Annotated in this window: 53 protein-coding genes (2 of these 53 running past the window's edge); 24 read left to right on the forward strand and 29 right to left on the reverse strand. The window is 61.0% G+C overall.

Annotated elements, in window-relative coordinates; translation table 11 throughout:
- Window positions 1-191: the 3' end of an antiviral reverse transcriptase Drt3b gene (gene drt3b / locus IEV38_RS03235; protein ID WP_308633524.1), read on the forward strand. It extends 1,882 nt beyond the left edge of the window; 191 of the gene's 2,073 nt are visible here — the last part of the coding sequence; the start codon falls outside the window, past its left edge; its stop codon occupies window positions 189-191.
- A gap of 239 nt (window positions 192-430) precedes the next feature.
- On the opposite strand, the gene gyrB is transcribed toward drt3b, so the two are convergent.
- Window positions 431-2,923: a DNA topoisomerase (ATP-hydrolyzing) subunit B gene (gyrB, locus tag IEV38_RS03240; RefSeq protein WP_188394705.1), complete on the reverse strand. Its 2,493-nt coding sequence runs from the start codon at window positions 2,921-2,923 to the stop codon at window positions 431-433.
- A gap of 393 nt (window positions 2,924-3,316) precedes the next feature.
- On the reverse strand, window positions 3,317-4,423 hold the full coding sequence (gene dnaN / locus IEV38_RS03245; RefSeq protein ID WP_188394706.1) for a DNA polymerase III subunit beta: 1,107 nt from the start codon (window positions 4,421-4,423) through the stop codon (window positions 3,317-3,319).
- 23 nt (window positions 4,424-4,446) lie between these two features.
- Between dnaN and IEV38_RS03250 the strand changes: the two genes are divergently transcribed.
- Window positions 4,447-4,686 carry a hypothetical protein gene (locus tag IEV38_RS03250; RefSeq protein WP_188394707.1) on the forward strand — a complete coding sequence of 80 codons (240 nt, stop codon included), beginning with the start codon at window positions 4,447-4,449 and terminating at the stop codon, window positions 4,684-4,686.
- A gap of 94 nt (window positions 4,687-4,780) precedes the next feature.
- Here the strand turns inward: IEV38_RS03250 and dnaA are convergent, their stop codons facing one another.
- Entirely contained in the window at window positions 4,781-6,163 is a 1,383-nt protein-coding gene (gene dnaA, locus IEV38_RS03255; RefSeq protein ID WP_188394708.1) for a chromosomal replication initiator protein DnaA, read from the reverse strand.
- Between the two features lie 362 nt (window positions 6,164-6,525).
- On the opposite strand from dnaA, the gene rpmH reads away from it, so the two are divergent.
- The 10 genes from rpmH to IEV38_RS03305 all read left to right on the forward strand — a co-directional run bounded on the left by rpmH (window position 6,526) and on the right by IEV38_RS03305 (window position 19,096).
- Window positions 6,526-6,660 carry a 50S ribosomal protein L34 gene (gene rpmH, locus IEV38_RS03260; protein WP_040041456.1) on the forward strand — a complete coding sequence of 45 codons (135 nt, stop codon included), beginning with the start codon at window positions 6,526-6,528 and terminating at the stop codon, window positions 6,658-6,660.
- Between the two features lie 9 nt (window positions 6,661-6,669).
- The gene (gene rnpA / locus IEV38_RS03265; RefSeq protein ID WP_188394709.1) at window positions 6,670-7,065 is read left to right on the forward strand and encodes a ribonuclease P protein component; all 396 of its coding nucleotides are present in this window, start codon (window positions 6,670-6,672) and stop codon (window positions 7,063-7,065) included.
- The gene (gene yidD, locus IEV38_RS03270; RefSeq protein WP_188394710.1) at window positions 7,062-7,322 is read left to right on the forward strand and encodes a membrane protein insertion efficiency factor YidD; all 261 of its coding nucleotides are present in this window, start codon (window positions 7,062-7,064) and stop codon (window positions 7,320-7,322) included. The genes rnpA and yidD overlap by 4 nt, the downstream gene beginning before the upstream one ends.
- An 18-nt stretch (window positions 7,323-7,340) precedes the next feature.
- A complete protein-coding gene (gene yidC / locus IEV38_RS03275) occupies window positions 7,341-9,032 on the forward strand; it encodes a membrane protein insertase YidC (protein WP_188394711.1) in 1,692 nt (563 codons plus the stop codon).
- Window positions 9,033-9,158: 126 nt separating this feature from the next.
- Complete coding sequence (gene mnmE / locus IEV38_RS03280; protein WP_188394712.1) at window positions 9,159-10,556, forward strand: tRNA uridine-5-carboxymethylaminomethyl(34) synthesis GTPase MnmE; 1,398 nt, start codon at window positions 9,159-9,161, stop codon at window positions 10,554-10,556.
- A 46-nt stretch (window positions 10,557-10,602) separates the two neighbouring features.
- Window positions 10,603-11,592, forward strand: coding sequence for a restriction endonuclease (locus IEV38_RS03285; protein WP_188394713.1), 990 nt, complete (start codon window positions 10,603-10,605; stop codon window positions 11,590-11,592).
- Between the two features lie 62 nt (window positions 11,593-11,654).
- Window positions 11,655-13,370 carry a class I SAM-dependent DNA methyltransferase gene (locus tag IEV38_RS03290; protein ID WP_188394714.1) on the forward strand — a complete coding sequence of 572 codons (1,716 nt, stop codon included), beginning with the start codon at window positions 11,655-11,657 and terminating at the stop codon, window positions 13,368-13,370.
- Window positions 13,360-14,763, forward strand: a complete 1,404-nt coding sequence (locus IEV38_RS03295) for a restriction endonuclease subunit S (protein ID WP_188394715.1) — start codon at window positions 13,360-13,362, stop codon at window positions 14,761-14,763. The genes IEV38_RS03290 and IEV38_RS03295 overlap by 11 nt, the downstream gene beginning before the upstream one ends.
- Entirely contained in the window at window positions 14,763-15,923 is a 1,161-nt protein-coding gene (locus IEV38_RS03300) for an SIR2 family protein (protein ID WP_188394716.1), read from the forward strand. The genes IEV38_RS03295 and IEV38_RS03300 overlap by 1 nt, the downstream gene beginning before the upstream one ends.
- A 23-nt stretch (window positions 15,924-15,946) precedes the next feature.
- Complete coding sequence (locus IEV38_RS03305; protein WP_188394717.1) at window positions 15,947-19,096, forward strand: type I restriction endonuclease subunit R; 3,150 nt, start codon at window positions 15,947-15,949, stop codon at window positions 19,094-19,096.
- 86 nt (window positions 19,097-19,182) lie between these two features.
- Here the strand turns inward: IEV38_RS03305 and cfa are convergent, their stop codons facing one another.
- Together cfa and IEV38_RS03315 are read right to left on the reverse strand one after the other, a co-directional pair.
- Entirely contained in the window at window positions 19,183-20,346 is a 1,164-nt protein-coding gene (gene cfa / locus IEV38_RS03310) for a cyclopropane fatty acyl phospholipid synthase (protein WP_188394718.1), read from the reverse strand.
- An 86-nt stretch (window positions 20,347-20,432) separates the two neighbouring features.
- Window positions 20,433-20,654 (reverse strand): hypothetical protein, encoded by a 222-nt coding sequence (locus tag IEV38_RS03315; protein ID WP_188394719.1) that lies wholly within the window; start codon window positions 20,652-20,654, stop codon window positions 20,433-20,435.
- 76 nt (window positions 20,655-20,730) lie between these two features.
- Here IEV38_RS03315 and IEV38_RS03320 point away from each other — a divergent pair, with 76 nt between their 5' ends.
- Entirely contained in the window at window positions 20,731-22,959 is a 2,229-nt protein-coding gene (locus IEV38_RS03320; protein ID WP_188394720.1) for an NADP-dependent isocitrate dehydrogenase, read from the forward strand.
- Between the two features lie 76 nt (window positions 22,960-23,035).
- On the opposite strand, the gene IEV38_RS03325 is transcribed toward IEV38_RS03320, so the two are convergent.
- Window positions 23,036-23,437 carry a YidB family protein gene (locus IEV38_RS03325; protein WP_188394721.1) on the reverse strand — a complete coding sequence of 134 codons (402 nt, stop codon included), beginning with the start codon at window positions 23,435-23,437 and terminating at the stop codon, window positions 23,036-23,038.
- Between the two features lie 88 nt (window positions 23,438-23,525).
- Complete coding sequence (locus IEV38_RS03330; RefSeq protein WP_229728523.1) at window positions 23,526-24,497, reverse strand: dioxygenase family protein; 972 nt, start codon at window positions 24,495-24,497, stop codon at window positions 23,526-23,528.
- A gap of 217 nt (window positions 24,498-24,714) precedes the next feature.
- On the opposite strand from IEV38_RS03330, the gene lpxO reads away from it, so the two are divergent.
- Together lpxO and IEV38_RS15360 are read left to right on the forward strand one after the other, a co-directional pair.
- Complete coding sequence (lpxO, locus tag IEV38_RS03335) at window positions 24,715-25,617, forward strand: lipid A hydroxylase LpxO (RefSeq protein ID WP_188394722.1); 903 nt, start codon at window positions 24,715-24,717, stop codon at window positions 25,615-25,617.
- 191 nt (window positions 25,618-25,808) lie between these two features.
- On the forward strand, window positions 25,809-25,934 hold the full coding sequence (locus tag IEV38_RS15360; protein WP_268234699.1) for a hypothetical protein: 126 nt from the start codon (window positions 25,809-25,811) through the stop codon (window positions 25,932-25,934).
- 106 nt (window positions 25,935-26,040) lie between these two features.
- On the opposite strand, the gene IEV38_RS03340 is transcribed toward IEV38_RS15360, so the two are convergent.
- From IEV38_RS03340 to IEV38_RS03355, 4 genes are all read right to left on the reverse strand, one after another.
- Window positions 26,041-26,265: a Lar family restriction alleviation protein gene (locus IEV38_RS03340; RefSeq protein WP_188394723.1), complete on the reverse strand. Its 225-nt coding sequence runs from the start codon at window positions 26,263-26,265 to the stop codon at window positions 26,041-26,043.
- A 183-nt stretch (window positions 26,266-26,448) separates the two neighbouring features.
- Complete coding sequence (locus IEV38_RS03345; protein ID WP_188394724.1) at window positions 26,449-28,281, reverse strand: DUF4153 domain-containing protein; 1,833 nt, start codon at window positions 28,279-28,281, stop codon at window positions 26,449-26,451.
- Window positions 28,282-28,451: 170 nt separating this feature from the next.
- Window positions 28,452-28,937, reverse strand: a complete 486-nt coding sequence (locus IEV38_RS03350) for an asparaginase domain-containing protein (protein ID WP_188394725.1) — start codon at window positions 28,935-28,937, stop codon at window positions 28,452-28,454.
- A 133-nt stretch (window positions 28,938-29,070) separates the two neighbouring features.
- A complete protein-coding gene (locus IEV38_RS03355) occupies window positions 29,071-31,641 on the reverse strand; it encodes a chemotaxis protein CheW (RefSeq protein ID WP_188394726.1) in 2,571 nt (856 codons plus the stop codon).
- A gap of 278 nt (window positions 31,642-31,919) precedes the next feature.
- Between IEV38_RS03355 and IEV38_RS03360 the strand changes: the two genes are divergently transcribed.
- On the forward strand, window positions 31,920-32,705 hold the full coding sequence (locus tag IEV38_RS03360) for an L-asparaginase (RefSeq protein ID WP_188394727.1): 786 nt from the start codon (window positions 31,920-31,922) through the stop codon (window positions 32,703-32,705).
- Here IEV38_RS03360 and IEV38_RS03365 read toward each other — a convergent pair.
- From IEV38_RS03365 to IEV38_RS03400, 8 genes are all read right to left on the reverse strand, one after another.
- Entirely contained in the window at window positions 32,662-33,258 is a 597-nt protein-coding gene (locus IEV38_RS03365) for an MOSC domain-containing protein (protein WP_229728524.1), read from the reverse strand. The genes IEV38_RS03360 and IEV38_RS03365 overlap by 44 nt on opposite strands.
- Window positions 33,255-34,238, reverse strand: coding sequence for a D-2-hydroxyacid dehydrogenase family protein (locus IEV38_RS03370; protein WP_188394728.1), 984 nt, complete (start codon window positions 34,236-34,238; stop codon window positions 33,255-33,257). The genes IEV38_RS03365 and IEV38_RS03370 overlap by 4 nt, the downstream gene beginning before the upstream one ends.
- Before the next feature lie 117 nt (window positions 34,239-34,355).
- Window positions 34,356-36,131 carry a bifunctional protein-serine/threonine kinase/phosphatase gene (locus IEV38_RS03375; protein ID WP_188394729.1) on the reverse strand — a complete coding sequence of 592 codons (1,776 nt, stop codon included), beginning with the start codon at window positions 36,129-36,131 and terminating at the stop codon, window positions 34,356-34,358.
- Window positions 36,132-36,325: 194 nt separating this feature from the next.
- Window positions 36,326-36,559 (reverse strand): DUF2061 domain-containing protein, encoded by a 234-nt coding sequence (locus tag IEV38_RS03380; protein WP_188394730.1) that lies wholly within the window; start codon window positions 36,557-36,559, stop codon window positions 36,326-36,328.
- Between the two features lie 249 nt (window positions 36,560-36,808).
- Entirely contained in the window at window positions 36,809-37,018 is a 210-nt protein-coding gene (locus tag IEV38_RS03385; RefSeq protein WP_188394731.1) for a hypothetical protein, read from the reverse strand.
- A gap of 137 nt (window positions 37,019-37,155) precedes the next feature.
- Window positions 37,156-37,422: a hypothetical protein gene (locus tag IEV38_RS03390; protein ID WP_188394732.1), complete on the reverse strand. Its 267-nt coding sequence runs from the start codon at window positions 37,420-37,422 to the stop codon at window positions 37,156-37,158.
- A 148-nt stretch (window positions 37,423-37,570) separates the two neighbouring features.
- A complete protein-coding gene (locus tag IEV38_RS03395; RefSeq protein WP_188394733.1) occupies window positions 37,571-38,452 on the reverse strand; it encodes an acyl-CoA thioesterase in 882 nt (293 codons plus the stop codon).
- A 33-nt stretch (window positions 38,453-38,485) separates the two neighbouring features.
- On the reverse strand, window positions 38,486-39,487 hold the full coding sequence (locus IEV38_RS03400; RefSeq protein WP_188394734.1) for an LLM class flavin-dependent oxidoreductase: 1,002 nt from the start codon (window positions 39,485-39,487) through the stop codon (window positions 38,486-38,488).
- Between the two features lie 207 nt (window positions 39,488-39,694).
- Between IEV38_RS03400 and IEV38_RS03405 the strand changes: the two genes are divergently transcribed.
- From IEV38_RS03405 to IEV38_RS03420, 4 genes are all read left to right on the forward strand, one after another.
- Entirely contained in the window at window positions 39,695-39,856 is a 162-nt protein-coding gene (locus IEV38_RS03405; protein WP_188394735.1) for a hypothetical protein, read from the forward strand.
- Between the two features lie 21 nt (window positions 39,857-39,877).
- Entirely contained in the window at window positions 39,878-40,369 is a 492-nt protein-coding gene (locus IEV38_RS03410; protein ID WP_188394813.1) for an MgtC/SapB family protein, read from the forward strand.
- A 209-nt stretch (window positions 40,370-40,578) separates the two neighbouring features.
- On the forward strand, window positions 40,579-41,163 hold the full coding sequence (locus IEV38_RS03415; protein WP_188394736.1) for a tetratricopeptide repeat protein: 585 nt from the start codon (window positions 40,579-40,581) through the stop codon (window positions 41,161-41,163).
- A gap of 133 nt (window positions 41,164-41,296) precedes the next feature.
- The gene (locus tag IEV38_RS03420; protein WP_229728587.1) at window positions 41,297-42,043 is read left to right on the forward strand and encodes a penicillin-binding protein activator LpoB; all 747 of its coding nucleotides are present in this window, start codon (window positions 41,297-41,299) and stop codon (window positions 42,041-42,043) included.
- 210 nt (window positions 42,044-42,253) lie between these two features.
- Here IEV38_RS03420 and IEV38_RS03425 read toward each other — a convergent pair whose 3' ends face one another.
- From IEV38_RS03425 to IEV38_RS03445, 5 genes are all read right to left on the reverse strand, one after another.
- Entirely contained in the window at window positions 42,254-42,460 is a 207-nt protein-coding gene (locus tag IEV38_RS03425; protein WP_188394738.1) for a hypothetical protein, read from the reverse strand.
- 218 nt (window positions 42,461-42,678) lie between these two features.
- The gene (locus IEV38_RS03430; RefSeq protein ID WP_188394739.1) at window positions 42,679-44,724 is read right to left on the reverse strand and encodes a sensor histidine kinase; all 2,046 of its coding nucleotides are present in this window, start codon (window positions 44,722-44,724) and stop codon (window positions 42,679-42,681) included.
- 12 nt (window positions 44,725-44,736) lie between these two features.
- Window positions 44,737-46,119, reverse strand: coding sequence for a sigma-54-dependent transcriptional regulator (locus tag IEV38_RS03435; protein ID WP_188394740.1), 1,383 nt, complete (start codon window positions 46,117-46,119; stop codon window positions 44,737-44,739).
- Window positions 46,120-46,222: 103 nt separating this feature from the next.
- Complete coding sequence (locus tag IEV38_RS03440; protein WP_229728527.1) at window positions 46,223-46,372, reverse strand: MFS transporter small subunit; 150 nt, start codon at window positions 46,370-46,372, stop codon at window positions 46,223-46,225.
- Between the two features lie 18 nt (window positions 46,373-46,390).
- Window positions 46,391-47,803, reverse strand: a complete 1,413-nt coding sequence (locus tag IEV38_RS03445) for an L-lactate MFS transporter (RefSeq protein ID WP_188394741.1) — start codon at window positions 47,801-47,803, stop codon at window positions 46,391-46,393.
- A 400-nt stretch (window positions 47,804-48,203) separates the two neighbouring features.
- Here IEV38_RS03445 and IEV38_RS03450 point away from each other — a divergent pair, with 400 nt between their 5' ends.
- The 4 genes from IEV38_RS03450 to IEV38_RS03465 all read left to right on the forward strand — a co-directional run bounded on the left by IEV38_RS03450 (window position 48,204) and on the right by IEV38_RS03465 (window position 53,397).
- Entirely contained in the window at window positions 48,204-50,213 is a 2,010-nt protein-coding gene (locus tag IEV38_RS03450; protein ID WP_188394742.1) for a TonB-dependent receptor plug domain-containing protein, read from the forward strand.
- 133 nt (window positions 50,214-50,346) lie between these two features.
- Window positions 50,347-51,582 (forward strand): ABC transporter substrate-binding protein, encoded by a 1,236-nt coding sequence (locus IEV38_RS03455; RefSeq protein WP_229728535.1) that lies wholly within the window; start codon window positions 50,347-50,349, stop codon window positions 51,580-51,582.
- Complete coding sequence (locus IEV38_RS03460; RefSeq protein WP_229728537.1) at window positions 51,579-52,967, forward strand: di-heme oxidoreductase family protein; 1,389 nt, start codon at window positions 51,579-51,581, stop codon at window positions 52,965-52,967. Before IEV38_RS03455 ends, IEV38_RS03460 begins: the two co-directional genes overlap by 4 nt.
- Window positions 52,968-53,199: 232 nt before the next feature.
- Window positions 53,200-53,397 carry a hypothetical protein gene (locus IEV38_RS03465; protein ID WP_188394744.1) on the forward strand — a complete coding sequence of 66 codons (198 nt, stop codon included), beginning with the start codon at window positions 53,200-53,202 and terminating at the stop codon, window positions 53,395-53,397.
- A 15-nt stretch (window positions 53,398-53,412) separates the two neighbouring features.
- Here IEV38_RS03465 and IEV38_RS03470 read toward each other — a convergent pair whose 3' ends face one another.
- The 5 genes from IEV38_RS03470 to IEV38_RS03490 form a co-directional block, all read right to left on the reverse strand.
- Window positions 53,413-53,691 (reverse strand): hypothetical protein, encoded by a 279-nt coding sequence (locus tag IEV38_RS03470; protein ID WP_188394745.1) that lies wholly within the window; start codon window positions 53,689-53,691, stop codon window positions 53,413-53,415.
- A 153-nt stretch (window positions 53,692-53,844) separates the two neighbouring features.
- Complete coding sequence (locus tag IEV38_RS03475; protein ID WP_188394746.1) at window positions 53,845-54,264, reverse strand: winged helix-turn-helix domain-containing protein; 420 nt, start codon at window positions 54,262-54,264, stop codon at window positions 53,845-53,847.
- A 237-nt stretch (window positions 54,265-54,501) separates the two neighbouring features.
- Window positions 54,502-55,011 carry an HPP family protein gene (locus tag IEV38_RS03480; RefSeq protein ID WP_188394747.1) on the reverse strand — a complete coding sequence of 170 codons (510 nt, stop codon included), beginning with the start codon at window positions 55,009-55,011 and terminating at the stop codon, window positions 54,502-54,504.
- 137 nt (window positions 55,012-55,148) lie between these two features.
- Window positions 55,149-56,357: an NAD-dependent formate dehydrogenase gene (locus IEV38_RS03485; protein WP_188394748.1), complete on the reverse strand. Its 1,209-nt coding sequence runs from the start codon at window positions 56,355-56,357 to the stop codon at window positions 55,149-55,151.
- A 149-nt stretch (window positions 56,358-56,506) separates the two neighbouring features.
- On the reverse strand, window positions 56,507-57,442 hold the 3' portion of the coding sequence (locus tag IEV38_RS03490; RefSeq protein ID WP_188394749.1) for a LysR family transcriptional regulator. The gene runs 3 nt beyond the window's last position; only the last 936 of its 939 coding nucleotides appear in the window; its start codon lies off the right edge, out of view — the gene reads right to left on this strand; the stop codon is at window positions 56,507-56,509.

Consider the following 57,442-nt stretch of genomic DNA (forward strand, 5'->3'; position numbering starts at 1 on the left):
TGTTGCTCGATCTCATTGTTTGCCCTTACATCACGGCCGAAACTAAAGAAGAAATCGGAAAGATTTTTGGTCTAGATACAGTTAGCCTTGCATCTGTTCAGTCGTCTAATGATCAATGGTTTACGGCTTGGGGCGATAAATTCAACCTTGGGAAAGAGCTAGACGCGAAGCGCAGTCGCGAGGTATATTAGCCTCGGCGCTCCGCTTTACCCTTAATGGCTGTTGGCAGCCCACACACAAGCGCCCACTCTTCTCCTATATCAATTGGGGGTTGAGTAATCAGACGGTAGGAGCGGGCCGTCTTTCTTCCTGATGTGACTAGAATGTAAAAAAGCCCTGCAATGCAGGGCTTTTTTTATCACCGTCTAAGAAGTTGCTCAAATACTGAGAAAAAGTTCATGTATTTTGAGAACCTACATAGTTTCTAAATTCAGATATCAATATTCCCCGCCGCCAGCGCATTCGATTCGATGAACGCACGACGCGGTTCCACATCGTCGCCCATCAGCGTCGTGAAGATCTGGTCGGCAGCGATCGCATCCTCGATCTGCACTTTCAACAGGCGGCGCACGCTCGGGTCCATCGTGGTTTCCCACAGCTGTTCTGGATTCATCTCGCCCAGGCCCTTATAGCGCTGCTTGCCGACGTTGCGTTCGGCTTCGCTGCGCAGCCAGTTCATGGCCTGGTGGAAGTCGTTGACGGCGCTGACCTTGGCCTTGTCGCCGGCACCGCGCTGGACCATGGCACCAGGACCGATCAGGCCCTTGAAGGTGGCGGCGGCGTGGGCGAGGGCGGCGTAGTCGGGGCCGGCGACGAAGTCGGCGTCGAAACCGGTGACCTTAACGTTGCCGTGGTACATGCGCTCGATGCGCAGGGCGTATTTGTCGGCCAGTTCGTCGTGGACCACGCTGACATGCACACTGGGTTCGTTGATGCCGGCTTGCAGGCGCACGGCCGATTGTTCGGCGGCGTCCTGCGAACCGAGGTCGAGCGTGACGCCGGTCATGATGGCGGTCAGCGCCGCGCCGTCAACCACGCGCGTCAGGCGATTGATGATGGCGTTGGCGGTGTTGTACTGGCGCGCCAGTTCGGCGAGGGCATCACCGCTGATCGGTGCCGCGCCTTCGCTCGGGATCAGCACGGCGTCGTTCAGCGCGACCTGCATCATATAGACGGCTTCTTCGAGGTCGTCCTTCAGGTAGCGCTCGTCCTTGCCATGCTTGACCTTGTACAGCGGTGGTTGCGCGATATAGACGTGACCGCGCTCGACCAGCTGCGGCATCTGGCGATACAGCAGCGTCAGCAGCAGGGTGCGGATGTGGGCACCGTCAACGTCGGCATCGGTCATGATGATGATGCGGTGATAGCGCAGCTTGTCGATGTTGAATTCGTCGGCGCCGATGCTGGTACCGAGCGTGGCGATCAACGTGGTGATCTGTTCGCTGGAGAGCATCTTCTCGAAGCGTGCCTTCTCGACGTTCAGCACCTTGCCGCGCAGCGGCAGGATCGCCTGGAACTTGCGGTCGCGGCCCTGCTTGGCGGAACCGCCTGCGGAGTCACCCTCGACGATGTAGAGCTCGGACAGCGCCGGGTCTTTTTCCTGGCAATCGGCCAGCTTGGCCGACAGGCCGAGTCCGTCCATCACACCCTTGCGGCGCGTCAGTTCACGTGCCTTGCGCGCGGCTTCGCGTGCGCGTGCCGCTTCGACGATCTTGCCGCAGATGATCTTGGCGTCGTTCGGCTTTTCCTGCAGGAAGTCGGTCAGCGTCTTGGCGACGATTTCCTCGACCGGACCACGCACTTCGCTTGATACCAGCTTGTCTTTCGTCTGCGAGCTGAATTTCGGCTCAGGCACCTTGACCGACAGCACGCAGGTCAGGCCTTCGCGCATGTCGTCGCCGGCGACCTCGACCTTGGCCTTCTTCGCGAGATCATTTTCTTCGATGTACTTGTTGATGACGCGCGTCATTGCCGCACGCAGACCGGTCAGGTGGGTGCCGCCGTCGCGCTGCGGGATGTTGTTGGTGAAGCAGAGCACCTGCTCGTTGTAGGCGTCGTTCCATTGCATGGAAACATCGACCGTGATGTTGGTGCCCTGGTCGGACAGACGCTCGCCGACGGCTTGGAAGATGGTTGGATGCAAGACGCTCTTGGCCTTGTTGATGTATTCGACAAAGCCGCGCGTGCCGCCTTCGAACGCGAAGTCTTCTTCCTTGCCGGTGCGCTGGTCGGTCAGCTTGATGTGCACGCCGTTGTTGAGGAAGGACAGTTCGCGGATGCGTTTGGCGAGGATGTCGTAATGGAACTCGACGTTGGTAAAAATTTCTTCGTCGGCCCAGAAGTGCACTTCGGTGCCGCGCTTGTCGGTTTCGCCGATGACCTTGATCGGCGAGACGACCTGGCCGTCGATGGTTTCGAGTTCGCGGTTCTGCGGAATGCCGCGCGCGAATTCCATCTGATGGATCTTGCCGTCGCGGCGGATCGTCAGTTGCAGGCGCTTGGACAGGCCGTTGACGCAGGACACGCCGACGCCGTGCAGGCCGCCCGACACCTTGTAGGCGTTCTGGTCGAACTTGCCGCCGGCGTGCAGTTCGGTCATGACGATCTCGGCCGCGCTGCGCTTGGGCTCGTGCTTGTCGTCCCATTTGACGTCGGTCGGAATGCCGCGGCCGTTGTCAACGATGGAGATCGAGTTGTCGGAATGGATGGTGACGTGGATTTCGCTGCAGTGTCCGGCAAGCGCTTCGTCGATCGAGTTGTCCAGCACTTCGAACACGCAGTGGTGCAGACCGGTGCCGTCCGAGGTATCGCCGATGTACATGCCCGGTCGCTTGCGCACCGCTTCCAGGCCTTCGAGGATCTGGATGGAGGACGCGCCGTATGCTGGCTGCTGGGGAATGTTGTCGTTCGGGATCGCGGACATGGCTGCCTTTACTTTCGGTTACTGACGGTTCGCATCCGGCGGTCCGGTTCTCTCGCCTGTTGGCGGCACCAGAAAAGGAAGGGCGTCTCGAATGCCGGTGGGCGTTCGGACGCGCCATCTTCAGTGGGGAAGGAGAATAAGCTTGCTGCGCGCGTCGCGCTGGCTGGCCGGGACCTCACCTGGTTACGAAATGACTTGCGATAAAACTGGAACTGCGCCGGTACTGCGGGATGCTGCGCTTGCTGCATTGTTTCGGCCGGATTTTTTCATCCTTGCGGAAACGATGGAAACAGCATATTTCCGACCTTGTTTACATGAGGCCAAATTGCTGTTTTTAAAGGCAAATTTTACCTCATCGGGGCCGCCAAACCAAGCCCGGCGGCCCGATCCGTCTTAAATGCGCATCGGCATGACGACGTACTTGAAGTCCGGGTTGTCCGGCACGGTGATCAACGCCGAGGAGTTGGCGTCGCCAAGAGCGATATTGATGTTGTCGCCCTTGAGGTTGTTGAGCACGTCGAGCAGATAGGTGACGTTGAAGCCGATATCGACGCTGTCGCCGCCGTAGTCGATTTCGATCTCTTCCACCGCCTCTTCCTGGTCGGCATTGGTGGAACTGATCTTCATGCTGCCGGGACTCATGATGCAGCGCACGCCCTTGAACTTGTCGGACGTCATGATGGCGGCGCGTTGCAGCGAACGCAGCAACTGGTCGCGGCCGATCGTGAAGTTGTTCTTGTAGCCCTTGGGAATCACGCGCGTGTAGTCAGGGAACTTGCCCTCGACCAGCTTGGAGATCAGTTCGATGTCGCTGAAGGTCAGCTTGACCTGGTTGTTGGCGATTTCCAGATCGACGGTCTGGTCGGTTTCTTCCAGCAGGCGCTGCAGCTCGATGATGGTCTTGCGCGGGATGATGACTTCCTGGCGCGCGAATTCCTGCTCGGCCTCGACCTGGCAGAACGCCAGGCGGTGACCGTCGGTGGCGACCGCGATCACGTTCTTGCCGTCAACCACCAGCAGCAGGCCGTTCAGGTAGTAGCGGATGTCCTGCTGCGCCATCGAGAAGTGCACCATGTTGAACAGGTGCTTGAGCGTCTTTTGCGGCAGCGTGACCTTGGCGTTGTATTGCTCGGCCTGTGCCACGGTCGGGAATTCCTCGGCAGCCAGCGTCTGCAGCGCAAAACGCGACTTGCCGGACTGCACGCTCATGCGCTTGTTGGCCAGCGTCAGCGACACGTCGCCGGAATCGGGAAGCGCACGCAGGATGTCCAGCAGCTTGCGCGCAGCAACCGTGGTCGAGGCCGTGTCGTTGCCGCTGCCGACCTGTGCATGCGTGGTGATCTGCACTTCGATGTCGGTCGAAAGAAAGGAAACGCGCTCGCCATCCTTGCGAATGAGGATATTGGCCAGAATCGGCAAAGTGTGCCGACGCTCGACAATACCACTCACAATTTGCAACGGACGGAGCAGCGCGTCACGTTGGGTTTTGACCAATTGCATAGTTGGATCCTTATCGATGAGTGATGGTTAAACAGATCAAATGCGTGGATACGGTATCCGGTAAAGCCAATACTGATGCAACGCAACGACTTGCTCGCCAACCGAAGCCGGCCATGCTGCGTGCCGATCGATTTGCCGTCCTGTCAGAAAACGAGTCACGCCGGTTCGCGACGCGCTTGCTTCCTCACTATGGGCGGGACGACAACACCCTGTATTTTGACAGAAACATCCGACAAGCGACCCGATTGGACGCGATTTTCTGACCGCCGGTCGGACTGTCGCAACTTATCCACGCTCTATTCACCGCTTATCCCACGGATTTCCACAAAGTTATCCACAGGCGCGTAGGCAGCACGCTCAACCCTTCAAGGTCTGTTCCAGCACGTGCAGTTCGTGGTTGCATTCCGGACTCTTGCCGCGGTCGGCGGCGATCTTGCGGACCGCGTGCAGCACGGTCGTATGATCACGGCCACCGAACAGTTCGCCAATTTCCGGCAGGCTCTTTTGCGTTAGTTCCTTGGCAAGATACATCGCGATCTGGCGCGGCCGAGCAATGTTGGCCGGACGCTTTTTCGAGTACATATCGGCAACTTTAATGTTGAAAAAGTCGGCCACGGTCTTCTGGATGTTCTCGACCGAGATCTGGCGGTTCTGTACAGACAGCAGGTCTTTCAATGCATCCTTGACAACCTCGATCGTGATGTCCTTGCCGTGGAAACGCGAATAAGCCAGGATCTTACGCAGCGCGCCTTCGAGTTCGCGCACGTTGGAACGCAGGTGCTTGGCAACGAAAAAAGCCACGTCGTCGGAGAAGGTCACGCCTTCCTGTACCGCTTTTTTCAACAGGATCGCAACCCGCATTTCGAGCTCGGGAGGTTCAACGGCCACCGTCAGACCGGAGTCGAAACGCGAAATCAGACGATCGTCCATACCCGTGATTTCCTTGGGATAGGTGTCGCTGGTGATGATGATTTGTTTCTTTGCTGCAATCAATGCCTCGAACGCATAGAAGAATTCTTCCTGCGTGCGGCTCTTGCCGCCAAAGAACTGGATGTCGTCGATCAGCAACAGGTCGAGCGAATGGTAGTAACGCTTGAAGTCGTCGAAACCCTTGCGTTGGTAAGCAGTCACTACGTCGCGAACATATTGCTCAGCGTGGATGTAGCGAATCTTGGTATCTGGATTGTCGGCCAGCACCTGGTTGCCGATGGCGTGGATCAAGTGCGTCTTGCCGAGGCCAACACCACCATACAAGAACAGCGGATTGTAGGAACTGCCCGGGTTGTTGGCGACCTGGATTGCAGCGGCGCGTGCCAGTTGGTTGGCCTTGCCGGTGACGAAACTCTCGAAGGTCAGCGCGGTATTGATGCGACTCTGGTCGCGGCGCGGCGTGGCTTCGGCCGGGTTGGACGGGATGGGTTCCAATACATTGGAAGGTACGTCGTCGGCCTGGGCGCCGGCCGGCGCGCTGGCCGCGACCGGGCGCCGCGCGGCGGCCAGCCGCGGGTCGAGCACGAACTGGACATTGACCGGTTCTTCCCAGAATTCCGCCGCCAGGGTGGTGATGCGGCCGGCAAACTGGGTCTTGACCCAGTCGAGCTTGAAACGGTTGGGCGCGGCGATGCGCAGGGTGCCTTCTTCATAGTCGAGCGGCGTCAGCGGCTTGATCCACGCACTATATTGTTGCGGCGTCAATTCCCGTTCGAGCTGGGCGGAGCAGGTCTGCCAGAAATTTTCCATGAAGGTCTTCTACTCGGTCTTTATTATGCGAAGGGTGGATGGTCCCTTGGGTGGTCTTTGAAGCGTGAAAGGGCCGGGTCCGGCACCCTTCCGCTCGCCACGCGGAGCGCCTATTCTACCCTCGGCCCGCCAAGTTATCCACAGGCGCATGATTTATTTTGCGTGCCGCCATGCCGCGCAAACTGTGCTAAGTAATTGACAGAGAAGCGGAAAGTACTGTCTAATTCAGGGTTCACTACCCACGATGTTGGTCCGTTGTGTTGCCGCCCTCCAGGCATCAGCGCATGCGCCAGCGGCCCGAAAATTTTGGCGATGGGCGCGTGATGTTCCGATTCAATTTCTGCTGATTAGCGAGACCAAACATGAAACGTACTTACCAACCTTCCGTCGTTCGCCGCAAGCGCACCCACGGCTTCCGCGTCCGCATGGCAACCCGCGGTGGCCGCGCTGTGCTCAATGCACGCCGCGCCAAGGGCCGCAAGCGCCTCGCTGTCTAAGCGAATGGCGTGACCGGCGATCGTTCGCTCGACTTTGCACGCGATCGGCGGATCGTTAAAACGGATGAATTTTCATCCGTTTTTCGTTTGCGCCCCGCGTATCGGACCGCGCATTTCGTCCTGTACGTCCGCAACACCGATCTGCCGCACGCCCGCTTGGGCGTGGTCGCCGCCAAGCGCCTGGCACCTCGCGCCGTGACACGCAATACGATCAAGCGCGTGACACGCGAACTGTTCCGCCAGACGGCGTTGCCGTCCATCGATTGCATCGTTCGCCTGTCGCAGCCGGTCAATGCCAGAAAAGGTCCGGCCACGTCCGCCGGCCTCAAGGCATTGCTGCGTGAGGAACTGACTCGCTTGTTCGCCTCGCAGGCCGTGGCCGGCAAAGCCGGAGCCGGCCGATGAAAAAGATTCTGTTGTTGCTGGTGCGCGGCTATCAGCTTTGCATCAGCCCCTTCCTCGGACAAAACTGCCGCTTCTATCCAAGCTGCTCAAGTTACGCCGCCGAAGCGATCGAGGAACATGGCGCCCTCAAGGGCAGCCTGCTGGCGACCCGCCGCCTGTGCAAATGCCATCCGTGGCATCCGGGCGGCGTCGATCCGGTCCCCAAGAAAGCATCATCTCCATCCAAATCAACTGCTTGCGGTTGCCGCCATTCCTGATGACTGATTAAGAGACTTATGGATATCAAACGTACCGTCCTCTGGGTAATCTTCTCGTTCTCGCTGCTGATGCTGTGGGACAACTACAACCGCTATACCGGTCAGGATTCGATCTTCTTCGGCAACGCAGGCAAGAAGGAGCAGGCCGCCGCTACCGCTGCGGGCAACGATGCGCCGCCGGCTGCTGCCGCCAATACGGACGTGCCGACCGCTTCCGCACCGGCTGCCAATTCCGCCATTCCCGGCGCGCAGGCCCCGGCCAAGAGCGAGCTGGTCACGATCACCACCGATCTGATCAAGGCCGACATCGACACCGTGGGCGGCGAGATCCGCCGCCTCGAACTGCTGCAGCACAAGGAAAACGAGCACAGCGACAAGAACGTCGTGCTGTTCGACGCCACGCCGCCGCGCACCTATCTCGGCCAGACCGGCCTGACCGGCGGCGAGTATCCGAACCACCGCTCGCTGTTCAAGGTGGTGCCGGGCGCGCGCGAACTGGGCGACAAGGATCAGGTGCAACTGGTGATGGAAGCCGAGCAGCAGGGCGTCAAGCTGGTCAAGACCTATACCTTCACGCGCAACGACTACAAGATCGACATCAAGCACGACATCGTCAACAACACCAACGCGCCGATCTCGCCGTCGGTCTATCTGCAACTGGTGCGTGACGGCGGCAAGCTGGCCGAGTCGATGTTCTACAGCACCTTCACCGGTCCGGCGGTCTATACCAACGAAGAGAAATTCCAGAAGGTCACCTTCGACTCGATCGAAAAGGGCAAGGACGAGCACATCAAGAAAGCCAACGACGGCTGGATCGCGATGGTGCAGCACTACTTCGTCTCCGCGTTCGTGCCCAAGACCGACGAGCCGCGCGAGTTCTTCACGCGCAAGCTGGCCACCGATCTCTATGCAGTCGGCACCGTGATCCCGGTCGGCAGCGTGGCGCCGGGCGAGACCAAGTCGCTGGACGCGACCCTGTTTTCGGGTCCGCAGGAATCCAAGCGCCTCGACGCCGTGGCGCCGGGCTTCGACCTGGTCAAGGACTACGGCTGGCTGACCATCATCGCGCGCCCGATCTTCTGGGCCATGGAACACATCCACGCCATCCTCGGCAACTGGGGCTGGACCATCATCGTGCTGACGATCCTGATCAAGCTGATCTTCTTCCCGCTGTCGGCCGCCAGCTATCGCAGCATGGCCAAGATGAAGCTGGTCACGCCGAAGATGACCGAGATCCGCACGCGCTACAAGGATGAGCCGCAGAAGATGAACGCGGCCATGATGGAGCTCTACAAGAAAGAGAAGATCAACCCGCTCGGCGGCTGCATGCCGATCCTGATCCAGATCCCGGTCTTCATCTCGCTGTACTGGGTGCTGCTGGCCAGCGTCGAGATGCGTAACGCGCCATGGCTGTGGATCGCCGATCTGGCCGCGCCCGACACGCTGTTCGGCGCCTACAACATCTTCGGCTTCCATCTGACCATCGGTATCCTGCCGATCCTGATGGCGATCTCGATGTTCGTGCAGACGCGCCTGAATCCGACGCCACCGGACCCGGTCCAAGCCAAGATCATGCTGTGGATGCCGATCATCTTCTCGCTGATGTTCTTCTTCTTCCCGGCCGGCCTCGTGCTGTACTGGGTGGTCAACAACGTGCTGTCGATCGCGCAGCAGTGGACCATCACGCGCAAGATGGGCGTCAAGACCTGATGCCGCAGACGGGGACGCATGCCGTCCCCATGAAAAAAAGCCCGTGGGTTGCGATGGCACTCACGGGCTTTTTTACGGTCTCTTGGTTTATGCTCTCCCTATACCGATAACGATAAAATCCAATTCATGAATCTCGATTCCTCCCCCATCGCCGCCATCGCCACCGCACCGGGACGCGGCGGCATCGGCGTCGTCCGTATCTCCGGCAAGAACATTTCCTCCATCATCGATGCCGTCTGCGCCATGCACGGCAAGCCGCTGCAGGCGCGCCACGCCACGCTGGTTGACTTCGTGCGGGCCGACGGCAGCGTGATCGACCGCGGCCTGGCGATCCACTTCAAGGCGCCGCATTCCTATACTGGCGAAGACGTGCTCGAACTGCAGGGCCACGGCGGCCCGGTCGTGCTGCAGATGCTGCTACAGCGCTGCCTCGAAGCCGGCGCCGAGATCGGCCTGCGGCTTGCGGAACCTGGCGAATTCACGCGCCGCGCCTTCCTCAACGACAAGCTCGATCTCGCGCAGGCAGAAGCCGTGGCCGACCTGATCGAAGCCTCGACCGAAGCCGCCGCGCGCTCGGCCTCGCAGTCGCTGTCGGGCGCCTTCTCGAAGACCGTGCAGGAACTGGTCGATCGCATCACCAACCTGCGCATGCTGGTCGAAGCGACGCTGGATTTTCCGGAAGAGGAAATCGACTTCCTCGAGCAGTCCGACGCGCGCGGCCAACTGGCCGGTATCCGCGAAGCGCTGACCGCCGTCTTCACGCAGGCCGCGCAGGGTGCGCTGCTGCGCGAAGGACTCAACATCGTGCTGGCCGGTCAGCCCAACGTCGGCAAGTCGTCCTTGCTCAACGCACTGGCCGGCAACGACGTCGCTATCGTCACACCGATCGCCGGCACCACGCGTGACAAGGTGATCGAAACCATCCAAGTCGAAGGCATTCCGATCAATGTGATCGATACTGCCGGCATCCGCACCGTGGAAGAAGCAGTGGACGAAGTCGAGCGCATCGGCATCGAACGCACCTGGGCCGCAGTGCAGAAGGCCGACGTCATCATCCACATGCTCGACGCCGCACGCGGCCCGACGCGCGAGGACGAACAGATCTGCGCGCGCTTCCCGGAAAGCATCCCCGTCATCCGCATCTGGAACAAGATCGACCTGTCCGGCCACAATCCCTCGGTGGACCGCATGCCGGACGCCACGCACATCTATCTGTCGGCCGCCGAACTGGCCGGAATGGACCTGCTGCGCCAGGAACTGCTGCGCCTGATCGGCTGGCAGCAGACCGGCGAGTCGCTCTACCTCGCACGCGAACGCCACCTGATCGCACTCAAGTCGGCACACGACCACCTCGAACTCGCGGCCCAGCACGCCGCGCACGACAGCGAAGCGACGCATCCGGCGCTCGACCTGTTTGCAGAGGAACTGCGGCTGGCGCAGGATCGGTTGTCGAGCATCACGGGCGAGTTCACGTCGGACGATTTGCTGGGAGTGATCTTCAGCAGGTTTTGTATTGGGAAATGACGCAGTAATATTTATAAGACTAACAAACAATGAACAGGGAGTTCAGATGGCACGCATGTGGATGGTGCGGAGTGAAGGCGGCAGTCTATACGACGCCTTTCGCGAAAAGGGCGTTGCAGCGATTGGCTGGAGCAAAATCGCTGCCCACGCAAAGCCTGGTGTGAGCAGAAAGGAATTGGCGGCGTTGTATCAGGCCGCCGATCCGCAAGCGAAACAAGGTACCGTCATTTCCAGCGCGTCCCAAGTCTGGCGTTTCGTCAATGAAATCCAGAATGGCGATTGGGTTATCACCTATTCTCCTGCCAACCGTCTTTACCTGATCGGCAAAGTACTCGGGGCAAACGAATACCGTGAAGAATGGGTAGAACAGGACATGCCGTTGACGCGCAAAGTGCAGTGGCATCCGCAAGAACTGTCGCGCGACAATCTCAGCGTGAGCACCAAGAACAGTCTAGGTTCCATCTCCACGATCTTCGAAGTTCCTCCATCTGCGATGGAAGAAATTTTAGCGGCCTCAACGGGCAAACCGATGCCTGCAGATGAAGCCGCCGTAGAAGAATCTGTTGACCCTCTCGCCGATATCGAATCTCAAGCAGTGGAACGTATCAAGGACTTGGTCAACGAACTCGGTTGGGATGATATGCAACAACTCGTCGCAGGCATCCTGCGTGCGATGGGGTATAAAACCCAGGTTTCCCCGCCGGGCTCCGATCGAGGCAAAGATATCGTTGCATCTCCTGATGGCTTTGGCTTTGAGCATCCACGTATCGTGGTTGAAGTCAAACATCGCAAAGGCCAAATGGGCAGCCAGGAAATTCGTAGCTTTCTGGGTGGTCGCCATAAAGACGACCGAGGCTTGTATGTCAGCACCGGGGGATTTACGAAGGACGCGCAGTACGAAGCAGATCGAGCGTCCATCCCACTGCAAATGTGGACTTTGGATCATGTGGTTCGCGCCTTGATCGAGCATTACGATCAGACAGACGCCGAGACCAAACGCATCGTACCGCTGAAAAGATTGTATTGGCCTGCTTAACCAAGGTACTTACTTTGTCTGCTACGCCGACGGTCAACGCTTAACCGCATCAAGGTATCTAAATGAGCAACATCGAACAACAGTTCTTCAACGACCTGGAAAAGAAACTCTGGACCGCTGCCGACAAATTGCGCTCCAACCTAGACGCTGCCGTGTACAAGCACGTCGTGCTCGGGCTGATTTTCCTCAAGTACGTTTCCGATGCCTTCGAAGAACGGCAACGCGAACTGCGCGAACAGTTCACCAACCCAGACCATGACTACTACATGGACCCGACCGAATACGGCGGCGCGGGCACGCATGAATACGAAGACAACATCGCCGCCGAGCTGGAAGTTCGCGACTACTACACCGAGAAGAACGTGTTCTGGGTGCCTGTGGAAGCCCGCTGGCAAACCCTGCGCGACTGCGCGCAACTGCCGCCCAAGGCGGCGCTGCCGTGGAACAAGTCGGGCAAGGACGAGCCGGAGGAAATGCGCTCGGTCGGCTGGCTGATCGACAACGCAATGGAAGCCGTCGAGCGCGAGAACGCCCGCCTGAAGAACGTGCTCAACAAAGATTTCGCCCGCGTACAGCTCGACTCCAGCAAGCTGGCCGGGCTCATCAGCCACTTCTCGGATACCGACTTTGCTGCCCGCGAGTACAAGGGCCAGCCACTGGACCTGAAATCCAAGGATATCCTTGGCCACGTTTATGAATACTTCCTCGGCCAGTTTGCCCTGGCCGAAGGCAAGAAGGGCGGCCAGTACTACACCCCCAAGAGCATCGTCACCCTGATCGTGGAAATGCTCCAGCCGTTCAAGGGCCGCGTCTACGACCCAGCCATGGGCTCCGGCGGCTTCTTCGTGCAGAGCGAGGAGTTCATCGAACAGCACGGCGGCAAGGCAGCCAATGGCAAGAGTGGACAGATCAGCGTCTACGGGCAGGAGAGCAACCCCACCACTTGGCGGCTGGCCGCGATGAACATGGCCATTCGCGGTATCGACTTCAACTTCGGCAGCGGCCCGGCCGACACCCTGCTCAACGATCTGCACCCGGACCTGCGCGCCGATTATGTGATGGCCAACCCGCCCTTCAACATGAAGGAGTGGTGGAACGAAAAGCTCGCCAACGACCCCCGCTGGATCGCCGGTACACCGCCGCAGGGCAACGCCAACTTTGCCTGGTTGCAACACATGCTCCATCACTTGGCGCCCACCGGCAGTATGGCGCTGCTGCTGGCCAACGGCTCCATGAGTTCCAACACCAACAATGAAGGCGAAATCCGCAAGCGGCTGATCGAGGACGACTATGTGGAATGCATGGTCGCGCTGCCCGGCCAGCTGTTCACCAACACCCAGATTCCGGCCTGCATCTGGTTCCTGACCCGCGACAAGCAGAACGGCTTCGCGCTGGACAAGAGGAAGCGCGACCGGCGCGGTGAGTTCCTGTTCATCGACGCCCGCCAGATGGGCTACATGAAAGACCGCGTACTGCGCGATTTCACGGTGGAAGACATTCAGAAGATCGCCGATACCTTCCATGCTTGGCAGCAGGGCGAAGGATACGAGGACGTGCCTGGTTTCTGCTATTCCGCCAAGCTGGAAGATGTGCGTAAGCATGAGCATGTGCTCACGCCGGGGCGCTATGTGGGCGCGGCAGAACAGGAAGACGACGGCGAACCCTTTGCCGAGAAGATGCAGCGGCTGACGACGCAATTGGCGGAACAGTTTGCGGCAAGTGCGAAGCTGGAGGCGGAAATCAGGAAGAATTTGGCGGGGTTGGGTTATGCAATCTAAACCCTTCAAAGATCTGTTTGCTATTCCGCTCCGTAATGGATTGACGAAGCCCAAAGCGGTACGAGGTGCAGGAACAAAGATGGTCAATATGGGGGAGCTTTTTGCTAACCCACGGATGAAAAATGTCACAATGGACCGTGTCCCGCTAAATCAGGCCGAACGAAATTCCTCGCTTCTCAAAGCTGGCGACCTATTGTTTGCGCGACAGTCACTAGTACTTGCAGGTGCTGGAAAATGCTCGATCTTCGTTAATGACGACGAGGAGGTTTGCTTCGAGTCCCACGTGATTCGATGTCGCCTCAATCGTGATTTGGCTGACCCGGACTTCTACTTCTATTTTTTTAGTAGCTCCACTGGGCGGAAATTGATCGAATCAATCGTCGAGCAAGGTGCAGGAGCGTCTGGTATCCGAGGGTCAGACTTGGCTGAGCTTCAAGTTCCGTGGGTCGACTTGGCAATACAAATTCGAGTCGCTGCTGTACTAAGACATCTCGACGACAAAATCGATCTAAATCGCCGCATCAACCAAACCCTCGAAGCCATGGCGCAAGCCATCTTCAAATCCTGGTTTGTCGATTTCGACCCAGTCAAGGCCAAGATCGCCGCCATCGAACAAGGCCAAGACCCGCTACGCGCCGCCATGCGCGCCATCAGCGGCAAAACCGATGCAGAACTTGACCAGATGCCCCGCGAGCACCACGACCAACTCGCCGCCACCGCAGCGCTGTTTCCCGAGGCCATGGAAGAGTCGGAGTTGGTGGAGATTCCGAAGGGGTGGGCAGTGAACACACTAGGTAGCGTCACAAATTATCTGAGCAGAGGTATTTCTCCAAAGTATCTGGAGAATGGTGGCATTCTCGTTCTCAACCAAAAGTGCATTCGTGATTTCAGAGTGGATGAGTCGAAGGGTCGGCGGCATGATTCAACTCAAAGGAAAATTGATGGTCGAGCACTCGAATTGGGAGATGTGCTCATTAATTCAACCGGAGTCGGCACGTTGGGTCGAGTTGCACAAGTGCTTTGTTTAAATGAACCAACGATTGTGGACTCTCACGTTACAGTTGTTCGAGCAAGTCACGAGCTCAATGCCTCATATCTGGGCCAATACATCAATTGGAAGCAACCCAATATTGAGGCCATGGGAGAGGGTTCTACAGGTCAAACCGAACTATCAAGAGTGAAACTTGCTGAGTTGCTTGTTCTGACACCGCGTGAGAATGTATTGAAGGTGTTTGATAATCTGATTTCACCACTAAACAATGAAATTTCGGCAAATGATCGTGAATCAGTGAAGCTCGCCAAACTGCGCGATACACTCCTCCCCAAGCTCCTCTCTGGTGAGCTGTCTGTCAGTGACGTGGGTAAACTTTCTGATACCACCGGAGCTGCCTGATGGACATCAAGAAGCTCCGCGAAAACAAACTTATAGTCGATAAAGTTGAGGAAGCTTTGCAGGCGGCGTACTCATCCAACGGAGATTTCAATGCGGTGCTGGATGAAGCGGAGCCGATTGCATTCACGAGCTTGAAAGATCCCGAGCATCAATACGCCTACCCAATCAGCGAGGTGTTGTACTGGACAGATAGGGATGCCTATCTGGACGAACTTGACCAGTGGGAAGGCATTTGTCAGATCAGTCAGCATGACGCTGCAATCCGCTTCATTAAGCAGTCTGATCAAGTGGCAGTGTTCCTCGATCTGGTAGACGCCGTTCGCTTAGGGCGAATTTCTCCTTTTGTAGGAGCTGGCATCTCGAAAGCGTGTGGCTACCCAATGTGGGGCGAGGCCCTGCGCAAAATAGCGCTAAAGCTCAATGGTATTGAAGTGCAAGATATCGAGCCTTTGATGGCGAAATATGATTATCTGCAAGCTGCACAGCTGCTATACGAAGCAGCAGCAGATCAGGTGAAACACTTCATAAAAACGGAATTCCGTCAGCGGGCAGGCGCAATTGCAGGGCCAGTTCTTTTACTGCCTGATTTGGCCCAAGGTTGTATCGTCACGACCAACTTTGACTCAATGATCGAAGATCTTTTCCAACAGCGTGGCCAGGCGTTGGATGGATACATGTATGGAATGCAGCCTGGCAATGCTTTTGTTCAGCGCTTACTTCGTGGTGAGCGCTGCATCTTAAAGCTGCATGGCGATGCGCGCCAAGACAACACATATGTATTTACACAAGAGCAATACCGGATTGCCTACGGCGAGCCCCTTTCATTCCAAAATCAATTGCCACGGGCACTGCGCCAGATTTTCATCAGCCATTCCTTCTTGTTCCTAGGTTGCAGTTTGGAGCAAGACAAGACGCTTGATCTGTTCAAATCAGTCGTTGATGAGGCTGCATTCGAAATACCTGATCACTTCGCCCTACTCAATGAGCCTGCTACACCGCAAGAGCGCGCTCAAAAAGAAGCTCGATTACTACAATTGAAGATTCGGCCGATATGGTATTCAACATCTGTAGCTGATGATGGAAGCCACGATCACAGTCTGTTGGAACAAATTTTGAGACTTGCTATTGCTGTGTCGCGCCGGCAAGTAGCATTTGAATAAGTCACTCAAACATAGGTTTTCCCATGGTAAATGAACAGCAGCTCGAAGAATTATGTTTGGAGTGGTTTCAAGCAATCGGCTGGCGTTTTGAATCCGGCCTCGATCTCGCTCCAGATGGAGAGCAGCCCGCCCGCACCGATTATCGCCAAGTGGTGCTGCACGAGCGCCTGTTGCTTGCGTTGGCCCGCATCAATCCGAGCATTCCTACCGCTGCTCTGGAACAGGCTGCGCATGAACTGCTGACGGCGAGCGAACCCCTGCTGATCACCCGCAACCGTCGCGTGCATCGGATACTTCTATCCGGCATCCTGGCTGAGTTTTCCGTGGGCGACGAAAAGCGCGCTGACCAAGTCAACCTGATCGACTTCGCCAACCCACGCAACAACGACTTCCTGTTGGTCAGCCAATTCACCGTAACCGGCGCCAAACAGCCGCGCCGACCGGACTTGGTGGCCTTCGTCAACGGTCTGCCGCTGGCGGTGATCGAGTTGAAGAACCCGGCCAACGAGCAGACCGACATCTGGGATGCCTTCAATCAGATGCAAACCTACAAGGACGAAATCAGTGACCTGTTCAACACCAATGTGGCGGTGGTGGTCAGCGACGGCTTCACGGCGCGACTGGGATCGCTGACAGCCAACCAGGAACGCATGATGCCCTGGCGAGCCATCGCCAATGAGGATGATAGGCCTCTGCTGGAATTCGAGCTGGAAACGCTGGTGCGAGGTTTCTTCGAGCCAGCGCTGTTTCTCGACTACGTGCGCCACTTCGTGCTGTTCGAGCAGGATGCCGACCAGATTATCAAAAAGATTGCGGGCTACCACCAGTTCCATGCCGTGCGCGAAGCGGTGAAAGCCACGGTGATTGCCGCCAGCAGTCCGAACAAAGGCATGCTGGAAGTGCAGGAACCGCGTGCCACCTATGGTAAGGAAGTCCAACCCGGCAGCCGCAAGGCCGGTGTAGTGTGGCATACGCAAGGCTCGGGCAAGAGCATCACCATGGCCTGCTACGCGGGCAAGTTGTTGCAGCAGCCGGAGATGAAGAACCCCACGCTGGTGGTGGTGACCGATCGCAACGACCTGGACGGGCAGCTATACGGCACCTTCTGCGCCGCCGAAGACCTGCTCCGGCAGACACCAGTGCAGGCCGGTAGCCGCGAAGAACTGCGCGAAATGCTGGCCTCGCGCGAGGCGGGTGGCATCATCTTCACGACGGTGCAGAAGTTCGCCCTGCTGGACGATGAGGAGCAGCACCCGTTGCTGTCGGATCGCAGCAATATCGTGGTGATCTCCGACGAAGCGCACCGCAGCCAGTACGGCATGAAGGGGCGGTTGGACACCAAGACCGGAAAGTACGTGTTCGGCTACGCCAAGCACCTGCGCGACGCGCTGGCCAACGCCACCTTCATCGGCTTCACCGGCACGCCCATCGCCCTGGAAGACAAGGACACGCGGGCGGTGTTCGGCGACTACGTCAGCATCTACGACATCCAGGATGCGGTGGACGATGGTGCCACGGTGCCAATCTTCTATGAAAGCCGCCTGGCCAAGCTGGATGTAAACCAGGCCGAGATCGACGCACTGAACGCCCAGGTGGATGAGGTCATCGAGGACGAGGAAGACCTCACCGCCCGCGAGAAGACCAAGAGCGATTGGGCTGCGCTGACCAAGCTGGTCGGCGCGCAGCCGCGTCTGGAACAGGTGGCTGTCGACTTGGTGCAGCACTTCGAGACGCGCACGGCCACTCTGGAAGGCAAGGCGATGATCGTGTGCATGAGCCGTGACATTTGCGCCGAGCTGTACAACGCCATCGTCGCCCTGCGCCCGGACTGGCACGATGCCGCCCCGGAGAAGGGCACAATCAAGGTAGTGATGACCGGCTCGGCAGCGGACAAGCCCTTGCTGCAGCCGCACCTGTACAGCCAGCAGGTGAAGAAACGCCTGGAAAAGCGCTTCAAAGACCCGGCAGACCCGTTAAAGCTGGTGATCGTGCGCGACATGTGGCTGACGGGCTTCGACGCGCCCTGCTGCCACACCATGTATGTGGACAAGCCCATGAAAGGCCACAACCTGATGCAGGCCATCGCCCGCGTCAATCGGGTGTTCCGCAACAAGCCCGGTGGGCTGGTGGTTGACTACATCGGCATCGCCAACGAACTGAAAGCGGCGCTCAAGACCTACACCGAATCCAAGGGCAAGGGCGACCCGGCCCACAACGCGGCCGAGGCCCTGGCAGTGCTATTGGAGAAGCTGGACATCGTGCGCGGGCTGATGCACGGCTTCGATTACAGCGGGTTCGAAACCGATGCGATGAAGCTGCTGGTGCCGGTGGCCAACCATATCCTGGGGCTGAAGGACGGCAAACAGCGTTTCCTCGACGCCATGCTGGCTGTGAGCAAGGCGTTTTCCCTGTGCAGCACGCTGGACGAGGCCGCCGCCCTGCGCACGGAGATCGCCTTCTTCGCCGCCGTCAAGGCCGCCATCGTCAAGTTCACCACCGTGGATCGCAAGCGCTCCGACGCGGACAAGAACAGCGCGCTCAAGCAGATCCTGGACAACGCCATCGTGGCGGACGGGGTAGCGGACATCTTTGCCCTGGCGGGCCTGGACAAGCCCAACATCGGCCTGCTTTCAGACGAGTTCCTGGAAGACGTGCGGCAGATGAAGAGCCGCAACTTGGCGGTGGAACTGCTGGAAAAGCTGCTACGCGACGAGATCAAGGCGCGGGCGCGCAACAACGTAGTGCAGGAGAAGAAGTACGGCGACCGCCTGCTGGAAACCCTGCGCAGGTACCACAACCGGGCGGTGGAAACGGCGCAGGTCATCGAGGAACTGATCCAGATGGCCAGGGACTTCCAGGCAGCGCTGGAGCGTGAAGCGGCGCTGGGGCTGAACCCGGACGAGATCGCCTTCTACGACGCGCTGGCCAACAATGAAAGCGCCGTGCGGGAGTTGGGCGACGACACCTTGAAAAAAATCGCCGTCGAGATCACCGAGAAGCTGCGCAACAGCACCACAGTGGATTGGCAGGTACGCGAGAGTGTGCGGGCGAAGCTACGGATTTTGGTGCGGCGCACGCTGAAGAAGTGGAAGTACCCGCCGGTGGGTGAGGATGCCGCAATCGAACTTGTGCTGAAGCAGGCGGAATCACTGTCGAACGCTTGGTCGAAGTGAAGGACAGCAGTTCAGTGCACATTATGCCGATGCTCTTAGATAAAAAAGCCGGATCGATGATCCGGCTTTTTTACTGGAACAAAGGTCTAAACAACCGGGCGTCGATATCCGCCCTTGACCCCTTCGCGCGACAACACCCACTGCCACAACTGAATATCGCGCGCGCGGAACGCGCCGGCGCACGACAGCAGGTAGTACTTCCACATGCGATAGAACCGCTCGCCCAGGCGCTCGGCAAACATCGGCCAGGCACGGTCGAAGTTCTGGTACCAGGCCATCAGCGTCTTGTCGTAGTCGGCGCCGAAGTTATGCAGGTCTTCGACCACGAACAGATTGTCGGCAGCGTCGCCGATCTGGCCGACCGAGGGCAGGTCGCCGTTGGGGAAGATGTACTTGTCGATCCACGGATCGGGCGCCGAGTGGCGCGCGTTCTTGCCGATGGTGTGCAGCAGGAACAGGCCACCCGGAATGAGCGTGCGGTGCGCCACTTCCATGTAGGTACGGAAGTTCTTGCGGCCGACGTGCTCGAACATGCCGAGGCTGGCAACCGCGTCGAAGCGTTCGTCGAGCTCGCGGTAGTCCTGCAGGCGGAAGTCGATCGGCAGATGCGCATAGCGTTCCTGCGCCAGCGCGATCTGCTCCTTGGAGATGCTGACGCCCACGCCTTCCACGCCGTACTTCTCGACCGCATACGACAGCAGGCTGCCCCAGCCGCAACCGATGTCGAGCAGGCGCATGCCGGGCTTGAGCTGCAGCTTGCGGCAGACCATATCGAGCTTAGCTTCCTGCGCCTGCTCGAGGTTCTCTGCATGCTCCCAATAGCCACAGGTGTAGGTCATGCGCGAATCGAGCATCTGCGCATAGAAATCGTTGCCGAGGTCGTAGTGCACCTCGCCGACCTTCTTGGCGCGTTTGACGTTCTGCAGGTTGAGCAGCTTGGCCGCCAGCACGTGACCGAGCAGGCGCAGCGGACGGATCTGGTCGGTCAGTCTTGTGCCCAGCAGGCGCGCAAAGAATTCGTCGAGTTTTTCGGCATCCCAGTCGCCATCCATATAGGCTTCGCCCAGACCGAGGTTGGCCTGGGCCATGGCGCGTTCGAGCACATGCGGATCATGCAGCTGCATGTCCCATGGATTGGGTCCGTTGATGTCGATGGAAGCCTGCTGGAGCAGTTTGAGCGCCGCATCATGCACGCCCGAATGCTTGGGCGGCGGCGGATGATTGAAAGGCGAGAAGGTATTTGTATGCATAGGGCCGTCAAAAAAGAAGGAACCGTGCGTTCAACAACAACATCGCTATCTGTCATGTGACAGCCTGAACAAGCATAAGTGCGTTATCACCATGATGGAAATTGATAATTTCCATCAACTTGATAGTCTTTCATTGCCAACAGGTCAAGGAAAACCCGACAAGCCCCTACTTTCCGTCCGCCTTTGATCAATATCCTCACGCTTTCTTCACGCGCCCATCGCGCATCGCATTTCCACACCTCGTTTCGCACGCCGTGTTGGCGCCATCTTTGCGAAGAAGCATGTTTTTGAGCGACAATGGCAGGCATCCGGTGTTCTTTCTGGCGTCGCGGTCATCCCCGGCCGTTGCGCGGAACGCCCTTCATTTCACTGCCAAGAACCTCAATGACCACTTCTTCCCGGATCATCTACACCCTCACCGACGAAGCACCTGCGCTGGCGACCTACTCGCTGCTGCCCATCGTCGAAGCCTTCACCCGCTCCTCCGGTATCGCCGTCGAAACACGCGACATCTCGCTGGCCGGCCGCATCATCGCCGCCTTTCCGGAACGGCTGAGCGACGCGCAGAAGATCGGCCCGGCGCTGGCCGAACTCGGCGAATTGGCAACCAAACCCGAAGCCAACATCATCAAGCTGCCCAATATCAGCGCCTCGATCCCGCAGTTGAAGGCTGCCATCAAGGAATTGCAGCAGCAGGGCTACCCGCTGCCGGACTATCCGGACGAAGCCGCAACCGCGGAGGAAAAGGACGTCAAGGCACGCTACGACAAGATCAAGGGCAGCGCCGTCAATCCGGTACTGCGCGAGGGCAACTCGGACCGCCGTGCGCCGCTGTCGGTCAAGAACTATGCGCGCAAGCATCCGCACAAGATGGGCGCGTGGAATGCCAACTCGAAGACGCACGTGGCGCACATGGACCACGGCGACTTCTACGGCAGCGAGAAATCCGCACTGATCGCCAACGCCGGCAACGTGAAAATCGAACTGGTCGGCAAGGACGGCAAGACCACCGTGCTGAAGGAAAAGACCGCCGTGAAGGCCGGCGAGATCATCGATGCCGCCGTGCTGAGCCGCAAGGCGCTGCGCGAATTCGTCGAAGCCCAGGTCAACGATGCGCGCGCGCAGGGCGTGCTGTTCTCGGTGCACCTGAAGGCGACCATGATGAAGGTCTCCGACCCGATCCTGTTCGGCAATGTGGTCTCGGTGTTCTACAAGGATGCACTGGCCAAGCATGCCGATGCGCTGGCGCAGGTCGGCTTCGATCCGAACAACGGCATCGGCGATCTCTACGCGCGCATCAAGTCGCTGCCGGCCGAGCAGCAGGCCGCCATCGAAGCCGACATCCAGGCGGCCTACACGCAGCGCGCGGCGGTGTCGATGGTCAATTCCGACAAGGGCATCACCAACCTGCACGTGCCGAGCGACGTCATCGTCGATGCCTCGATGCCGGCCATGATCCGCGACGGCGGCCAGATGTGGAACGCCGAAGGCAAGCTGCAGGAAACCAAGGCCGTGATCCCGGACCGCTGCTATGCCGGCATCTACCAGGTCGTCATCGACGACTGCAAGAAGAACGGCGCCTTCGACCCGGTCACCATGGGCACCGTGCCCAACGTCGGCCTGATGGCGCAGGCGGCCGAGGAATACGGTTCGCACGACAAGACCTTCCAGGTACCGGCCGACGGCACGGTGCGCGTGACCGACGAACAGGGCACGGTGCTGCTCGAACAACCGGTGGAAACCGGCGACATCTTCCGCATGTGCCAGACCAAGGATGCGCCGGTGCAGGACTGGGTCAAGCTGGCCGTCAACCGCGCGCGCGCAACCGACACGCCGGCCGTGTTCTGGCTCGACAAGAACCGCGCGCACGATGCGCAACTGATCGCCAAGGTCGAACGCTACCTGAAGGATCACGACACCAAGGGACTCGATCTGCGCATCCTGTCGCCGGTTGACGCGATCGCCTTCTCGCTCGAGCGCATCCGCAAGGGCCAGGACACGATCTCGGTCACCGGCAACGTGCTGCGCGACTACCTGACCGACCTGTTCCCGATCATGGAGCTCGGCACCAGCGCCAAGATGCTGTCCATCGTGCCGCTGATGGCCGGCGGCGGCCTGTTCGAAACCGGCGCCGGCGGCTCGGCACCCAAGCATGTGCAGCAGTTCGTCGAAGAGGATTTCCTGCGCTGGGATTCGCTCGGTGAATTCATGGCGCTGGCCGCCTCGCTCGAACACCTGGGTCACACCACCGGCAACAAGAAGGCGCTGGTGCTGGCAAAGACGCTGGACGAAGCGACCGGCAAGTTCCTCGATACCGACAAGTCGCCGGAGCGCAAGGTCGGCGGCCTCGACAACCGCGGCAGCCATTTCTACCTGGCGCTGTACTGGGCGCTGGCGCTGGCCGCGCAGACCGAAGACGCGGAACTGGCCACGCAGTTCGCTGCGCCGGCCAAGGCGCTGACCGAGAATGAAGCCGCCATCGTCGCCGAGCTGAAGGCAGCCCAGGGCAAGCCGGTCGATATCGGCGGCTACTACCACCCGGACCGCGAAAAGACCGGCCAGGCGATGCGCCCGAGCGCGACACTCAACCGCATTCTCGACAGCCTGGCCTGACGGGACCGAAAACAAAACCGGCTTCGCTGCGCAATGCACCGAAGCCGGTTTTTTTATTTACCTGCTTATTTTTTGATCAGCGCAGCTTGCCCAGCAAACCCAGCAGGGACGAAACATCGAAGGAATTCGATGCCGGCGTGTTGCCGCCCTGCGTCAGTTGATCCACGATCTGCGGCAGCAGGCCGGTCAGCGCGCCGAGCACCGCCGGTTTGTCCTGTCCGCTTTCTGCTGCAATGCCATCCACCGTGGAGGGCGCCAGCACCGCACCCAGTTGCTCCGCCGTCACCGGCAGGTTGGCGCCCTGGCCAATCCACGACTGCACGATGTCGCCAAGGCCACCTTGTTGAAAACTGCCGATCAGCCCCTGCAGGCCACCCGGATAGTTCGCCAGTTGCTTGAGCACGATCGGCAACAGATCGGAGCCGCCTTTGCCCAACGCGCCGGCAGCGATATTTGTCAGGTTATCCAGCAATCCCATGTTTCACTCCTTGTCTGAGAATCCAAAAGCCCGGCGGTCGCCAGACCGGATTCCATTGTACTGATGCCAGAGTAAACGATTGCAAATTTTACAAGCGCCCCGGAGGTGGTCCGCGACGGCCATCCGGCGGAAGACCGGGCGGCGGTCCGCCGAATCCGCCCGGACCGCCAGGACCACCATGTGCACCGTCCTTCACCGAACACGTTGCCTGATCGGACCCGGTACGCACCGTCACGGTCTTGGACGCAATCATCACGCCCTCGACCTGCTGCACGTCGAACAGATACGGCGTGTGGTCCGATTCCCCGCCCATCACGTTGTCGTTCGACAGCAGCGTATCGGGCAAACCCAGTTCGCGATACAAGGGCTCGTTGCCGAAGATCGCCGCGTTGAGCGCATCGGTGAACACCAGCTGCGACACCAGCGTCGCTGCCGCGCGATCGTCGGCATCGTAGGCGCCGGTCATGATGCGGAAATGCACATGATTGACGCGACCGCGATACCAGCCGGGAAAGCAGCTGTCGAAACGCACCACGCCATCGGCATCGGTGCGCTGGTAGCCTCGGAAGAACTGCTTGTCGAGATCGGCCTGGTCGTTGTTGCACATGGCCTCGATGCGCCCCGAATAGCCGCCCGTGTGATTGGTGTGCCAAATCTCCACGATCGCATCCGGCACCGGCTTGCAGCCCGTATCCACCACGCGCAGCAGCAGGCGCATCGGGATGCCGTCCCAGCCGTCGCTGACGTCGGTCCGCTCTGGCGAAGTCGTGTGGCAGGGACCGATGGTTGCCTCGCAGGTCAGCGTACAGCTCGTACCCAGTCCGGCCGCGAACGGATCGATGGCGCGCGCGGCAGCCGTGATGGCACGCGTACCGCCCTGCAGCCAGCTGCCGGCTGGCGGAATGTTGGCCGACGCAGCCGTTGCTGTAGTCGCACTACGCGTGCTGCAGGCGCTCAACAACAGGGAAGGCGGCACCGCCAGCAGGCCGGCAAGGCGCAGGAATTTGCGGCGCGCAGTGGCAAACGATGAAATCGGCGCCTTTGGATCGGGGGTATTCATGAGCATCCTTCTGTTGCGGCACAAGCGTGCAATGTTCATGATGGTATGCCCGCCATGCATCGCCATGACGGGCAATGCGTAAAGTTAGGTAAAGCAACCGAAAACTCCAGTAAAACCGTTGTCGGCCGGCCACCCGCTTCGTGCGGCGCACAGCATGATGGCTGGCAATTGAGTAAAATCTCCACCACTCAATCAGTCATCCCATCCGGCCACCGACATGATCAAATGGACGCTCATCACGCTGTTTCTCGCCAGCGTGCTCTATACCCACTATCGCGGCAAGGTTCGTCACAAATGGCTGCGGCAATCGACCGACCATTCGACCTTCATGGCGCCGATCAACGCGTTCATGACGCTGTTCTCGAGCCTGCCGGACAAGCCTTACCATGACGTCGGCAGCTATCCTGAACTCAAGAAGCTGGCCGACAACTGGGAAATCATCCGCGACGAAGCCGTGGCGCTGCAGAGCGAAGGCGCGATCAAGGCATCGGAAAAGATGGACGATGCCGGCTTCAACTCCTTCTTCCGCCGCGGCTGGACGCGTTTTTATCTGAAGTGGTACGGCGACAGCCATCCGTCGGCCGTGCAGCGCTGCCCCAGGACGGTGGCTCTGCTCGACTCGATCCCGAGCATCAAGGCCGCGATGTTCGCGCAACTGCCGCCGGGCGGCGACCTCGGAAAGCATCGCGATCCTTATGCCGGCTCGCTGCGCTATCACCTCGGGCTCGTCACGCCCAACGACGACCGCTGCTTCATCAACGTCGATGGCATCGACTACAGCTGGCGCGACGGCGAGGCCGTGATCTTCGACGAGACCTACATCCACTTTGCCGCCAACAACAGCGACAGGAACCGCATCATCCTGTTCTGCGACGTCGAACGGAAAATGAAATGGGGCTGGGCGCAGGCCTTCAACCACTGGTTCAGCAACACCGTCATGTCGGCCACGGCCGCGCCCAACGACATGCAGGACCGCACCGGCGGCGTCAACCGCGCCTTCAAGAGCATTTACCAGATCCGCGCCAACGGCAAGAAGCTCAAGGCCTACAACCGGCCGCTCTACTATTTAGTGAAGTGGGGCATTTTGCTCGGCATCGTCGCCTTCATCGTACTGATCTGACCCTGCGCCGATTGTGCAATCGACCGAAAGCCCGCCTCGCGCGGGCTTTTTTGCTGGCACCTGCCGACATGCGCACTCCCGTTTTCTTACAGCAAGATGCGCAGGATGCCGATAGGCATCACCATGCCGCGTCGCTAACATGCTCGACATCGGCACTTCGCCAACCAGACATGTCGAACACGGGAGATTTCATGCAAAAATTTTCGACGCTGGGCCTGATCACTGCAGCGGCCGCCATCAGCTTTTTGTGCGCCACCGCCGTGCATGGGGACGACACCAGCGGACGCGATGTCATCGTCGTCGCAGAGTCGCGCTAAACAGGCGGGACAGTGAGGAGAATCGGCGATCGCATCACGATAACCGAATAATAAAAACAGAAACGGCCTGAGCAATCAGGCCGTTTTCATTCAGGAGCGGCGCACATCAGTGCATGGCCGGAATCTGTTCACGCTGATTCCACGCGGTGACGGCGTCCTGGCTGTTCCTGTCTTCGCTGCCGCCGCTGAAATGCGCAGAGTTCGTATGGAGGGAACACTCTGGATTGACACAGCGCACATAGCTGTAAGGCAATTCGGATTCGAGATAATGGGCCTGCTTCAGCTCTGCCTTGCTGCCGCAGAACGGACATGCTTTCAATGCTTTTTCCATTTTTTTCTCCTCGTGTTGATTTGCTTGCGCTTTCTCGACGATGCCAGTTGTTGGATCGTCTGTTGCCGCCAGAGTTCTGCCGTTCCTCCCGATTCGTTATGCGCAGCCCGGAATGGACTGTCCTGTTTCCGATTCTAGTACAAAAAAATGAAGCGGGTTAACGAACATCGCTTCACGCTTTCTTCACGGTTTGCAGTCCGCCTGCTCGTCGCCCCATGGCTGCACATGCAGGCGTCGCCCGCCTGCTTCCAGATCCCTGAACGACGGCGCGACGGCGCGATACTGGCCGTCCTTCAATGCCTGCGGCACCTGCTTGCAACCGTAACCGATATCCATCGCGCCCACCGAACGCCACTGGCCTTGCGCATCGGTGGAGAACAGAATCAGTTGCCGATTGGGTTCGACCTCGCCGATCAGGATGTCGGCATGGCCATCGTCATTCATGTCGAGCAGATAGGCATCGCATCGCTTGTCCGCCTGCCGCAGGCAATCCGGAATCTTGTAGGGCCGATCGTACGCACTCCAGTCCTGCGCCAGGAAACCTTCCGGAAGTGCTGCCTGTGCCGGATGCACATGGATATTGGCGGCCCGTGTTTGCGCAGTCGCTGCCGGCTGGCTGGGACGTTCCCATCTGTTCTTGCTGGACAGCGCAGCCCTGGCCTGCGTGCTGATCGTTTCGGCATGCTCTCCCTCGGATCGCGCCTGCAAGGAGTGCAACGCGGTATCGCCGTAACGTGCGCCTTCGAAACGCAGATAATGGAAATCGAATTGCGCCGGCAATGTCTTGCCGCTTTCCAGCCGTGCCATCTGACTGGCGACCGACAGTCGCGCCGGATCGGCCAGCGGCGTGAACAGCGACAGCAGAATCGCCAGCAACAACAGCGCGGTCACGATATTGGTCTGCGCGATGCGCATCAGCCAGCTGCCGCGCTCCAGTGCAGCCCACAGATAGCCGGTCGCATAACAGGCGGCGACCAGCAGACAGGCGGCAGCGCGGATGCGGTCGGCGGTCCAGCCATATTGCTGCACGCGCAAGGCCAGCGCATAGACGGCAATGCCGGCAATCGGCAACAGCATCAGGCAGGCAGCCCTGGCAGCCACCCGCAGCACGCGCGCCACTTCGCCCGCCACCTCGCCGCTCTGGAAGGCGGCATTGATCAATACCACCAGCACCGCCGCTGCACCCAGCAGCACGGACGTGGCCTGGCGCGTGGCCCACAGCGGCTCCAGTCCGGCAAACGGCAGGCTGACCAGAAAGCCGCCGACGATCAAGGCCGCCACCGGCAGCAGCCATGACATCAGCACCAGCAGCAGGCTGCGAATGCCGTGCACGATGCGCGGCCGCACATCGGTCACATGCAGCGCGGTCGATAGCGCAAAGGTCAGCACCGGGATCACGAACCACGACTGGTCGAGCAGGCGGCGCAGGAAGTCCAGCTTGACCAGCATGAAGAGGGCGGCGCCCAGCCACAGGATCAGCCACAGCACGCCGACAAACAGGATGGCGAACATGATCTGGATCGCCAGCTTCCATGCCGTTTCGAAATAGGTGGCATAGGAGGCGATGCGTCGCTGGTCGCGCGCACCGGCCAGCACGAAGACATGCGCGATGAAGAAACCGAGCGCCGACAGCGCCACCATCCAGCCGGACGGCATGAAGCGCGTCAGGTTGTCGCGTTCGCCTTGCCAGTTGCCCGCAAAATCCAGGCGCCAGATATCGTGCACACCGAGCGCGATGCAGATCGCCATCGCGGCCAGCATCCATTTCCACAGCAGACGTTTTTCGAGATGGCCGAGCGCCGAGATGAAAAGAACCGGCACGAACAGGCAGATCAGCAGCAAGGGCGCGAACAGATAGCCGTTCGTCGCCGGCCACAGCGCGTGGCGCGCCGTATAGTAGAGCGCATACAGCAGCACACCCTGCAACAGGCCGCTCAACAGGCGCAACCGCGCAATGCGGCTGGTGACAATGGCACGTGGAATGGAAAGATTTTCTTCTGCTGCTGCCGTCTGCATGGCAAGACTCCTCGGGTCGGCGGGAACGGCAAGATGTTGCCGTCCTGTCATGCGCCATCATGCCCGATCTTCGGTGGTCCTGTCTTTCTCGCAACAGTCGTGCGCCAAACTCGGGCTTTACCATGAACAACGGCCGCGCAAGGCGGCCGTTGCGGTGGATGCGATCCGCTTCACGTGGTTTCGAATACGCCTTCCATGCGATTCTTGCGCACGTTGTCCCAGGTGAATATCTTGGCGTTCATCGCGATATAGACACCGTGCGGCAGCGTCTGCGCGATGCCGCAGGCAAAACCGAAGTTGAACAGCGCATCCGAATGCTGCACTTCGTAGGGAATCATCGCGCCCGTCAGCACGATGGTCTTGCGCAGCTGCGCCGCGCCGAGCACGGCGGCGGTCTTCTGCATGGTGTCGGTGCCGTGGACCACGACGATGCTCTTTTCGTCGGCACGCAGGCAGCTCGCGCAGATGCGCTGGCGGTCGGCGTCGTTCATGTCGAGCGAGTCCAGGAAGGGCAGCTGTTCGAGCTGGATCGGCACCGTGATCCGCGCGCGGCGGATGATTTCGGGCAGGTGCCCGTTACCGAATGACAGCGAGCCTGTCAGTTCATCGTAGTGCTTGTCGAACGTGCCGCCGGTGGCAATGATGCGTAAGCTCATCTGGATCGCATGCAGGAGAAAATTGTCGTCACATCATAGCGCGAGCATGGGCAACCGTGAAGAGCGTGCAGGTTGCCTGCCGACAAGCTGCACGATGGTGCCGACGAACGGCATGCGTACCGCCCTGCATGGATCAGGCCGCCATCTTCATCGCCGCATCGATCGGAATGTCCTCGCCGTTGAGCACGGCGAACAGATGATCGACATTGATTGCCTGGATCAGCAGATCGCCGCGATTGGCCTGGATGACTTCGGTCACCAGCATGCCGGTGCTGGGCGCGGCCAGCGGCGTCGGCACGATCTGCGACGGCTGGAACTCGGGCACGCCATGCAGCTCGCTAACCAGCAGGCCGATCGCATGCTCGCCACGGCGCACGATGATGACCTGGCTGCTGCTGTCGATCTCGGACTTGCAACCGCGCATCAGATGACCGAGGTCGAATACCCAGACGAAGCGCTTGGCATCGTTGTCCGCATTGCTCTCATGCCTCAACGCGAGGATGCCGATGCGTTCGGCGCGGCTGCCCATCGACATCGGCGAAATCTCCGAAGCCGGCAGGGCTTCCGACACGTGCTGCGCATCGATCGCGAACAGGCCGCCATCGACAAAGAAGGTAGCGAACTCGCGGCCCGCCGGCGCACCGGGGTCGGTTTGGATCAGCGTATGCACGCCCTGGTGGTGGCCGGCCTGCTGGCGTTCCTCGCCGAATGACTTGTAGACGATTGCCAGCACGTCCTCGCGATAACCGTCCGAGGTCTTGAATTCGCGGTAGCCGTGCGAGACGGTGCAGCCGAGGATCGCATAGTGACCGTCATGGACGACGATGCGCGAAGTGCTGCTGCCGTTGGGCAACTGCAGCAGGGCGGGATCGATCTCCAGTGTGGCGCCGATCGGCCGTTTGGGATCGGTGCTGGAAATGACGCGGCCGCTGCGATCGATGAAAAGCGCGTTGATGTCGGTCTTGTCACCCAGCGCGCCTTGCAGCATCGCCGAGAACTCGGGTTCCGAGTCGAACACGATGCCGATCCCGCCAACCACCTGCATGGCATTGTCGGGATGACGGATCGCCGCATGATAGACATAGGTCGGACGCTCGCCATACAACGGTGTCGGCTCGAACGGCGTGACGTGATACTGCTGGTCGCTGCCCAGCCCGCGCACGTGGCCGAGCGTGCGTTCGTCAACCGACCAGCCGACCACATCACGGCCGTCGCCGCCAAAATCGGTGCTGGCGATGATGATACCTTCCTCGTCATAGACGAAGATGCGCGTATAGACCGTGTAGAGCGAGTTGATGTAGCCGAGGATTTCCGCGATGCGCGCCACGGTGTCTGCCGAGCGTTGCGGATCGGCCAGCGCGACCTGCAGTTCCGGCGTCAGCGCCCACCAGCGGCAATCGTCCGAGCGTTCGTAGAGATTGCGGTCGAGCAGATCGACCATCAGGTGCGAGACGAATTCCGAATCGCTGAGCGAGGATGACAGTACGGTTTCGTACAGGTCGCGGATCGATTGCGAGAACAGCTCGTTGCTGCGCGCGCCGGTCTCGCTGATCTGCTCGAGGATGGTCTTGAGCTTGAGCAGTTCGCCGTTCTGGCCGGCCGTCATGACCTGGCCGTTCCAGACCACGCGGCGGATGGTTTCGGCCGCACTCATGATCTCGAACAACGGCGGGCAGAAACTCTGCGCATGCGACAGCAGGCCGTCAGTCACGCTCGGATCGAGCGATGCCAGTGCGGTGGTGGTCATGCCGGTAAAACCGAGTTCGACCGGGATCATGACCTGCCCCTGCCAACCCGGCGGCCCCGGGTAACCCTGGTAGCCATCGGCCGAGAACGTGCGCGCCAGGTATTCGCGGCCGCCATAAACCACCAGACGCGGATCGGCATTGCGATTGACAGGCACGGTGGTGCCGGTCGGAATCCAGAGCGGATCGGCGCTGGCGATGACGCGGTTGTCCTTGTCGAGCAACAGCATGTTGGCACGCTGCGCCGGATCGCGGTGCGAACGGAAGATGCCGGCCATCTCTTCCTCGAAGTGAAAGCACAGGCACAGCACGCCGACCACCGCATTGGTTTGCGGATGGTGCATGCGGCGCGAATAGATCAGCGCCTCGTGCTTGCCGGGCCGCAGGTCGGTGGCGCGGAAGGTTTCGACATAGGTGTCGGACGCCAGCGTCTCGTGCAGCAGCGGATCGGTACTGCCCTCGATCGGCGTGGTCTCGTCGATCTGCACCAGCACGTTGCCGGCGGTGTCGAGCAGGATGATCTCGTCATAGACCGTGTATTTGTTGCGGTAGGCGCGCAGGCGCGCGCGGATCATGTCGGTGTCTTCGTGCAGGCCGGCGACGAAGGTGCACAGTTCGCGGTCGGTGGCGAGAAAGCCGACGTCGGCCGTACGCTCGTAGAGATTGCGCACCACGATGTCGATCACGTATTGCGCCTTGGTGCCGATTTCCTCGAGCACGTTGGCGACCTTTTCGCGGACCAGGCTGGTGACGAGTTCCTCTTCCAGGCGATTGAAGCCGGCGCGCGTGGCGGCCATGGTCGGCAGGATCGCCTTGGCTTCGACCGGGCAGTTCATCTTGGCGGACGCTTCGATCATGCGCCACATCAGGTTCAGTTCGCGCAGCGACTGTTCGCAGCGGCTGACGTCGCGCATGTAAGGGAGAAAAGTGTCGATTTGCAGGGTAGTGTGGCTGCTCATGTTGCATTCCCGAGGCATGATTGGAGTCGTGTGGTTTTCCCTCCATGAGATAGCAATTAGCAGGCCATCGATTGCCGCACGGAAATGAATGCCGGGTCGTGAAACCGTTACAGATCTCCGTAAGGGCGACACATTGTTGCGCCATTGCAGAGCGCGATGCCTGAAGCACTCTCGTTCCGCACACTTGCGGTGCATGACGGCCCGTAGCCACGGCCGATGAGCATGCGGCAAATGCCTTACACTATCGCTCTCAGTCGCATAATCTGCACGCCACTTTCATGAAACCCATCGCTCCCGGCACCGTCATCTTCCATCGCCATCGCGGCTATGGCGTGATCACGGCCGTCAATCTGATGACGGGATGGATTTCGGCGCGCTTCGGCAGCGAGATGCGCACGCTGGACCTGAATCTCTCGACCGACGAAGTGCAGCATGCCGACGGCGAACCCATCCTGTTTCGCCGCGAGCCGCCGGACCAGATGCCGCACGCGCGGCTGATGGCAATGGTGCGCCAGCTGCATCGCGCCGGCTATCAGCGGCTTTATCTCTACAGCTGGCCCAAGCCGTCCGGACTGCACTGGCGCTGGCATCTGTTCACGGGGCCGCGCAACTGGATGGAACGGCCGTGGCGCGAAGGCTGGTACGGCTCGGGCGCCGACTACATCTTCAATCCGGTGATGGGCTGGGGCGATGCGCCGGGCGAAACCACCGAGGAACTGGCCAGCACGCTCGCGCAGTTCGATCCGACCGGCATGGCGCAGGCGCTCGGGCGCGACGAGGATCACACGCTGTGGTTCGAGACGGTGTGCGAAGCGCTGCTGCCCGACTACACGTTCTCGCTCGGCTGGGACAAGCACGACGGCCCGATTCCCGATGCACTGCCGATCATCCCGGTGCGGCGCGGCGTGCCGCCGTATGCGGGTCCGCCGCTGCCATGGCCACCCGGTTGGGCCAAGCTGTGGATCGGCACGCACCTGGCAACGACCACGGCCACCTTGCTGCCCAAGACCTCCGGCAAATCTAAAAAAGGTCCGGCTGGCGCCGAGTCCGACGCCGTTCGCTGAATTCCGCCACCGTTTCGTTGCGCACACCAGGCAGCAACACGATTGCGTCGCCAGCCTCCATGCTGCCTTCCTCGATCACCTTCAGATAGAAGCCGGTCGCGCCGCTTTGCCACATCAGCTTGCTGGCCTGCGCAAACCCCATGCGGATGTTGAACTTGAAGCACGGCTGGCGCGGCTCGGTCACTTCCAGCAGCACGCTGCCGATCCGCAGGCGGTCGCCTATCCACACCGCATCTTCCGTCAAACCCGTCATCGTCAGGTTCTCGGCCAGCGCGCCGTAGGGCAAGGCATCGTCGCGCCGCGTCGCGGCCTGCCGCCGCTCCTGCCAGAACGCGTAGTGTTCGAGCGGATAAGCATAGACCGCCTTGTCGATGCCGCCATGCACATTGCGGTCCGCCTGTTCGTCGCCGACGATGCCTAACTGCCGCACCTGCACCGCGCCCGCCACGCCGCGCTTGTCGTAGGCGCTCGGAATGCGGCGCATGCCTTCGTCGTCGTTGACGAACAGATTGCCGATGGTGGCGACGTTGATGCTGACGACCTGCATGCTCATGCCTGCGGCAGGGCCAGCACGTTGCGCGGCGTGCCGGCCGCGTAGTCGAGGATGTTCTGAAAGGCGCTGCGGAAATACAGTTCGTAGCTGTCCTGCTCGACATAACCGAGGTGCGGCGTGGCGAGCACGTTCTCCATGCGCAGCAGCGGCGAAGTCGGCAGCAGCGGTTCGCTCTCGAACACGTCGAGCGCGGCAAAGCCGGGACGGCCCGCTTCCAGCGCAACTTGCAAGGCATCGGGCGCCACCAGTTCGGCGCGGCTGGTATTGACGAACAGGGCGTCCGGCTTCATGCGCGCGAGATCGTCGGCGGTGACGATGCCGCGCGTGTCGTCGTTGAGCCGCAGGTGCAGGCTCAGTACGTCGGCCTCGGCAAAGAATGCCTCGCGCGATGCCGCCGCGCGCAAGCCGTCCTGCTGCGCCGCCGCCAGACTGGCCGGCCGCCCCCACACCATCACGTCCATGCCGAACGCCTTGCCGTAGCCGGCCACCAGCCGCCCGATGCGGCCGTAGCCCCAGATCGCAAGCGTGCGACTCTTGAGCTTGCGGCCCAGCGTGTTCTTTTCCCACGACATCGATGCGGTCTGCCACAGGCCGTCGCGCAGGTTGCCGGCGTAATGCGGCAGCTTGCGCGTGGCCGCCATGATCAGTGCCCACGTCAGTTCGGCCGGCGCAATCGGATCGCCCGCGCCCTCGACGATGGTGATGCCGCGCTCGGCCGCGGTGACCAGGTCGATGTGACCGGACACCTTGCCGGTCTGCGAGACCAGCCTGAGATTGGGCAGGCGCAGCAGCAGGGCGCGCGACAGCGCGGTGCGCTCGCGGATCAGCACCAGCGCCTCGAAATCGGCGAGGCGCACCGCCAGTTGTCCGGCACCGCGCGCGGTATGGGTAAAGACCTTGACCTCGTGATCCTTCAGCATGGAAAAGCAATCCAGGCGACGGACGACGTCCTGATAATCATCGAGTACCGCAATCTTCATGCGCGTTTTTCCTTGGAGACATGCAGCAAAACAGGTGGTGTGCACACCGTCCTCAAGAATACCCGTTTTGCGCCGCGCGCAGAGTACGCCTGCCGTCTTTACGAAGGCTGGCGACGATCACATATCTGCGCCGCCGCGCGCGAGGTCGATGACGATGGCCGTCGCGTTGTCCGGCGCGCCCAGCCGCAGCACCGCCTCGATCAGCGCGTCGGCCGCATCCTGCACCGAGTCCGCGCCGCTCACGATGTCGAACATCGCCTGCCGATCAAGGAAATCGAATACGCCGTCGGAACCCAGCACCAGGTAACGATCGTCTTCGCACCGCGCGAGACTAACCGTCTCCGGCACGCTGCTTATCGCCGGCTTGAAGGGAAACAACCCCAGCGCCCGCGACAGCGCGATGCCGGTCTTGCCCATGCGGTCCGGAACGAACACGCGCGCCGGGCCGATGGGGATGGTCTCGCCATTGTCGAGCCAGCGCTGCTCGCGCGCCACCGCGCCGCCTGCGGCTGCGACGCGCAACGCTTCGTCTTCGCGGTCCGGATGATGCGGCACGACGAGATCAAGCGCGGTGTATCCGGCCGCATCGTCGCTCCTGCGGAACAGGCAGGCGGACGAGTCGCCCAGCCACGACACCAGCAGGTCGTCCTCACGCAGCAGGGCGACCACGGCGGTGCTGCCGCAATCCGTCGCCGGGTCCAACGTTTCCAGCGCCGCCTCGACAAGCGCGAACGCGGTGCGCATGGCCGCTTCGGCATCGCCGCCGTTTTCGTCGAGCGCGGCGGCAAGCGCCATTGCACACCGCCGCGCGGACAGCGCGCTGGCGTGCGTGCCGCGCAAACCGTCGAACACGCCTGCGATGACCGCCTGTGCCGTTTGCAGCACGCAGGCCGCGTCTTCCATCCTGGTCCGCTGCCGGCCGATGTGGCTGGCCATGCCAACAGGGCGGTGTGCGCTTTTCTTCGGTTGATCCGCCTCGTGCCCTGCGACGGAGCAGCTCGGCAAACCCGATTGCAACATTTCGCAGATCTCCGCGAATTCCGGTCGCTGTTCCGGATCCCGCGCCCAGCATCTGGCAGCCAGTTCGCGCAAGCCGGCATCGTCGAAACGCCACGTCGGCCGGAAATCCTCATGCACGACCTTCTGCACGAACTCCGTGCGCGAGAGCGAGTCGGGCATGCCGTTGCCCACGTTCGCATACGGCGTCGCACCGCCATGGGCGACTTCATACATGAGGATGCCGAACGCATAGACGTCGATCTTCCGGTCGTGACGTTCCCAGGCCAGCAGTTCCGGCGCCATGTGGAACAGCGAGCCGACCGGCTCTTCCAGCGCCTCGCCGCGCCCGAGCGTCACCGCGCGGTCGAAATCGGCCACCTTGACGCGTACCGTCTGCCAGCGTGCAGCATCCGCCTGCTCATCGAATACCAGGATGTTCTCCGCCTTGAGGTCGCGATGCACGATGTTCAGCGCATGAATGTCGCGCATGGTCTGCGCGATCTGTGCCAGCACCGAGCGCACGAGCTCCGGCGCAATCCCGTCCGCCTGGTTTCTCGACGCATCGAACAGGAACCGGTCCAGCGCGCCCCGGCGCGAGCGCTCCATCTTCTCGACCAGGTGGGTCGGCGTGCCGGCAACACCCAGCAGCCGGACGATGCCGCTCCGGTCCGCCAGCGCATCGAGCCGCGCATAGGTATCGATCTCGTTCCACGACAGCGACGATTTTTCCCACGGCACGAATTTGTAGAGCAGCGAGGGCGTCGCGTCGTCCGTCACGATGATCGTGCCGTTCGGCAAGCGGTAGCCGGCCGGGGATGGCGGATGGTCGAAATAGGGCAGATCGATGGGATGCAGCGTGCCGGGAATGCTCAGCCGGAGGCGTGGGAGAGGCATGGGTTTGTAATCGCTGGATGTCAGCCTGCCGCCGCTGTGACGGGCCGGTTCATCCGTTGCAGGAAAATTCGCTATCCGACGATCTTCATGCGGATGGCCTCTTCCGTCCAATGATTTGGGCTGATGAAGCCATAGCCGGAGGTTATGCCCCCGGGATTTCTCTACGATATATCTGAAAGGAAATAATGAATGGCTTACAGCGACTGTGCCGCGTGGCCGTCGGACACGGTATTGCGTCGCGATTCGATGCGGGCGCGAATCTTGTCCCAAGCCTTGTCATGCAAGGGCAGCAAGGCCACGTTGCAGATCGGCTCCACCACGGCCGCCACGCCGCCCAGCGCCACCGAGCCGGTGAAGGCGTACATGACGACAAATGCCACACTCATGTGCATGCCGACCTGACTGACGGTTCTTGCTGCGGTGACCATGATCGCTTCCTTTCTTCATTCACTATGCGGATGAAGCAAAGGATAATCATTCTCAATCAATAAATGAAATTGAATTATCAAAATCTATTGATAGCCAATTCCTAAACCAGCAAAAGCAGCGAGGTTCGGACGGCCTGATCGAGAGAGTGCCTTCCATCGCAGCGCAATATCGTGGTTGGCGATAGCGCCTGCTGCACGCCGGGGATTACGGGATATCCGCGGTGGTGTTGCCCATGCAGCGATTGATGCTCAGTGAAGGGTGCCGACCTTGACTTCGCCCAAAGGCAGCACTTCTATGCCCAGACCGTAAGTCATCAATGCCTGCGTTTCCGGACTCTTGGATTCATCCGCCGGACGATGCTTGTACGCTTCTTCGAATGCGGCTTCGGCAGTTTTCCTGTCAAGCCCGTTGTGCACCAGACTGTCGATCCACCGATCACGCCAATACTTGTCGCTCATTTTTTCCTTCTGACCCAATAAGTAAGTACGATTGTTAGATCCCGCTATCGATAAAGCTGCGGGCGATATGAATGCCGCGACGCAAGCGTGGGCTTGCCGTCGCAAAACCAAGGGCAATTACCACAATTCCATGATTTTCAGAGGGCGAAACGCTCGTTGAGCCCACGCAGGGAGGCGCAGAACTGTTCGCCGTTGAGCGGCATGGATTCGTCGATTGCGACCTTGACGATGCGCGAGGCGCGCAAGGCGGCCTCGTGCGGCGTGGGCGCCTCGCCTTCCAGCACGCCGGCGATCGGCGCGCCGACACGCGCAGACATCACACGGTAGCGCGCACCCCAGTACCCGGCTTCCAGCTGCGCGGGCGTGATGGTGATCCGGCATTCCTTGTATTCGATTCTTTCCACGGCTGTCTCCTTGGCATCGCCCGGGCAAACCGGATGAATGCCATCGATTCTGACGACCGACAGATGGCACCACCCGGAAGCGGGATGGTAAGAATGTTGCGAACGGCGGTCTAATCTTTTTGACGAATCGCTTGATAAGCGCCGCTTATCAAGCCGTGGGAATGTTGTCTTTTTTTCTTTCCCGCAGACGGATCAGCCCTTCCTGCGTGACCGTCGCAACCAGTTCGCCCCGCTGATTGTAGATATGTGCGAAGCACAGGCCGCGTCCGCCCGAGGCATTCGGGCTTTCCATCGAAAACAGCAGCCATTCGTCCATGCGGAATGGGCGGTGGAACCAGATCGTGTGGTCGAGGCTGGCGATCTGCAGGCGCGGATCGCTGATGCGCACCTCGTGCGGCTGCAGCGCGGTCCACAGCAGACCGTAGTCCGAGGTGTAGGCGAACAGGCTTTCGTGCAGCAGCGGGTCGTCCGGCAGCGGGCCCGGCGCGCGCGTCCAGACCTGCTTCAAGGCGGCATTGCCCTCGGCGACGGCAGCCACCGATTCGCGGTCGATGCGGAAATCGACGGGTGTCGGATGAAACGGCCGGCCGTCGGCCACGCCGCGTTCGCGCCATTGCGCGAGCGAGGACGGCAGCGTGTCCGGATCGCGGTGCGGCGGCATCGGTTTCTGGTGCGACAGCCCGTCCTCGACGGTCTGGAACGAGGCGGACATGACGAACATGCGCCGCCCTTCCTGCGTGGCGACCACGCGCCGCGTGCTGAAGGAGCCGCCGTCGCGCACGCGTTCGACCTCGTATTCGATCGGCAGCTGGTGATTGCCCGGCAGGATGAACAGCGCGTGCAGCGAATGCGGGCGGCGCTCGGGCACTGTCAGGCCGGCGGCGTACAGCGCCTGGCCCAGCGCCTGACCGCCGAACACATTTGGGCTGCCCATGAAATGACTCTGGCCGATGAAACGGTCGGATGCGACCTGTTCCAGCGCCAGCAGGTCCAGCACTTCCTGCGTGTTGAAGAGGGTCGGGTCGGACATGGAAACTCCGTGACGAAAGAGGCAGGTTGCAGGTCAACCGCGCCAGACGTCGGCCACGATCTCGTAGGAACGGCGACGCGCGGCGTGGTCGTGCACCATGCTGTGGATGATGATCTCGTCGGCCTGCGTGGTGTCGAGGAAATCCTGCAGGCGTTCGGCGACGATGTCGCGGTCGCCGATGATGGAGGCGCGCAGCATGGATTCGACCGAGATCTGCTCGTGCGGCAGCCAGTGGTTGTCCATGGTGTCGATCGGCGGCGGCAGCTTGCCCGGCGTACCGCGCACCAGGCTCAGGTGCATCTGCTGCTGCGAGGTTGCAAGCCGCTGCGCCTCGTCTTCGCTGTCGGCCGCGAACACGTTGACGCCGACCATCGCATACGGCTTGTCGAGCACGGCCGACGGCGTGAAGGTGTGGCGGTACAGCTGCAGCGCGGTCAGCATGTAGTCGGGTGCGAACTGGCCGGCGAACGCGAACGGCAGACCCAGGTGGCCGGCCAGTTGCGCGCTGTAGCCGCTGGAGCCGAGCAGCCAGATCGGCACGTTCAGTCCTTCACCTGGCACCGCGCGTACCTGCGCATGCGCGGCACTCGGCTGGAAGAAGGCGCGCAGTTCGTTCAGCTGGCGCGGGAATTCGCTGCCGTCGTCGCTGATCTCGCGCCGCAGCGCGCGGGCAGTGGCCTGGTTGGAGCCGGGCGCGCGCCCAAGGCCGAGATCGATGCGGCCCGGATAGAGCGATTCCAGCGTGCCGAACTGCTCGGCCACCACCATGGGCGGATGATTGGGCAGCATGATGCCGCCCGCGCCGACGCGGATCGTCGAGGTGCCGCCGGCGACGTATCCGATCACCACCGCCGTCGCCGCGCTGGCAATGCCCGGCATGCTGTGATGCTCGGCCAGCCAGAAGCGGTGGTAGCCGAGCTGTTCGACGTGCCGCGCCAGATCCAGCGAGCGATGCAGCGCATCGGCCGCGTCGCCGCCGACCAGAATCGGCGACAGATCGAGCACGGAAAGGGGAATGTCTTTCAAGGGTTTCATGATGGAACGGCATCCTTCTGCAACTGCCGGCGCAAGGAACGCATCGGCAGGAACCACAGAATAGCGTGAATCGCCGATTCGTTCCGGCGCCGGGCCGCTGCCGCGCGGCAATGTGACGGCGCCATCATCTTATGTGGGTTACAGCACTGTTCATGGACAAGGGCGATTACTACAATGACAGCACGCCATTTCACAATGAGGCTCGCCATGTCTGTGCTACGTCTGCTGCTGGCCCCGCTGCTGGTCGCCACCGTTCTGACGGCGTGCGAGAAACCGCCACAAGCCCCGCCCGCACCCAAGCTGGAGCAGGATCGCGCCGCGCCGCCCTTGCCACGCACCGAGATGCCGGCGCCATCGCGGTCACGCTGATCGGAAAGTCCGACGATGACGATGGAAACCTGGTGGATGGCGGTACTGCAGACGCTGCGCGAAGAATTCTCCGATATCAACGACGTCACGCAAGTCACGCGTGTCTGCATCCGCCTGCTGGTGGCGGTGATTCTCGGCGGGCTGCTCGGCTACGAACGCGAGTCGCGCGGCCGCTCGGCGGGCTTGCGCACCCACATGCTGGTGGCGCTGGGCTCGGCGCTGTTCGTGCTGGTGCCGCTGGAAGCCGGCATCCAGCCGGCCGATCTGAGCCGCGTGCTGCAGGGCGTGATCGCCGGCATCGGCTTCCTCGGCGCCGGTGCCATCATCAAGCTCAACCAGGAACAGGAAATCAAGGGGCTGACCACTGCCGCCAGCATCTGGATGACGGCCGCCATCGGCATCGCCGCCGGCATGGGGCGCGAATCGACGGCCATTCTCAGCACCGTGTTCGCGCTCTTCATCCTTGCCGTGCTGCGGCGGGTCGAGGCCAGAAACAAGCCGCACAAGGCTTGAACCAGGCAACCGCCATCTCCTTCCTACGTACCCCCCGACTACCGGGGCGAACGCATTCTCGCCGCTCTTTTTGTGACGATTAAGTTGACGACCTCTTAACAATTTGGGGTATAGTCACAAACGAAAATTACTATCAGTTAAAAAACAATCGTCGATTTTCGAAATTTTCAGGGAGGCTTGAGCGCATATCCGTGCGTTCAAGAGCGTATATGAAATGGATTGCCTGTCTTCTTGCAGCGGCAGCGCTGAGTGCGTGCGCGTCGCCCAATCAGCGAAGCGAAACCGTCCGCATCTGTGATGAACAGGGATGCAGCGATCGGCCTCGCAATTCCTCCACCTTCGTTCCCGAAGATTCCATCAGTCCCGCCGAAGCGGAAAAAATCGCCAAGCTGACGGCGCTTGCCGAGAACGACCCGCGCGCAGCCTTCGACCTCGGCCTGCGCTATTTCCGCGGCGACGGCATCACCAAGAATTCTTACGAAGCGCTGAACTGGATGCGGCATGCCGCCGAACGCGGCGACGTCGAGGCGCAACTGGCGGTCGGGCGCTTCTATCTCATGGGGCTCGAAGAAATGGGCTCGGACCCGGCCGAAGCGGAAACCTGGCTTTCGCTGGCTGCCAGTCGAGGCAACGCGGAAGCCGCGAAGCTTCTCAAGCAGGCTCAACAGGCCAAGAAAGATGAGATCGAATACCGGCGCTGGGTCAATGCACATCGCCTGTACTGGTACGGGTACTGGGCAAACGGATACGTCTATCGCGGCTATTGGCGCGATACCGCGTGGTATTTCCGCTAACCGCCAGGGTTTCCCTTCTGTCATTCAATAATAAGGACCAAGCATGTTCATCAAAAAAACGTTTGCCACCGCAGCACTGCTGCCTTTCGTTCTCTCGGGTTGCGTCGCGACCGGCGGTTCCGGTCTGGGAGGAATGCTGAGCACCGGCTCTTCGCCAACCGCAGCCTCGGGTGCGGCAGCCGGCGGCACCAGCGCCAATGCGAGCGACAATCTGGAACGCTGCGCCAAGCCGCTGGGCACGATCGCCGTTGACGATGGCCGCAACAAGGAATGGTTTGCCAGCTTTGGCGCCGCTACCAAGGTGACCAGCATCGAACCGCTGCTGCGCCTGGCCGTGCAGCAATCGAACTGCTTCGTCATCACCGCGATCGGCAACAATCGCACCGATGCCCGCATTTCCGCCATCACCGACAAGCAGCGCAATTCGGGTGAATTCCGCGCAGGCTCCAAACAGCAGAAAGGTCAGCGCGTCGCCGCCGACTACTTCCTGGAGCCGGCCATCATCATCGACAACGACTCGACCGGCAAAGTGGCTGGCGCACTGGGTGGACTGATCGGCTCGAACGTGGGCAGGCTCGCCGGCTCGCTGGAATCCAAGGTCTCCGTCGTGACGCTGACGCTGTATGACATCCGTTCGTCGGTACAGATCGCCATTTCGGAAGGCAATGCCACGGCAACCAATTACGGTGCTGCGCTTGGCGCGTTCGGCGGTGGCGCCGCCGGCAGCCTGGGCGGCTTCTCGCGCACGCCGGAAGGCAAGGCGACGGTCGCGGCGTTTGTCGATTCCTACAACCAGATGGTCGTTGCACTGCGCAACTACAAGGCGCAGGAAGTGGAAGGCGGCCTGGGCCGCGGCGGCAAGCTCAAGGTCGGCAAGTAACGACCTCGCCGTCTGCAGTAACGACAGGGCGCGTCCTTCGAGAGGCGCCCTTTTTATTTCCTCGCCTCGATCGCGAATTCTTGCAAAGCGGCGCGAGCGAATGTCGCAACCACCCGGTGCAATACGCCCGTTTTGACCGGGCAAAAGAAAACCCGCCGCAGCGGGTTTATCTGATTCTCCTGGCCGGCTGTTGCCGACAGAAGCACTTGCTTAGTGTGCAGCGCGCTGCTGCGTGCTCGCCGGCGCGCTGTTCTGCACCAGTGGCGAATGCATGAATGCCTGGATTTCCGGGCTCTTGGAGTAATCGGCAGGTTCGGTCTTGTAGGTCATGGCGTACGCCGCTTCGGCAGCGCTTTGCTCGACGCCGCTTTGTACCAGAGCCGCGATCCAGCGGTCTTTCCAGTATTGTGCACTCATTGCTTCCTCTTCCTTTTCACGATGACGGGATGTCGGATTTCCGATCGGACCAGCCCTCTTCTAGGGAACATTGTCGCGCTGCCGTCAATGAACAGATCGGCAGCAAACCGGTAATCACAAACTTTTCAACCGAAAATTATAGCGTGCAATGGCGACAAAAGCCCTGGTTTTGCATGATTTGCAAGCCGAGTGCCCCATCCGGCTCGCTGCGGCCATGTTCAGGCCAGCAGGCGCACGGTGAATTCGGTGCCCTTGCCCGGCTCGCTGGCAACCGTGATGGTGCCGCCGTAGCGCGCCACCAGCGTGTAGCTGATCGACAGACCCAGGCCCGTGCCCTGCTGGCGCTTGGTGGTGAAGAAGGCGTCGAAGATGCGCGCCTGGTCTTCCTTGCGGATGCCGGCACCAGTGTCGCGTACGGCGATGGTGATGCCGCTCTTGCCGTCCTCGTTCCAGTCGGCGGTGCGGATGGTCAGCCTGCCGCCGTCCTTCATCGCATGGATCGCGTTGGTGAAGAGATTGATGAGTACCTGCTGCAGTTCGCCGGCGTTGAACGGGATCGGATTGCCGGCACCCTTGTCATGCGTCACGGCAATGCCGTTCTGGTTGAGAAGATGGCGCACCAGCACCAGCGAATCGGCGACCACGTCATCGACATGGATGGTATCCACATAGCCGGCGAAGTCTTCGGGACTGGCAAACTGCAGCAGCTTGGAGACGATGGTATTGATGCGGTAGATCTGCTGATCCATCAGCTGCAGTTCGCCGGCCACCGGCGCCGCATGCGCGCCGAGTGCGTCGCGCAGCACGTCGAGATTGCCTTGCAGGACCGCGATCGGGTTGTTGATCTCGTGCGCGACACCGGCTGTGATCTCGCCGATGGACGCGAGCTTCTCGGCCAGTACCAGCTGCTTCTGCGTCTGCTGCAGCAGGGCGTTAGCCCTCTCGAGTTCCGCGGTGCGCTCCATGACCTTGCGGTCGAGCTGGTCGCCCCACGCCTTGAGCTCGGCATTCTGCGCGGCGATGGTGTCGAGCAGTTCATCCAGGTGCAGCGACAGCTTGCCGATCTCGTCGCCCAGCACGGCGCTGCCGGTGCGCGCATGCAGGTCGCCCTGCTGCACTGCCGTCATGGTGCGGTTCATGCCGGCCAGCGGCAGATAGATGCCGCGTGCCACGCGCAGCGAGAAGAACACGCCGACGATGCAGATGCCGCCGAACAGCGCCGCCAGCAACAGGATCACGGCCTGGCGCGCGGCGCGGAACGGCGCTTCCAGATAGCCGACGTAGAGCATGCCGATGCGCTCGCCGAAGCTGTCGGCAATCGGTTCGTAGGCCGAGATGTACCAGTCGTGCACGACGAAGGCGCGGTCCAGCCAGGTGCGGCCTTCGCCGAGCACGTGGTTGCGCACGATCTGTGAGGCGCGCGTGCCGAGCGCGCGCTGCTCGCCGAACAGACGCACGTTGGTGGCGATGCGCATGTCGTCGATGAACAGCGTGGCGGTGCCGTCGCTGCCGGCCGGCAGCGAACCCGGCGCATAGACGAGACTGTTCATGGTATCGACGAAGCCGAGATTCTGGTTCAGCAGCACGCCGCCTTCGAGCACGCCGAGCAGACGACCATTGGCATCGCGCACCGGCGTGGCGGAATGGATCACCATGCCGCTGTCGATGACGGTCTTGGTCGTCGGCTCGGCATTGTCGGTCGGGACCAGTTCGATGTGCGCGCGCTGTGCGAGGCTGTGGTCGATGGCCTTGAGCTGGATGCCCGAGTACAGGTCGATGTCGGTCTGCGCGCGCCCCTGCAGGGCAGACGCCACCACCGGCCAGAATGCGTGATCGGCGAGCATGCCGCCTTCGCCCGGATGCGAGCTGGCCTGCACCGTCCCGCGCGCGTCCAGCAGGTTCAGAAAGTCGAGATTCAGTTCTGCCTGCTTGCGCTGCAGCAGTTGCTGCAGGCTTTGCCGATCGCCGCCGTCGATGGTGACGACCAGCGCATGCGCGTCGCCGAGGCTGGCGACGTCCGAACCCACACGCTCCTGCACGTGATTGAAGTATTCGTGCGCCACCGCAAGGTCGCTGCTGACCTTGAACGTCAGCAGGCGGTCGTAGTAGGCCAGGCCCCAGTAGAAGATCAGAAAGAACAGGATCGGCAGCACGGTGAGAAAGGGCACCAGCGCCACCAGCAGCAGCTTGGTGCGCACCGAGGCATTGCGCAGCGGGCGCCATGCGCGCCACGCCTGCCACGCAGGAACGTGATCAGCCGACATGACCATGCACCGTCACACGCCCCATTCCGCGCACTTGCGCTCCAGGGTCTTGCGCGACACGCCAAGCCGGCGCGCCGCTTCGCTCTTGTTGTTGTCGCTCTCGGCAAGCACCTTGAGGATGTGGCGTTTCTCGACGGCTTCGAGCGAGATGTCGCCGTCTTCGCCCGTCTGCGCGCTGGTGTCCTGCATGGCGGGAATGCTGCCGAGGATCAGCCAGCGCTCGACCAGGTTACGCAGTTCGCGCACGTTGCCGGGCCAGCCGTAGGCCTGCATCGAGGCCAGCAGTGCCGCGTCCGGCTGCTGCGGCGCGACGCCGAGTTGCGGCGCGAGCTGGCGCACGAAGCTCGCGACCAGCGCCGGGATGTCCTCGCGGCGGTCGCGCAGCGGCGGCATCTTGAGTTCCACCACGTTGAGGCGATAGTAGAGATCGGCGCGGAAGCTGCCGTCGGCAATCGCTTCCTCGAGGTTGCGATTGGTGGCGGCGATCACGCGCACGTCGACCGGAATCTCGCGTTCGGCGCCGACCGGACGGATGCGCCTTTCCTCGAGCACGCGCAGCAGCTTGACCTGCATGGTTGGCGGCAGTTCGCCGATCTCGTCGAGGAACAGGGTGCCGCCCTGCGCGTAGAAGAACAGTCCTTCGCGCGACGAAGCGGCACCGCTGAAGGCGCCTTTGACATGACCGAACAGTTCGCTCTCGATGATGTCGGGCGCCACCGCGCCGCAGTTGATCGGCACGAAGTGGTTGTGCGAACGGTTGCTCAGCGTGTGCATGGCGCGCGCCGCGATCTCCTTGCCGGTGCCGGATTCGCCGGTGATCAGCACCGTGGTCGGCACTGCCGCCAGGCGCGTGATGGCCTGGCGGATCGGCTGCAGCGCGGCGGAGTCGCCGACCATGCCGTCGATGCCGGTGTCGCCATGTGTTTCACGCTCGCGACGCAGCACGAAATTCTCGCGGCGCAGATGGGCGCGGTCGAAGCAGCGGCCGATGGCGGTCAGGATCTGGTTGACGCGGAACGGCTTGAGCAGAAAGTCCGAGGCGCCGGCACGCAACGCGCGGATCGCGGTGTCGAGATCAGCAAAGGCCGTCATCAGGATCACGTCGTTGTGAAAACCGCTGTCGCGCAGTTCCTGCAGCCAATCGACACCGTACTTGCCGGGCAGCGCGTTGTCGAGAATGATCAGGTCGTAGGGCCGCTGACCCAGCAGCAGGATTGCTTCCTCGACCGAACCGGCCAGATCGACATGGCCGCAGCGCACGCTCAGGGTCTTGTGCAGGAAGCTCCGTATTCCCGGCTCGTCATCGACGATCAGGATGGAGCGCGCCTGCCAGCCGCCGAATGCCTCGGTATAGGGTTCGTCCCGCTCGGGCGGAGAAGGGGTGGGCATGTTCATGGCGCGGGAACGCGGATACGCATCATGGAAGTCGCTGGACTGTCATGTTCGCACAAAAGAAAGAGGGGCATATGCCCCTCTTTTTGCGACAGGTGACTACCTGTCAGGAGAACAGTGCCATCGCCTTTTGCAAGGTGGACCAGACGCCCCACGACAGCGGCACGCCGACGAACAGCCAGAACAGCACGACTGCGAATGCGGGAGTGCGCGATACGGTTTCCTGGGCGTCATGTTGCATGGTGGTGGTATTCATGTGTGTCTCCTTGGTTGATCAGCGGGCGCCGGCGGGCTGCATGCCGCCGACGGATACGGATGGGGAAGGCGCAGCCGGCTTGACGGCATCTTCCTGCATGTAATGTTTGGCGTTGACCGGACGGATCGCCAGATTGCACAGGAAGCCGATCAGCAGCAAGCCGGCCATGATGTACATCGTCACGGTGTAGGCGTCGCCGGCCGGCACGCCCTGGCCGATCTGGTATTCGCGGATGTAGTTGACCAGCACCGGACCCAGCACGCCGGCCGTGGCCCAGGCCGTCAGCACACGACCGTGAATGCCGCCGACGTACTTGGTGCCGAACAGGTCGGCCAGGTAGGCCGGCAGGGTCGAGAAGCCACCGCCGTACATGCTGATGACCAGCGCATAGAAGGCGACGAACAGACCGATGCTGCCGATGTGTCCCATGTAGGGCACGGCGGCATACAGGGCGGCGCCGACCACGAAGAAGATGAAGTAGGTCATCTTGCGGCCGATGTAGTCCGAGGCCGACGACCAGAACAGGCGGCCGCCCATGTTGAACAGGCTCAGCAGGCCGACGAAGCCGGCGGCAGCAGCCGGCGTCACCGCGCCCTTGAAGGTTTCCTGGATCATCAGCGACGCCTGACTCAGCACGCCGATGCCGGCGGTCACGTTCAGACACAGCACGATCCACAGCAGATAGAACTGCGGCGTCTTCATGGCCTGGTCGATGTGCACGTTGGCCTTGGTGATCAGCTTGTTCTGCACGGCCGGCGGCGTCCAGCCTTCCGGCTTCCAGTCGGCGGCCGGAATGCGGATGCTGAAGGCACCGATCATCATCGAGATGAAATAGATGACGCCCATGATGACGAAGGTTTCGATCACGCCGACCGAGGTGGCCGACTTGAAGTGGTCCATCAAAAAGACGGCCAGCGGTGCGCCGATCATCGCACCGCCGCCGAAACCCATGATGGCCAGACCGGTGGCCAGACCGCGACGGTCCGGAAACCACTTGATCAGGGTCGAGACCGGCGAGACATAGCCAAGACCGAGACCAATGCCGCTCAGCACGCCATAGCCCAGATAGACCAGCCAGATCTGGTGCAGATGCACGCCGAGCGCGGCGACGAGGAAACCGCCGCCGAAACAGCAGGCGGCGACGAACATGGTCAGGCGCGGGCCGACCTTTTCCAGCCACTTACCGCCGAAAGCGGCCGACAGGCCGAGGAAGAAGATCGCGATGCTGAAGATCCAGCCCAGCGTGGTGAGCTTCCAGTCATCGGGCGCCGGGCTGTCGACGCCGATGACCTTGGACAAGGGACCGTTGAACACACTGAAGGCATAGGCCTGGCCGATGCACAGATGCACCGCCAGCGCCGACGGCGGCACCATCCAGCGGTTGAAGCCGGGGCGAGCGACGCTGTTTTCTTTCGCTAGGAAGCCGAACATGGATATCTCCTGAAGTCGGTTCACGACGTCTTGCGTCATGACGTTTTAAAGCGATGCATGGCTGCATCGTCGTTATCGAATTGAGCCGGCCCGATTGCCGGTGGGGTCTTTAACGCAATCGATGTGCCAGTTATGACAAAACGGTTAAATGCTTGATATATATGGATTTTCTATTTCAGATATTCAGCAGCGGCGGGACAAATTGACGCGAACGACGGACAAAATGTCCCGCCACCCGGAAGAAGGGAACCGCAGCCGGTAGCGCGGAAACCACACACGCCCACAATTTCGCTATGTAGTTCAAATATATAACGCTTATACTCTCGCCTTTTCGCCAATCGCTATTGCCTTTTGGATATAGCGATCGAGGTCAACACCGCAACAGAGAAAAGGGAGTGAAATGAAGAACACGCTGTCCCGCACCGCCATTGCCGCATCGCTGATGCTGGCATTCGGTGCCGTCCATGCCGCCGAGTCGGAATCCAACGTCTTCACGCTGGGAGAAATCCAGGTTGCCGGCAGCAACAACGCCGTGCCTGCCACCGGCGGCACCAAGGTCACGCGCGAGGACCTCGACGACTTCAACCGCGAAACCGTGGTCGATGCGCTCAATCTGATGTCCGGCATCACCACCACTGGCGGCGGACAGCGCAACGAACGCATGGTCTATGTGCGCGGCTTCGACAGCCGGCAGGTGCCGGTCTTCATCGACGGCATTCCCGTCTACATTCCCTATGACGGCAACGTCGATCTGGCGCGCTTCACGACCTACGACCTCGCATCGATCGAAGTCGCCAAGGGCTTCAGTTCGGTACTGTACGGCTCCAACACCATTGGCGGCGCCATCAATCTGGTGACGCGACGTCCGGTCAAGGCCTTCGAAGGCAACGTCGGCGTCGGCGTGCGCAGCAACGACAAGTTCGACGGCAATGGCACCAGCACCCACGTCAATCTCGGCACCAACCAGGGCATGTGGTATGCGCAGCTTGGCCTGTCGTATCTGGACCGCGACAGCTACACCCTGTCGCGCGATTTCATTCCCGTACCCGATCAACCGGACAGGGAACGTCGCAATACCTACAACACGGACAAGAAGATCAATATCAAGGTCGGCCTGACGCCCAACGCGACCGATGAATACTCGATCAATTACATCAACCAGAAAGGCGAGAAAGGCAGCGCTCCTTATGCAGGCACAGAGAATGTCACCGCCCGCTACTGGCAATGGCCGGCATGGGACAAGGAAAGTCTCTACTTCATTTCCAACACGGCCATTGGAGATGTCTCCTATCTCAAGGTCCGCGCCTACTACGACAAGTTCAAGAATCGCCTGAGCTCCTTCGACGATGCGACCTATTCGACCGTAACCAAAGGCTATGCATTTCACAGCTTCTACGACGACCATACCTATGGCGGTAGCGTGGAATACGGCACCAAACTGTCGGACGCGAATACGCTGAAAGTCGCCCTGCATCTGAAAGAAGACGTTCACAAGGAACACAACCTGGGTGAACCGGAGCAGCGCTCCGAAGACCGTACGACGTCCATCAGCATCGAGGACACCCATCGCCTGACGGAAAAGCTCGACCTGATCGTGGGCGCCAGCTACGACAAGCGCAAGGAAAAAGGCGCTCAGAAGTACGACAAGACCCGCGGCCTGTACGACTTCCCGGTGAAGGATTCGTCCGCATTCAATCCGCAGGCCGGGTTGATCTATCACACGTCGGAAACCGGCAACGCGTATTTCACCATCGCCCGCAAATCGCGCTTCCCAACCATCAAGCAACGCTACTCCGGCGGGCTGGGAACGGCGATTCCCAATCCCGATCTCAACGTCGAGCGTGCCGTCAACTATCAGTTGGGCTTCTCCGAAAAACTGAACCCGAAAGTTCGTGTCGATGCCGCGATCTTCTACAGCGACATCACCGACATGATGCAATCGAATGAAGTGCCGGGAACGGTTTGCGACAAGGGAAATCTCTGCACCCAGATGCAGAACGTGGGCAAGGTCTCGAGCAAGGGCATCGAGCTTGGCGTCACTGCAGCCGTTACCAATACGCTGGAACTCGGCGGCAACTACACCTATCTCGACCGGAAGAACAAGTCCGATTCGAAATTCCTGACCGATGTGCCCGCGCACAAGCTGTTCACCTACGCCAGATGGGCAGCCACGCCGAGCCTGAACGTCATCGGCAATGCGGAATACAACTCCAAGCGTTACACCAACGACAGCGGCACGCGCATCGCGGGCGCCTACACGCTGGTCAACGCAAAACTCAGCTACACGCTGCAGAAAGATGTGACGCTGGAAGCCGGCGTCAACAATCTGTTTGACCGCAATTACGCCTATACCGAAGGCTATTATGAAGAAGGCCGCAACTTCTTCGCCAACCTGAACTACCGCTTCTAGGCAGGAACGCTTCATGATTCGCGCACCGCATTCTCTTCATCGACGGCTTGTTTCCTTTCTCTCCGCAGCAGCACTGGCGTTATGCGCGCTGCATGCCGCAGCGGCGGAGACGACGACCCGCAAGGTCGTCGTCATGACCAGCTATCCTGAAGAAGTGGTGTCGCGTTTCGAAGCGGCGTTCGAAAAAGCGCATCCAGGCATGCGCGTGGAAATCAACTGGCGCCGCTCGGGCGATGCGACGACCTGGCTGCAGAACAATCCGGGCCATACCGACGTGTATTGGACGCCCGCGCAGCGCGGCTTTGCGATGCTCGCCAGGAGTGGCGCATTCAAGCCGCTGCCGGTCGACATGACGGGCCTGCCCAACAAGGTCGGAGGCTTTCCGATCTCCGATCCCGACCTGCTTTACGTCGCCACCGAGATCGCCGGCTTCGGCTTTGCCGTCAACACGCAACGCCTGCAGGACAAACATCTGCCGCTGCCCGCGCAGTGGACCGACCTGACCGATCCACGCTGGCAGGACGAACTGATTTTTCCGGTGCCGAGCAAGGTCGGCTTCGCACCGCCGCTGATCGAAATCCTGGCGCAGGGCTATGGCTGGGAGACAGGCTGGGCGCTGCTGCAGCGTATCGCCAGCAACGCGCAGCTGCTGGGCGAAGGCGGTCCCGGTATTGCAGAGGAAGTCGCCAGCGGCCGTGCCGGCCTTGGCGTCTCCATCGATTTCTTCATCAATTCGGCCATCGCCAACGGTGCGCCGATCTCCTTTATCCATCCGGGCGTGACCGGCTATTCGCCAGCACACGTCGCCGTGTTCAAGGACGCGCCCAATCCCGAAGGCGCACAGGCCTTCGCACAGTATGTGCTTTCCGAAGAAGGACAGAAAATCCTGTTCCATCCCGATATCCGCAAGCTGCCGGTGCGGCCCTCGGTCTATGCCGACAGGCCGGCCGGCTACTACGATCCGTTCGCAGCAGCCAAGGCCATGCCCTTCACCTTCGACACCGAGCGCGCCCTGCGACGCCAGGGCGTGAACAATGCGCTGTTCGATGTCATGGTGACCGAACAGCATGAACGCCTGCGCGATACGCTGGCGGCACTGGCCAAGGCGGAGCAGGCAGCCGGCAGCAACCACGCCCTGCAGGCAAAACTCGACCGCGCACGCAAACTGGTCACGCAGTTGCCGATCAACGAAAAGCAGGCCGACGATCTGGCCGGACGCTTCGTTTCAAATTTCGAGATCGATGCCACGCCGGACGCCAATGCCACCCTGCTGCGCGCCTGGTCCGACAAGGTCACCGCCAATCGCCGGCAAGCCGTGGAAATTGCCCGGCAGGTGATCGCCGCAACCCAAGGGAGAAGCAGCCGTTGAAATGGCGACGCCCGATCGCGAGCCTGCTTGCCGCGATTGCCATGCTGGGCCTGAGCGGCGCCGATTCGACTGACACGCGCCTCCTGAGCGCCGGTAGCTCAACGGTGTTCGACAGCACGCGCAACGCGTACTCGCTGCCGAGTCCGGCCATGGACGAGGACAACGCCAACGCCTTCGCGCGCGGGCGCACGATGTTTCGACAATCATGGGTGATCGCGCCGGCCAATGACCGCGCGGCCGGACTGGGACCACTGTTCAACCGCATCTCGTGCATCGCCTGCCATGCGCGCAACGGCAAGGGTCAGGCGCCCGAAGGACCAAATGGCACCATGCAGGCCATGCTGCTGCGCCTGAGCGTGCCCGGCATCAATGCGCACGGCGGACCGAAGCCGCACCCGGCCTACGGCGACCAGTTCAACGAGCGCGGCATCCCCGGCGTGCCCGGCGAAGGCATCGGCTACCTGCTGTACGAGGAACATGTCGAAACCTTTGCCGACGGCACGCAACTGATGCTGCGCAAGCCCTCGGTGCATTTCAAGGAACTCGCTTACGGCGCGCTCGGCGACGACATCATGGTCTCGCCGCGCATTGGTCCCGCCGTCTATGGCCTCGGTCTGCTCGAGGCGATTTCCGACGAGACCCTGCTCGCCTTGCAGGCGCAATCCAAACCCGATGGCATACGCGGCCGCGTCAACATCGTGTGGGACACCATCGATCGGAAGGAATCGATCGGCCGCTTCGGCATGAAGGCCAACGTGGCGACATTGACGGAGCAGGTGGCAAACGCCTTCAACGGCGACCTCGGCATCACCACGCCCGCCACGCCGCATGAGAACTGTACTGCCGTGCAGACCGCGTGCCAGAAGGCGCCGTCCGGTCACGCCTCCGAATTCGAGCCAACCGAACTGTCGCAGGGCGATCTGTTCGCCACAGTCTTCTATCACCGCACGCTGGCCGTTCCGGCGCGGCGCGACGTCGACGACCGCCAGGTCCTGCGCGGAGAGCAGCTCTTCGCCCAGGCGCGCTGCACGAGCTGCCACATTCCGGAACTGCGCACGCGCAAGGATGCTGTGCTGCCGTCGCTGTCCAACCAGTTGATCCGTCCCTACACCGACCTGCTGCTGCACGACATGGGAGAGGAACTGGCCGACGGTCGTCCCGACTATCGCGCCAGCGGCCGCGAATGGCGCACGCCGCCGCTGTGGGGCATCGGCCTCGCGCAAAAGGTCAATCCGGATGCCGGTTTCCTGCACGACGGCCGCGCCCGCACGCTGCTCGAAGCCGTGATGTGGCATGGCGGCGAAGCGGCCGTCTCGCGCGAGGCAGTGCGCGCCATGTCGGTCGAGGACCGGGCGGCGCTGGTGCGGTTTCTGGAATCGCTGTGATGCATTGGGCCGCATGAGGATAACCCCGGTAATCCCGCCGGGCCGGGCCGCATCTGCATGTCCATGCCATACGCATGACGGGAAATGACGCATCAGGCAACCCGGTTGGCGTGTTGTTGACTTTCGGCGGAGGATTTCCGGTTCGCAATGACGTGATCGTCCGCTGAATTCGCTTTCGTTTGGCGCGCGTGCGTGCAACACTGTGCCTTATTGCTGACAAGGAAAGCGCATCATGGCCAAGAAGGAAGAACTCGACCCGGAAACCAAGGCCATCCTCGACTGGTGCATCGAAGTCGAACACTGCCTGGTAAAAGCCGGCGCCACGCGGGCAGAAGCGCAGGATCATATCGAGGAACAGATCGAATGGTTCACCGACCTGTTCTATGAAGGGCTGACGCCCGAGGAAGCGGCCAAGGAAGCGCTGGCCTGAAAGACCTCCACCCGCTCAGAACACCAGACGTTCGTCCGGATGCTGCAATGCCGAACGCAGATGCTCGCCCGAGCGACGAATGGCATCGTCGATGGCGAACTTCACCACGCGCAGCGCCTTCCTTTCCGCCTCGTAGGCGGAAGGCGCGCTACCTTCGACCACGCCCTGGATGGGCTCCGGATTGTCCGTCTGCCAGATGCGATAGGCGCCGTTCCACTCGCCAAAGGCGAAGCCCCACGTCTGTTCCAGCGCGGATACTGAAATCCGGTATCCCTTGTATTCGATCAAGGACACGATTCCTCCTCACTCGTTCTGTCCGATGCTTCAACAATGCACGTGGCACGCCGCCACCGTTATTCAAATAAAGATATAACGATGGCCGGCGAGAGGCAAGAAAAACCCGCGTCTGCGCGGGCTTTTTGTTTTCCGATGTTGCAGAAACGCGAGTCAGGCCTTGGACGGTTTCGCTGATTTTCCCCCGGCCTGTTCGGCGTCGCTCCGGTCGGCCAGCAGTTTGCTGAAAACGGAAAAGTCGCTGACGATGGCCTCAGCCGCCTTGCGTTCCATGGCGCGGTAATGCTCGACCACACCGCGGCCGAAATCGGTGACGATCGCACCGCCGCCGCCGGCGCCGCCGGTGGCTGTCACTACCAATGGCTCGATGAAGGCGGCGTTGGTGGATTCGATCAGCAGCCATGCGCGCCGGTAGGACATCTTCATCTCGCGGCCGGCGGCCGAGATCGAGCCGGTGCGCGCGATCGCGTCGATCAGGTCGGCGCGGCCCGGTCCCATGGCGGTCATCTCGCCCATCAGGATGCGGACGCGCGGAACGCGGCGGACAGGCGGGCGGGGCGGTTTCTTGGGCATGGCGATCTTCCGGTAAGCGAGGCATCTATTTTCGCCTACTTTCCGTCCGGGAAAAAGCCGTGCGCAATCCGCCAGGTGCCTCGCGCACCAGTCGTACCGACGCCGACCTGCAGGCCTGCACCTCGCTTTCCTTGGTGTGATGCCAGAGCGGCACCAGCGGAGGATTGAGTTCGGGGAAATAACCAACCATCAATCGTCATGTGCACCGCGTCGATGCACACACGATCGCTCGGCGTGTCACCAGTACAGCGGATATTTCTTCTTGCGCACGAAGTTGTTGTAGATCAGCGCGACCAACACCAGCAGCACGGCGCCGCACAAGGTCGGGAACAGCAGGAAGCTCCAGCCGGGCATGCCGAGAAAGACGATGACCGGGTTGGAGCCAGCCGGCGGATGCACGGTACGCGTCAGCATCATGATCGCGATCGCGGTGCCGACAGCCAACGCCAGCGACCACCAGTGCGGGCCGAACGCATACAGATAGACGAGGCCGGTCAGGCTGCTCAGGAAATGGCCGGCGATCACATTGCGCGGCTGTGCCAGCGACGTGTCCGGCAATGCAAAGACGATGACGCACGACGCGCCGAAGGAACCGAGGATCAGGATCGCCTGCGTGAAGTCGGCGACCAGTGCAATGGTGGCGATCGCGCAGAAGCCACCGAGGCCGGCGAGCAGAATGGTGGTCAGCGGTGCGCGCGGCGGCACCGGCATGTCGCTTTCGAAGAATTTGCTGTTGTTGTTCGACATTGGAAGAATGGATTGAATCGGCCTTGCGCAACACGCAGGGACAAGAAAAAAACCGGCGCACAGGCGTGCGCCGGTATCAAAAGGTCCCGTTCACCAGACCGGACCGGCCATCCATGAACGGGGTGAGACAACAGGGATTACTGTTTGACGGCCTTGAACTTGGCTGCTTCTTCCGAACCGCCGGTGGCGTTACCGTCGCTGTAGGAGTGAGCACCCACGCCTGCCAGCTTGCCGCCCTGGACGATCAGGTATTCGTCGCGGATCGGACGACCTTCGAAGTAGCACTCGAGGATCTCGCGGGTACCTGCTGCGTAACGCGCTTGCGCGGTCAGGCTGGTGCCGGAGATGTGCGGGGTCATGCCGTGGTGCGGCATGGTGCGCCATGGGTGATCGGCCGGTGCCGGTTGCGGGAACCAGACGTCGCCTGCGTAGCCGGCCAGCTGACCGCTTTCGAGTGCGCGCACGATGGCATCACGGTCACACAGCTTGCCGCGTGCGGTGTTGATGATGTACGAACCACGCTTGAAGTATTTCAGCGTTTCGTCGTTGATCATGTGTTCGGTTTCCGGGTGCAGCGGGCAGTTCAGCGTGACCACATCGACAGCGGAAGCAAGGCTCTTCAGCGTGCTGTGATAGGTCAGGTTCAGTTCCTTCTCGACCGATTCAGGCAGACGGTGACGATCCATGTAGTGCAGCTTGACGTCGAAAGGCTTCAGCAGGCGCAGCACGCGCAGGCCGATACGGCCGGCAGCGACGGTACCGACACTCATCGCTTCCAGATCGTAGGAACGCGAGACGCAGTCGGCGATGTTCCAGCCGCCCTTGACGACCCAGTTGTACGACGGGATGTAGTTACGCACCTGCGACAGGATCATCATCACGACGTGCTCGGCCACCGAGTGGCTGTTGCAGTAGGTGACTTCGGCGACGGTGATGTTGTGCTTGTTGGCGGCTTGCAGATCGGTGTGATCGGAACCGATGCCGGCCGTCACGATCATCTTCAGCTTCTTGGCGCGGGCGATACGCTCGGCCGTCATGTAGGCAGGCCAGAACGGTTGCGAGATGATGATCTCGGCGTCAACCAGTTCCTTGTCCAGCACACTGTCGGCGCCGTCCTTGCTCGAGGTCACGACCAGCGTGTGGCCGTTCGATTCGAGGTATTTGCGCAGGCCGAGTTCGCCCGACACGCTGCCCAGCAAGTGACCAGGCGTGAAGTCGATGGCCTTGGGCGTCGGCAGGGTCTGACCATCAGGATAGATGGAAGGTTGCGCAACTTCGTCGCGCGCGTAGGTTTTTGGGTAACCGGTAACGGGATCGTCGTACAGGACGCAAAGGACTTTAGCCATGATGCTTCTTCTCCAGGATAGATGAGTGCAATGAGTTGCTACAGCGAATCGAAAATTGCGGGCGTTTGCTGAATTTTCTTTTTCTTCTGCACACCGACACTGGGGAATCAGTGCGGCGGAATCATCTTAGGAAAGGAAGCAGGCAGGGTCTAATCGTTTGATGTGATGGGTTGATAGGTTCCCGTTATGTACGCATCGAAGCGCGCCTGCAGATCGATCTGCGCGGCAATGTTTCTGGTCGCGGTCACCACCGGCGAACAAGGATCGTGCGCCAGCGAGATCAGGCCGATCGAACGGCTCAGCTCGGGCACCAGCGGGATCGCCACCATGTCGTCGCGCAATTCGTAGAGGCACAGCAGACTGTGCGGCACCACGCTGAACAAACCCGCATGACGCACGTGGGAATAAACAGCAAAGGTCGAATCGGTTTCGGTCACCACGTTGGGTTGCGCATCGGCACCGCGAAAACCCGCGTCGACGATGCGGCGATTCTGCATGGGTGCGGCAAGCAGGCACAACGGTAGTTCGGCTGCTTCCTTCCAGCCGATCTCGGTCTTGCCGCCGAGCGCGGCGCGATCACGCGCCAGCAACATGTAGCGCTCCTGGTAAAGCGGCTGCACATGAAAGCCGTTCAGCCGCTGGTCTTCCAGATAGGTCATGCCGACGTCGAGTTCGAAGGCATCGAGCCGACGCATGATCTCCTCGGTACTCAGCGACAGCACGAGTTGCCGCAGTTCGGGATGGCGCGTGCGGCAGGCGCCCGTCAGCAGCGACACGATCGGCATGGTGGTCGGGATCGCGCCGAGCCGCAGCGTACCGCTCAGCTTGTCGAGCGACATCGAGGCTTCCTGCTTCAAGCCCTCGAGCGCGGCCAATGTCTGGCGTGCCCAATCGAGGATGCGCTCGCCTTCGGGTGTGAAGCCCTGAAAGCGCTGGCCGCGCTGTACGATCGCCACGCCGAGTTCGTTTTCGAGATTGCGCACGGCGGCGGACAACGCCGGCTGCGAGACGCAGCAGACTTCGGCGGCGCGCGCAAAGTGTTTTTCGCGCGCGAGGGTGACGAGGTAATCGAGTTGACGTACGAA

The organism is Oxalicibacterium flavum (assembly GCF_014635065.1).
Taxonomy (GTDB): Bacteria; Pseudomonadota; Gammaproteobacteria; order Burkholderiales; family Burkholderiaceae_D; genus Oxalicibacterium; species Oxalicibacterium flavum.

Bases quoted from the DNA above. Each gene is read 5' to 3' on its own strand.
- gyrB (WP_188394705.1), bottom strand. From the start codon at position 2,923: ATGTCCGCGATCCCGAACGACAACATTCCCCAGCAGCCAGCATACGGC.
- dnaN (WP_188394706.1), bottom strand. From the start codon at position 4,423: ATGCAATTGGTCAAAACCCAACGTGACGCGCTGCTCCGTCCGTTGCAA.
- IEV38_RS03250 (WP_188394707.1), top strand. From the start codon at position 4,447: ATGGTTAAACAGATCAAATGCGTGGATACGGTATCCGGTAAAGCCAAT.
- dnaA (WP_188394708.1), bottom strand. From the start codon at position 6,163: ATGGAAAATTTCTGGCAGACCTGCTCCGCCCAGCTCGAACGGGAATTG.
- rpmH (WP_040041456.1), top strand. From the start codon at position 6,526: ATGAAACGTACTTACCAACCTTCCGTCGTTCGCCGCAAGCGCACCCAC.
- yidD (WP_188394710.1), top strand. From the start codon at position 7,062: ATGAAAAAGATTCTGTTGTTGCTGGTGCGCGGCTATCAGCTTTGCATC.
- yidC (WP_188394711.1), top strand. From the start codon at position 7,341: ATGGATATCAAACGTACCGTCCTCTGGGTAATCTTCTCGTTCTCGCTG.
- mnmE (WP_188394712.1), top strand. From the start codon at position 9,159: ATGAATCTCGATTCCTCCCCCATCGCCGCCATCGCCACCGCACCGGGA.
- IEV38_RS03285 (WP_188394713.1), top strand. From the start codon at position 10,603: ATGGCACGCATGTGGATGGTGCGGAGTGAAGGCGGCAGTCTATACGAC.
- IEV38_RS03290 (WP_188394714.1), top strand. From the start codon at position 11,655: ATGAGCAACATCGAACAACAGTTCTTCAACGACCTGGAAAAGAAACTC.
- IEV38_RS03295 (WP_188394715.1), top strand. From the start codon at position 13,360: ATGCAATCTAAACCCTTCAAAGATCTGTTTGCTATTCCGCTCCGTAAT.
- IEV38_RS03300 (WP_188394716.1), top strand. From the start codon at position 14,763: ATGGACATCAAGAAGCTCCGCGAAAACAAACTTATAGTCGATAAAGTT.
- IEV38_RS03305 (WP_188394717.1), top strand. From the start codon at position 15,947: ATGGTAAATGAACAGCAGCTCGAAGAATTATGTTTGGAGTGGTTTCAA.
- cfa (WP_188394718.1), bottom strand. From the start codon at position 20,346: ATGCATACAAATACCTTCTCGCCTTTCAATCATCCGCCGCCGCCCAAG.
- IEV38_RS03315 (WP_188394719.1), bottom strand. From the start codon at position 20,654: ATGCCTGCCATTGTCGCTCAAAAACATGCTTCTTCGCAAAGATGGCGC.
- IEV38_RS03320 (WP_188394720.1), top strand. From the start codon at position 20,731: ATGACCACTTCTTCCCGGATCATCTACACCCTCACCGACGAAGCACCT.
- IEV38_RS03325 (WP_188394721.1), bottom strand. From the start codon at position 23,437: ATGGGATTGCTGGATAACCTGACAAATATCGCTGCCGGCGCGTTGGGC.
- IEV38_RS03330 (WP_229728523.1), bottom strand. From the start codon at position 24,497: ATGAATACCCCCGATCCAAAGGCGCCGATTTCATCGTTTGCCACTGCG.
- lpxO (WP_188394722.1), top strand. From the start codon at position 24,715: ATGATCAAATGGACGCTCATCACGCTGTTTCTCGCCAGCGTGCTCTAT.
- IEV38_RS15360 (WP_268234699.1), top strand. From the start codon at position 25,809: ATGCAAAAATTTTCGACGCTGGGCCTGATCACTGCAGCGGCCGCCATC.
- IEV38_RS03340 (WP_188394723.1), bottom strand. From the start codon at position 26,265: ATGGAAAAAGCATTGAAAGCATGTCCGTTCTGCGGCAGCAAGGCAGAG.
- IEV38_RS03345 (WP_188394724.1), bottom strand. From the start codon at position 28,281: ATGCAGACGGCAGCAGCAGAAGAAAATCTTTCCATTCCACGTGCCATT.
- IEV38_RS03350 (WP_188394725.1), bottom strand. From the start codon at position 28,937: ATGAGCTTACGCATCATTGCCACCGGCGGCACGTTCGACAAGCACTAC.
- IEV38_RS03355 (WP_188394726.1), bottom strand. From the start codon at position 31,641: ATGAGCAGCCACACTACCCTGCAAATCGACACTTTTCTCCCTTACATG.
- IEV38_RS03360 (WP_188394727.1), top strand. From the start codon at position 31,920: ATGAAACCCATCGCTCCCGGCACCGTCATCTTCCATCGCCATCGCGGC.
- IEV38_RS03365 (WP_229728524.1), bottom strand. From the start codon at position 33,258: ATGAGCATGCAGGTCGTCAGCATCAACGTCGCCACCATCGGCAATCTG.
- IEV38_RS03370 (WP_188394728.1), bottom strand. From the start codon at position 34,238: ATGAAGATTGCGGTACTCGATGATTATCAGGACGTCGTCCGTCGCCTG.
- IEV38_RS03375 (WP_188394729.1), bottom strand. From the start codon at position 36,131: ATGCCTCTCCCACGCCTCCGGCTGAGCATTCCCGGCACGCTGCATCCC.
- IEV38_RS03380 (WP_188394730.1), bottom strand. From the start codon at position 36,559: ATGGTCACCGCAGCAAGAACCGTCAGTCAGGTCGGCATGCACATGAGT.
- IEV38_RS03385 (WP_188394731.1), bottom strand. From the start codon at position 37,018: ATGAGCGACAAGTATTGGCGTGATCGGTGGATCGACAGTCTGGTGCAC.
- IEV38_RS03395 (WP_188394733.1), bottom strand. From the start codon at position 38,452: ATGTCCGACCCGACCCTCTTCAACACGCAGGAAGTGCTGGACCTGCTG.
- IEV38_RS03400 (WP_188394734.1), bottom strand. From the start codon at position 39,487: ATGAAACCCTTGAAAGACATTCCCCTTTCCGTGCTCGATCTGTCGCCG.
- IEV38_RS03405 (WP_188394735.1), top strand. From the start codon at position 39,695: ATGTCTGTGCTACGTCTGCTGCTGGCCCCGCTGCTGGTCGCCACCGTT.
- IEV38_RS03410 (WP_188394813.1), top strand. From the start codon at position 39,878: ATGGAAACCTGGTGGATGGCGGTACTGCAGACGCTGCGCGAAGAATTC.
- IEV38_RS03415 (WP_188394736.1), top strand. From the start codon at position 40,579: ATGAAATGGATTGCCTGTCTTCTTGCAGCGGCAGCGCTGAGTGCGTGC.
- IEV38_RS03420 (WP_229728587.1), top strand. From the start codon at position 41,297: ATGCTGAGCACCGGCTCTTCGCCAACCGCAGCCTCGGGTGCGGCAGCC.
- IEV38_RS03425 (WP_188394738.1), bottom strand. From the start codon at position 42,460: ATGAGTGCACAATACTGGAAAGACCGCTGGATCGCGGCTCTGGTACAA.
- IEV38_RS03430 (WP_188394739.1), bottom strand. From the start codon at position 44,724: ATGTCGGCTGATCACGTTCCTGCGTGGCAGGCGTGGCGCGCATGGCGC.
- IEV38_RS03435 (WP_188394740.1), bottom strand. From the start codon at position 46,119: ATGAACATGCCCACCCCTTCTCCGCCCGAGCGGGACGAACCCTATACC.
- IEV38_RS03440 (WP_229728527.1), bottom strand. From the start codon at position 46,372: ATGAATACCACCACCATGCAACATGACGCCCAGGAAACCGTATCGCGC.
- IEV38_RS03445 (WP_188394741.1), bottom strand. From the start codon at position 47,803: ATGTTCGGCTTCCTAGCGAAAGAAAACAGCGTCGCTCGCCCCGGCTTC.
- IEV38_RS03450 (WP_188394742.1), top strand. From the start codon at position 48,204: ATGAAGAACACGCTGTCCCGCACCGCCATTGCCGCATCGCTGATGCTG.
- IEV38_RS03455 (WP_229728535.1), top strand. From the start codon at position 50,347: ATGACCAGCTATCCTGAAGAAGTGGTGTCGCGTTTCGAAGCGGCGTTC.
- IEV38_RS03465 (WP_188394744.1), top strand. From the start codon at position 53,200: ATGGCCAAGAAGGAAGAACTCGACCCGGAAACCAAGGCCATCCTCGAC.
- IEV38_RS03475 (WP_188394746.1), bottom strand. From the start codon at position 54,264: ATGCCCAAGAAACCGCCCCGCCCGCCTGTCCGCCGCGTTCCGCGCGTC.
- IEV38_RS03480 (WP_188394747.1), bottom strand. From the start codon at position 55,011: ATGTCGAACAACAACAGCAAATTCTTCGAAAGCGACATGCCGGTGCCG.
- IEV38_RS03485 (WP_188394748.1), bottom strand. From the start codon at position 56,357: ATGGCTAAAGTCCTTTGCGTCCTGTACGACGATCCCGTTACCGGTTAC.